Below are 57,433 nucleotides of genomic sequence, written 5' to 3'. Positions count from 1 at the left end.
CTCGCTCCGGCGGCGGCTTGAGAGGCGCCGGAGTCGAAACCAACCGCGTCGGTTCGGGTTCGGGCTCCGGTGCCGGCTTCGCCTCCGGCCCGGATCGGCGTCACGGCGGCGCGGACTGTTGCCGCCGGGGGCGACTCGCGGTGCGTGTGGACCGCGTCGGGTCGGCGGGCCGCCTCGGCGTCGACGTGCGTCGCCTTCGCCGGGCGGGGTTCGCTCGCGGCGCCGCTGCCTGTCCCTGCCAGGGGTGGCCCGTCGTGCGTGCCAGGTGTGCCGACCGCGCCCGGTTGGTCCGCCCAGCCTTTGACGCGGGCCGTGCCCGCAGGGCTGGGTGCGCCTTCGGCGTGTTCCGGCCCCGCTGGTTCGGGTGGGCATGCGGCGTGGCCGTCCGGCCCCGTCGGGGCCGACTCGGCGCCGATCCGCACCCCCTCCGCCCCGCCCGACCGCCCGTCAAGGGCCCCGCACACCGCCTCCGCCCCCGCCAGGTCGAAGCTGCCGGTGAAGACCGACAGGTGGGACCAGGTGAGTTGTTCCTCCGGGGTGCACAGGTCGTGGCTCCAGTCCACCGCCGAGCGGAGGGTCTGGTGGCGGGGTGGGGCCGCCGGGCTGCCGGAGGTGAGGAGGCGGTAGCGGTCGCCCAGGCGTTCGCCGAGGCGTTCGTCCAGTTGCTCCACGCCCAGCGCGTGCATCCGTACGGCCGCCAGTTCGATGGCCAGCGGGAGGCCGTCCAGGCGGTGGCAGAGGCGGGCCACCGCCACCCGGTTGGAGTCGGTGATCTCGAAGCCGGGTGCCACCGCCGCCGCCCGGTCGGCGAACAGGCGCAGCGCGGGGAAGTCCGTCCCGGGGAGGTCGTCCCCGGGGGCCGGGGTGGCCAGCGGGGCCACCGGGAGCAGCCGCTCCTCGGGGAGGCCGAGCCGGTGGCGGCTGGTGGCCAGGACCCTGACCCCCTCCGTCGCCCCGAGCACGGCGGCCACCAGCGAGGCACACGCCCCCGCCACGTGCTCGCAGTTGTCCAGGGCCAGCAGCAGCCGACGGGTACGCAGATGCTCGACGACCGTATCCAGCGGTGCTCTGCCCGCCTCGTCACGGATGCCGAGCGCGTCCGCCACCGCGTGCGGCACCAGCGTGCCGTCCCGTACGGCGGCCAGCGGCACCAGCCACACCCCGTCCGGGAAACCCCGTACGGCACCCTCCGCCACCCGTCCCGCGAGCCGGGTCTTGCCCACCCCGCCAGGACCGGTGAGCGTCAGCAGCCGGGTGGCCGTCAACAGCCGCCTGGCCTGCGTCAGTTCATGGCGCCGGCCCACGAAACTCGTGCCCGTCGCGGGGAATCCGACCGTCCGCCGCGACCCGACTGCCCCCACGATCGGCCACGCCCTCTTCGAGTTCGTCGAGTTGATGGTGCCCTTGCGTCTTCCCCAACGGTGATCATCAGCAATGGGTTACAACAACGGCTCACATCGCGGTGCGCGCCCCCGCAGCGCCCCGCACGCCCTTCTCCCCGCCCCCGCCTCCACCCTCACTGGCCTCACTCCCGCTGCCGCCGCCGTCCTCGATCTCCAGGCGCCCCGCCGTCCGCTCGGCCGTCCGCCGGGCCCAGCCGCCGGTCGTGACAGCGCCCAGGACCAGTACGGCCAGACCGCAGCCCGCGATGATCCACCAGCCGGGCCGTGCCGCAGCGGCGAACACCTCCTTGTACGGGCCCGATCCGAGGCCCGACGCCAGCGCCGCGCCGATCACCGCCACCCCGAGCGTGCCGCCGGTCTGACGGCTGGTCGAGGCGACCGCGGCGGCCACCCCGGCCTGGGCGCGGGGCATGCCCGAGACGGCCGTGTTGGTGATGGGCGCGTTGACGAAGCCGAAGCCGAGGCCGAACAGGAAGTACCCGATCACCAGCGTCACGTTCGACGTCTCCCCGTCGAACCCCGCGAACAGGACCCCGCTCGCCGTCATCGCGACCCCCGCCGTCAGCAGCGAGAACCGTGGACCCCGGCTGCCGACGAGCCGCCCCGAGATCGGCGCGCACACGAAGCACATCACCGCCATCGGCAGCATCCACAGACCGGCGTGCAGCGCGGACAGCCCCCGCACGTTCTGCAGGTACAGCGTCGACAGGAACAGGAACCCGCTCAGCGCGGCGAACGCGCTCACCGCCACCACGGTCGCCCCACTGAACGGCACCGACCGGAAGAACCGCAGGTCGATGAGGGGTTCGCTGCGCCGGGGCTCGTAGTACAGCAGCCCGAGCAGCGCGGCCAGGGCGACCGCCCCGAAGGCGAGCGTGTGCGTGACGGGCGAGCTGGGCGCCTCGATGATCGCGTACGTCAGTGAGCCGAGCAGCGCGATGACCAGGACTTGGCCGACCGGGTCCGGGCGGCGGGCCTTCGGCGCCCGGGACTCGGGGACGTACCGCCAGGTCAGCAGGAGCGCGGCGAGGCCCACCGGCAGGTTGAGCCAGAAGATCGAGCGCCAGCCGACGGAGTCCACGAGCAGGCCGCCGACGATCGGGCCGGCGGCCATGGATATGCCGACGACCCCGCCCCACACCCCGATCGCCCGGGCCCGCTCGCGCGGTTCGGTGAAGGTGTTGGTGATGATCGACATGGCGACCGGGTTGAGCATCGAGCCGCCGACCGCCTGGATCATGCGGAACACGATGAGCGAGTCGAGGGTCGGGGCGAGCGAGCAGAGCACCGAGCCGAGGGTGAACAGCACAAGCCCGGTCTTGAAGACCCGGCGGCGGCCGATGCGGTCGGCGGTCGAGCCCGCGAGCATCAGCAGGGAGGCCAGGACAAGCGTGTACGCGTCGAGCGCCCACTGCATACCGGCCACGCTCGCGTCCAGGTCCTTCTCCATGGCGGGCAGCGCGACATTGAGCACGGTGACGTCGAGGCTCACGATCAGCAGGCTCATGCAGCAGATCGCGAGCACCAGCATGCGGCGGCGGGGACTCAGCTCGGACATGCGAACATAGTACGCCTAACTAACGACTTTGGCTGTACTCCATTCGGTGCGAGAGAATGGCGCAATGTCCACGCCCGTGACCTCGCCCGCGAACCCTCTCCTGATCGGCCCGCACACCGTGCAGCCGCCCGTCGTCCTCGCCCCCATGGCGGGGATCACGAACGCGCCCTTCCGCACCCTGTGCAGGGAGTTCAGCGGCGGCAAGGGGCTGTTCGTCAGCGAGATGATCACGACGCGGGCGCTGGTCGAGCGCAACGAGAAGACCATGCAGCTGGTCCACTTCGACGCGTCCGAGAAGCCGCGCTCGATCCAGCTGTACGGCGTCGATCCGGCGACCGTCGGCAAGGCCGTCCGCATGATCGCGGAGGAGGATCTGGCCGACCACATCGACCTGAACTTCGGCTGCCCGGTCCCGAAGGTGACGAGGAAGGGCGGCGGGTCCGCCCTCCCCTACAAGCGGAACCTGCTGCGCGCGATCCTGCGCGAGGCGGTGTCCGGCGCAGGCGACATCCCGGTCACGATGAAGATGCGCAAGGGCATCGACGACGACCACATCACCTACCTCGACGCCGGCCGGATCGCGGTCGAGGAGGGCGTGACGGCCATCGCCCTGCACGGCCGCACCGCCGCCCAGCACTACGGCGGCACGGCGGACTGGGACGCGATCGCCCGCCTCAAGGAGCACGTGCCGGAGATCCCCGTACTGGGCAACGGCGACATCTGGTCGGCGGAGGACGCACTGCGGATGGTCCGGGAGACGGGCTGTGACGGGGTCGTGGTCGGACGCGGCTGCCTCGGCCGTCCATGGCTGTTCGCGGACCTGGTGGCGGCTTTCGAGGGCCGTACGGAGGCCATCGCCCGCCCGACGCTCCGCGAGGTCGCCGACATCATGGTCCGGCACGCCACGCTGCTCGGTGAGTGGATCGGGGACGAGGCGCGCGGGGTCATCGACTTCCGCAAGCACGTCGCCTGGTACCTGAAGGGGTTCGCGGTCGGCAGCGAGATGCGGAAGCGCCTTGCGATCACTTCGTCTTTGGAGGAACTCCGGGTTGGGCTGGACGAGTTGGACCTCGACCAGGCCTGGCCGCTCGGCGCCGATGGGCCTCGGGGGCGTACGTCCGGCAACAACCGGGTGGTGTTGCCGGACGGGTGGTTGAAGGATCCGTATGACTGTGCGGGTGTTGGTGAGGACGCGGAGTTGGATACGTCTGGGGGGTGAGTTCTTTGTCTGCGGGTGCGTTGTGGCTGGTCGCGCAGTTCCCCGCGCCCCTGTGTGTGGGGGCGTTGCCCCCTACACACAAGGAATTTACGGGTGAGGCGTAGAACCGTACGCCGTGAGGAACTTGTCGCGGAACGCGCTCATCTTCCAGACCGGGGCATCGTCGGCGGGGCGGATACCGTCCGTCCAGTTCCAGTCGGCGATCTTGTCGAGGATCTTCGGGTCCTTGGCCACGACCGACACCGGGACGTCGCGGCTGGCGTTGCTGCCGCTGACGCGGGACATGGGCTGGTGGTCGCCGAGGAAGACGAGGACGGTGTCGTCGGTGCCGTACCGGGTGAGCCAGTCGATGAGGCTGGTGATCGAGTACTGGATCGACTTGCCGTACTCCTCCTTGGCCGCGGTGCCGTCGTACAGGACGTCCTTCGGGTCCTTGCCCGCCTTCTGGATCGAGTCGAACACCGAGCCGTCGCCGAGCTGGTCCTGCGGGACCGTCGTCGGAAGAGGCGCCCAGGGCTGGTGACTTGACGTCAGGATGATCTCGGACATCAGCGGCTTGTCGCTCTTCTTGCCGTGCTCCAGACGCTGGTAGGCCTCCAGCGTGTACTGGTCCGGCATGGTCGACCAGCTGAACTTCGGTCCCTGGTAGCCGAGATCCTTCGACGAGTAGTTCTTCTCCAGGCCGTAGAACTTCGACTCCGGCCAGCCCTTCTGCACGCCCGGCATCACGCCGACCGTCCGCCAGTCGCCGGTGCGCCGGAAGACCTCGGGGAGGGTGAGACGGTCGCTGTTGACGAGGGTGTTGTAGCGCTGCTGGTTGTTGATCCACAGGCCCGACAGGAACGTGGAGTGGCCGAGCCAGCTGTTGCCGCCGAACGTGGCCGACGTCAGCCAGCCGCTCTTCGCGGCGAAACCGGCGTCCGTCAGGGCCTGCTGGCTGTCCGCGAGCGTCTTGTCGACGCCGGGCGACATGATCGGATCCTCGATCGCGCTGCGGCCGTAGCTCTCGATGAACGTGAAGATGACGTCCTTGCCGCGCAGGTCCGGCACCAGCTGGTCACCGGGCGTCTTGGCGAAGGGGTCGTTCTTGGCGAACTTCGCGAACGCCGCCTCGTCGCGGAACGTGTCGCTGGCCCGGCGTACGTGCACCTTCACGACCCCGGCGGTGTGGTCCGAGGCGATCGGCACCCCGCCGATGGTGAGGCCGAGGGACATACAGGTGATCCAGACGGTGCCGGCGATGAGCGTGGCCTTGGTGGCGACGGTGTTGTTGCGGACGAGCAGGTTGCTGAGCCGCACGCACGCGAGGGCCGTACCGATGGGCAGGAGCAGCGTGAGCAGGATCACCGCGAGGGTGACGGCGATCGACCCCGTCGTGCCGATGGCGTCGGAGATGTACGACTGGGCGTCGTCCAGCAGCACCCAGTCCAGCACGATGTTGAAGTGCCGGCCCAGGAACTCGACGAACCCCATGTCCAGCAGGTTCAGCACGGTCAGCGCACCGAGGAACGCGCCGATGCATGCCGCCGTGATCACCCGAGGCCGACGCGGCATCGCGAGCAGCACGACGGCCGCGACGATCGCCTCCGCCGGAAGCCGCAGAAACTCCGAGAACCGGAAGTTGCCGACGGTGTTCGGCATCTGAAGGGAGACGAGCACGAGGAACACGGAGAGGGCGGTGACCGCCCAACGGAGATTACGGGCGGCGATGGGACGCCGGGTACGCCAGTTGGGCTTGGGGGATTGGGCAGGCTTGTCGGCTGAGTCTGAGTCGGCTGGGTCGGTCGGGAGTGGTTGGCTGTCGGCCGTGGGGGCTTCTCGCGCAGTTCCCCGCGCCCCTTTGGGGCGCGTCTCCGTCACCGGCGTTTTTTCCGCCTCGGCCGATGGTTCCTCGGAAGGTGCCTCGGTGGTGGCGTCCGGTGATGGGTTGATGCGTGTGAACAGAGGCACCCCGAAGGTCCTTCCGTGTGAAGCCCGTGCAGGAGTGGCGGACCCGGGCGCGGGAGCCTGGGTCCGCCACCATCCCGTACGGCGGGCCATCGGCCTCCGTTCAGCCTCCGCGCCCAAGCACCCGGCAAACACCGGGCAAACGCCTCACCAAGCGACCGGGCTCACATCCCCTCAGGCGCCCCCGACCGCCGTGAGCAGCGCCAACGGGGCCGCCGCCGAGCGGGATTCGCGTACGCACGCGTGCGGGTACGGCACCGGTTCGCCGTGGGTGTCGCGGCCGTAACCGGCGAGGACCTCGGGGAGACGGTGACCCGTGGCGGTCGCCGCGTCGACGAGGGCGTGGGCGACCGAACGGGCCTCGTCGTGCAGGCCGTACCGCGAAAGGCCCAGCGTGATCAGGGCGTTGTCGTGCGGCCAGACCGAACCCCGGTGGTAGGAGAGGGGGTGGTAGGCCGACTGGCCCGCCGCCAGCGTCCGTACGCCCCAGCCCGAGAAGAAGTCCGGTTCCAGCAGGCGCCGGCCGACCTTCTCTCCGTACTCCTTGTCCAGCAGGCCCGACCAGAGCAAATGGCCTGCGTCTGAGGCCAGCGCGTCCACCTGGTTGCCCTCGCCGTCGAGCGCCAGCGCCGGGAAGGAGTGCTCCGGCATCCAGAAGTCCCGCTGGAAACGGTCCCGGAGGTCGCCCGCCGCCTGTTCGAGGAGGGCGGCGTACGTCTCGTCCTGCCACACCGTGCGCGCGAGCCATGCCGTACGGCGCAGCGCGTCGTACGCGTACCCCTGGGCCCCCGCCGCCATCACCGGGCCGCTTGCGCGGGTGCCGTCGGCCGAGCAGATGGCGCCGGGGGAGTCCTTCCAGTTCTGGTTGGCGAGGCCGCCCTGGTCGGCCCGGTAGACCAGATAGCCACGGGACGTCAGGCCTCCGTGGTCCAGCATCCAGCCGATCGCCGCGCGGGCGTTCGCCTCCAGGCGGCGGGCCAGTGCCGTGTCGCCGGTCTGTTCGACGTACGCCCCGAGGAGGACGAGGAACAGCGGGGTCGCGTCGACCGAGCCGTAGTAACGCCCGTACGGCACCTGCCCGAAGTGCGCCAGCTCGCCGTGCCGTACCTCGTGCACGATCTTGCCCGGCTGGGCCACCGAGTCCGGGCCGATCTCGGTCGCCTGGGTCGCGGCGAGCGCGGGCAGTGTGGCGGCGGCGAGTTGGGGGCGGTAGGGGAGTGCGAAGAGGGAGGTGAGGAGCGCGTCGCGGCCGAGGAGGGTGAGGAACCAGGGGGCTCCTGCCGCCGGTACCCGCAACTCCTCGCCGTCCGGGCCCCTTGCGGGGACCTGGAGTGCCGCCAGGTCCGCCAGGCCGCGTGCGCAGGCCGCCGCCAACTCCGGCCAGCCGGTGGGGAAGGCGACGCCCTCGACGAACTCCCCTTCCAGCGCCAGGAGTTGGTCGTTCGCGGCGGCGGGGGAGGCGGGGACCTGCGGTTCCTGGGTCGCGCCGTGCGGGCGGGCCGCCACGCGCAGCGCCAGCTCCGCCGAGCCGTGCGGCTCCAACTCCAGTGTCCAGACGAGGCGTCGGGCACCTGTGCCGGTCTCCTCGACGCCGTCGGGGGCGGGCTCCGCCGTGACCGTCGTACAGGAGCGCCACTCGCCGCGCCGGTAGCTGAACTCGACGCCGTCGTCCAGGACTTCACGTTTGCGGACGGCGCCGGACTTGACGTACGTACGGTGGTCGGAGCGCAGCTCGAACTGGTCCGTGAAGTCGGCGTCCGCCGTCACGGCGATCCGGACCGTCGTCGGCGTCGGACGGTTGCTGGTCACGCGCAGCGCCTCGACGAACCCGCCGTCCCCGACGGCCTGTTCACGGAAGAGCGTGTACGCGGGCGGCTCCTGCCGGCCCCCGCGCGGTACGAGGACACAGCGCGCGGTGTCCCCGTCGGCGACCGGGCTGAGCGTCTCGGGGACGGCACCGTCGACGGTGAGCTGCCACCGGCTCAAGTGCCGTGCGTCGCGTACGAATAACCCGTCGGGGTGGCTGCCGCCGCGTACACCGCTGATGTCCCCGCCGTCGCCGACGGCCGCGAACGTCCCGCCGTGCACGAGCAGATGATGCCGGTCCGTCATCGCCGTTCCCCTCCTTGGTCGCTCATGCCGAACGCGTTGGTGAAGTCGCTGTCGTCGAAGGGCTGTTGGTGCAGCAGATCGAGGGTGAGCGCGGCGGTCCAGCCGAAGCCGAGCGCCCCGCAGGCCGCACCGGTGTACGGATCGACGTACTCCGCGAAGTCGGTGGCGTCGGCGGTCTCCAGCAGCGCCGTGCGCAGCGCGTCGGCGTGCGTCCGCTCGCCGTGCTGCCGCAGCCCGCGCTCCACCAGCCACCCGGTGTTGAACCAGGCAGGCCCGCGCCAGTAGCGGTGCGGGTCGAAGGCCTCGCCGAGCAGGTCGTAGGACGGTACGAGGCGGGCGGCGCCGCCGAGTTCGAAGTGCGGGCCGCGCGCCGTACGGACGAGGGTGTCGGCGATGTCCCGGGGGAGGGTGGGGAGGAGGAGCGGGATCAGGCCGGAGACGCTGCGCTCGGGGATCAGTGCCCCGTCCCGTACGTCGCGGCAGAAGAACATGCCCTCCGCCGGGTCCCACAGCCGCTCCACCAGCGCCGCCGTCAGCCGTTCCGCGCGCGCGTGCCGGGCGGTACCCGTCGCGCCCAGCTCACGGGCGATGTGCGCCAGCGCGTGCTCGGAGGCGATCAGCAGCGCGTTGAAGGAGGGGTCCTCGACGGCGAACTCGCTCGCCCCGTCCTCATATCCGCCGTCCCTGTAGTCCGTCGCCAGCCGCACGTACCGCCCGTAGTCCAGGTCCGTCGGACGGTCCTCGGCGGCGCCGTGGTCGAGGTCGGCGCGGCGGAAGGAGCGGGCCGGGGCCGGCGTGACGCGGCTCAGCGGGGCGTCCCAGCAGGGGCTGTTGTCCATACCCTGTTCCCAGGGGTGCACGACCGACGCCAGGCCGCCCCCGCCCAGGTCGCGGCGGTGCAGCAGATAGCGGTGCCAGGCGGCGAGGCGCGGGTAGGCGCGGGCGAGGAAGCCGCGCGAGCGGGACAGCCCGGGGTCGGCCTGGTGCACCAGCCAGACGGCCAGCGCGTGCACCGGTGGCTGCACGATGCCGGACGTCTGTACGGTGCGCGGGGCGCCCGCAGCGCGCCCCGCGGTCGAGGAGCGCCAGAAGTCGGGGCTCGGGAAGTACGCGTCGAGCGGGACGGAGGGGTTGAAGACGATGTGCGGGATCCGCCCGTCGTCCCACTGGGCCGACAGCAGCGTCTCCAGCTCCGTCTGCGCGCGCAGGGGTGAGAGATGGCGCAGGCCGATCGCGATGAACGCGGAGTCCCAGGACCACTGGTGCGGGTACAGGCCGCGCGAGGGCACCGTGGAGGTGCCGGTCCAGTTGGCCCCCAGCACCTCGGCCGCTCTGACGTGCAGAGAGTGCGCGGTGTGCGGGGTCTGCACGGCGTGCGAGGCGTGCAGGGAATGTGTCGTAACGTCCTGTTCGTATACGACGGAGTGCGTCGCGGCGCGGGCGGTCAACTGGGCAGTGCGATCCACTCGGGGCTCCCCGAAGACGTTCGGCCTGACCAGTTCGGTCGAGGCCACCTTAGAGTTACGTCTATTTAACACGCAGAACTCAATATGTAATGCAAGCTTGAGAAACACAAGGGGGTGCGCATGAGTGGTCGTGCTCAGGCGAGCGCGGGCGATCTGCTCGAACTGGTACGCACCGGGCGCGCCACGACTCGCGGTGCCCTGCAACAAGTGACGGGTCTCTCACGCGCGACCGTCGGCCACCGTCTGGACCGGCTGTTCCGCGCGGGCTGGCTGCGCGAGGGAGCCTCGGGCCCGGTCGACTCGCCGCTCGGCGGACGCCCCTCGATCACTCTGGAGTTCGACGACGCCCACGCCGTCGTCCTCACCGCCGACCTCGACACCCGTCACGCCCGCGCCGCCGTGCTCACCCTCACGGGTGAACTCCTCGCGGAGCACTCGGGTGTGCTGGCCGTCGACGACGGCCCCGACGCCGTACTCGGCGAGATCGGCCGCTGGTTCGCGGAACTCCTCACGAAGGCCGGCCACGGCCCGTCCGAGGTCTGCGGCATCGGCCTCGCGGTACCGGGCCCGGTCGACATGGACACCGGCCGCGTCGTCCAGCCGCCGATCATGCCCGGCTGGGACGGCTACGACATACGCACCCGCCTCGCCCGCGCCCTCGCGGAACAGACGGGGGAACCGGCCGCGGCGAACGTCCCGGTGCTGGTGGACAACGACGCCAACCTCATGGCGTACGGCGAACAGCGCACCGCCTACCCCGACTGCTCGGCCTTCGTCCTCGTCAAGGTCTCGACGGGCATCGGCGCGGGTGTCGTGGTGGGCGGTTCGGTCTTCCGGGGCATCGACGGCGGCGCCGGGGACATCGGGCACATCCGCGTCCCGCAGGGCGCCGAGGCGCTGTGCCGGTGCGGGTCGTACGGCTGTCTGGCCGCCGTCGCGAGCGGTGGCGCCGTGGCGCGGCGGCTCGCCGAGACCGGGGTCCCGGCGGCGTCGGGCTCGGACGTACGGGACCTGCTCGCGGCCGGGCACCCGGAGGCGGTCGCGCTCGCCCGGGAGGCGGGCCGGAGCGTGGGGGACGTACTGGCGACGGTGGTGACGCTGCTCAACCCCGGCGTGCTGATGATCGCCGGGGACCTGGCGGGCACGCCGTTCCTGACCGGCGTACGGGAACTGCTGTACCAGCGGGCGCTGCCGCGCTCGACCGCTCATCTGGACGTGGTGACGTCGAGGCTGGGGGAGCGGGCGGGGCTGGTGGGGGCCGGGGCGATGGTCGTCGAGCATCTGTACGCGCCGGAGCGGGTGGAGGAGCGGCTGACGGCGCTCGGCGTGTGAACCGCGTCAACGGCTGAAGGTGCCTGTGACAGGGGTGTTTCCCCTTCGGGTCGGCGTCCGCATGGTGAAATCCGGGCGGTCGATATCGCGTGATTCTCGCCACCCCTGATAGGGGTTGCGCTCAGATGAGCGGATCGCGAGCGGCTGCACTTCTCAAAGGGTGGCACTGAGTGCCACCCTTTGATCGTTCATCGATAAAACTCAGACGTGTTGCGTTCTGCTCATGTGAGCGACAAAATGGGCATGTGCCTGCCACTGCGTTCAAGAAGTGAAAACATGGCGCCTCCGCTGCTTGCCGAGCCTTGACTTTGGATCTGCTGGCGGACGGCTGGTTACAGGCGCATGACACGCAAGTGGACGTACCCAGACGCCTTCGATCTGGGTATGTTCCTCGCCGTCAGGGCAGCCACCGCGTCCCGAGGGAGTCGAGACCCGTGTCGGAAAACAAAGAACCCCACGTAGTCAAGTTCGTTTACGACTTCACCGAGGGAAACAAGGACCTCAAGGAACTCCTTGGTGGCAAGGGTGCGAACCTCGCCGAGATGACCAACCTGGGACTCCCCGTTCCCCCCGGCTTCACCATCACGACCGAAGCCTGCAAGGTCTACCTCGGCAGCGGCGAGGAGCCCTTGGCACTGCGTGACGAGGTGAGCGAGCATCTCACGGCCCTCGAAGAGGCCATGGGCAAGAAGCTCGGCCAGGCCGACAACCCCCTTCTTGTGTCCGTCCGTTCCGGGGCGAAGTTCTCGATGCCGGGGATGATGGACACGGTGCTGAACATCGGGCTCTCCGACAAGTCGGTGCAGGGCCTGGCCAAGCAGGCCGGTGACGAGCGCTTCGCGTGGGACTCGTACCGCCGGCTCATCCAGATGTTCGGCAAGACGGTGCTCGGCGTCGAGGGCGAGCTGTTCGAGGACGCGCTGGACGCGGCGAAGACGGCGAAGAAGGTCACGGTCGACACGGAGCTGGAGGCCGCGGACCTCAAGAAGCTGGTCACCAAGTTCAAGAAGATCGTCAAGACCGAGGCGGGCCGCGACTTCCCGCAGGACCCGCGCGAGCAGATGGACCTTGCGATCCACGCGGTCTTCGACTCCTGGAACACCGACCGCGCGAAGCTCTACCGTCGCCAAGAGCGCATCCCGGGCGACCTCGGCACGGCGGTCAACGTCTGTTCGATGGTCTTCGGCAACCTGGGCCCCGACTCGGGCACCGGAGTCGCCTTCACCCGCGACCCGGCCAGCGGCCATCAGGGCGTGTACGGCGACTACCTGCAGAACGCGCAGGGCGAGGACGTGGTGGCGGGCATCCGCAACACGGTCCCGCTGGCCGAGCTGGAGCAGATCGACAAGAAGTCGTACGACCAGCTGATGAAGATCATGGACACGCTGGAGAACCACTACAAGGATCTCTGCGACATCGAGTTCACCATCGAGCGCGGCCAGTTGTGGATGCTCCAGACCCGCGTCGGCAAGCGCACGGCGGGCGCGGCCTTCCGTATCGCGACGCAGCTGGTGGACCAGGGCCTGATCGACGAGGCGGAGGCGCTCCAGCGCGTGACGGGCGCCCAGTTGGCCCAGCTGATGTTCCCGCGCTTCGACGAGGAGGCGAAGGTCGCGCAGGTCGGCCGTGGCATCGCCGCCTCCCCGGGTGCGGCGGTCGGCAAGGCGGTCTTCGACTCGTACACCGCGGTGAAGTGGTCGCGTTCGGGGGAGAAGGTCATCCTGGTCCGCCGGGAGACCAACCCCGACGACCTCGACGGCATGATCGCGGCGGAGGGCATCCTGACGTCGCGGGGCGGCAAGACGTCCCACGCGGCCGTGGTGGCCCGGGGCATGGGCAAGACGTGTGTGTGCGGCGCGGAGGAGCTGGAGGTCGACACCAAGCGGCGCCGGATGACGGTGCCGGGCGGTCACGTCGTCGAGGAGGGCGACCTGATCTCGATCGACGGCTCGTCCGGCAAGGTCTACCTGGGCGAGGTCCCGGTGGTCCCCTCCCCCGTGGTGGAGTACTTCGAGGGCCGGATGCACGCGGGCGCCAACGACGCCGACGAACTGGTCGAGGCGGTCCACCGGATCATGGCCTTCGCGGACCGGAAGCGTCGCCTGAGGGTCCGGGCCAACGCGGACAACGCCGAGGACGCGATGCGGGCGCGGCGGTTCGGCGCGCAGGGCATCGGCCTCTGCCGTACGGAGCACATGTTCCTCGGCGACCGGCGCGAGCTGGTGGAACGCCTGATCCTGGCGGACTCGGACGAAGAGCGCGAGGAGTCCCTGAAAGCGCTTCTCCCGCTCCAGAAGCAGGACTTCGTAGAACTGTTCTCGGCGATGGACGGCCTACCGGTGACGGTCCGGCTGTTGGACCCCCCGCTGCACGAATTCCTGCCGGACATCACGGAGTTGTCGGTACGAGTGGCCCTGGCGGAGTCCCGCAAGGACCCGCACGAGAACGACCTGCGCCTGCTCCAGGCGGTGCACCGCCTGCACGAGCAGAACCCGATGCTGGGCCTGCGGGGCGTACGTCTGGGCCTGGTCATCCCCGGCCTGTTCACCATGCAGGTACGGGCGATCGCGGAGGCGGTGGCCGAGCGCAAGAACGCCAAGGGCGACCCACGCGCGGAGATCATGATCCCGCTGGTGGGCACCGTCCAGGAGCTGGAGATCGTCCGCGACGAGGCCGAGCAGGTCATCGCCGAGGTCATCGAACAGACCGGCGTGGAGCTGAAGTTGGCGCTCGGCACGATGATCGAGCTGCCGCGTGCGGCTCTGACGGCGGGTCAGATCGCGGAGGCGGCCGAGTTCTTCTCGTTCGGCACGAACGACCTGACGCAGACGGTATGGGGCTTCAGCAGGGATGACGTGGAAGCGTCCTTCTTCACGGCGTACTTGGAGAAGGGCATCTTCGGCGTCTCCCCGTTCGAGACGATCGACCGCGACGGCGTAGGCGCGTTGGTCAAGTCCGCGGTGGAGGCGGGCCGCGCGACCCGCCCCGACCTGAAACTGGGCGTGTGCGGCGAACACGGCGGCGACCCGGAGTCGGTCCACTTCTTCCACGAGGTCGGGCTGGACTACGTCAGCTGCTCACCGTTCCGGATTCCGGTGGCGCGGCTGGAGGCGGGGCGGGCGGCTTCGTCCTCGGCGGGGAGTGATCACCGCTAGGCCACTCGTAGTGGGCGCGGGCATCGGCCGTAGGCCGTGGGCCCGTTGATCTCCGGGGCTGTCGTCGGTCAACCCGACCCTCAGCGACCTGACGGTGGCTCCGGTGTACAGAGAGGGCGGCACCCCTGTGCGGGGGGTGCCGCCCTCTACCGTGGAGTGCATGAAGATCTCCCCGCTCGTCGCCCGGGAACGCTTTGTCGGCTCACCTGTCGCACGGCTGGCGACGGCCGATGCCAACGGGGTGCCCCACGCCGTGCCGGTGACCTTCGCCGTCCTGGGCGACGTCGTGTACTTCGCGGTGGACCACAAGCCCAAGAGCACGTGGCAGCTGCGGAGGCTCAGCAACATTCGGGAGAATCCCTCGGTCACGGTCCTGGTCGACCACTACGCCGAGGACTGGTCGACCCTGTGGTGGGCTCGTGCCGATGGCCGAGGGGAAGTACTGGAGGACGGCCAGGAGCGGCACCGTGCGGTGGAGTTGCTGCGTGACAAGTACGACCAGTACCGGGACTCTCCTCCTCAGGGTCCCGTGGTTGCCATTCGGGTCGAGCGGTGGAGCGGGTGGGCGTTCGCATAGCCGTGCCCGGTGCAGCAGGGATCGTCCGTCGGCGAGACCCCGCAGCCCGGCCATGTCCCACCTGATCCCGCTGTACGAGGCCTCCCGCGAGCGCGCCCTGGAGGACGCGGCGAAGAGGGTCAAGGCGGTCGCGGAGCGCCTCGCCGCCTAGGCCTGGCCGTCCGAGGGGTGGCCGTCCGAAGGGTGGGCGAACCGGGTCAGGAGGTCCGCCAACTGCGCGGCCTCCCCGGCGCCCAGCCCCGCCACCAACCGCTCGGCCAGCGGCTCCGCCGCCACATGGGCCGCGTCGAACAGCTCGACGCCCTGGGGCGTGATCTCCACCGCCCGTACCCGCCGGTCGCCCGGGACGGACTTCCGTACGGCCAGCCCCTTGCGCTCCAGGTCGTCCACGACCCGCATGATCCCCGCCTTGTCCGACCCCGTCGCCGCCACCAGGTCCCGCTGCACCGTGGGTCCGTGGTCGGCCAGCACGATCAGTACGGCGAAGTGCCGCAGCTCGATGCCGAGCGGCCGGAGTGCCTCCTCCATCACCGAGGCCGCGCGCCAGTGCGCCCGGCGCAGCAGCAGGCCGAGCGCGAAGGGCGAGGTGTCCCCGGGGCGGTCGGTCACCCGTGAGGGGGAGGAGGTGGTTCGGTGGGGAGTTGCGGCGGTCATGCGGTCACATTACTGCCATTGGCTCATTCGATACGGTCTCGTTTGAAATGAAATGACTGGCGGGAAGGATGGGGTCGGCGGGGGATCGGCGGGGTGGACAGGACACCGGTCGCGTCCCCCCGACAGCAGTCCAGCAGCGCACCTCCGCTCGTGCCGCAATGAGGCGGCCACGTTCAAGGAGCATTGACGTGAGACAACAGCACTCCGCAGCCCTGCTGCTGGCCGCCGCCATGGTCGTCACGGCGATCCCGGCCTCGTCCGCCGTCGCCGAACCCGGCGCCTCGGCCAGTGCCTCTACCACCGTCCTCAGCGGGACGCGGACCTATCTCGACCCCGGGCTGCCGGTGAAGCAGCGGGTCGCCGATCTGCTGGGGCGGATGACCCTCGCGGAGAAGGTCGGCCAGATGACCCAGGCCGAGCGGGGGGCGGTCGACAGCGACCAGGCCCAGATCGCCAGTCTCGCCCTGGGCTCGCTGCTGTCCGGCGGCGGCTCGGTGCCCTCCCCCAACACCCCTGAGGCGTGGGCGGACATGGTCGACGGCTACCAGTTGCACGCGCTCGAGAGCCGGCTGGGCATCCCGATCCTGTACGGCGTCGACTCCGTGCACGGTCACAACAACCTGGTCGGCGCCACGATCTTCCCGCACAACATCGGCATGGGCGCCACCCGCGACCCGGCGCTGGTCCGCGAGGCGGCGCACATCACCGCCACCGAGACCCGGGCCACCGGCCCGCAGTGGGTGTTCGCGCCCTGTGTCTGTGTCACCCGCGACGAACGCTGGGGCCGCTCCTACGAGAGCTTCGGCGAGGACCCGCGCCTCGTCACCCGGATGACGACCGCCGTCGAAGGTCTCCAGGGCGGCAGCACCAAGGACCTCGCCCGGAACGACCACGTCCTGGCCACCGTCAAGCACTACGCCGGTGACGGCGACACCACCTACGGCACGTCGACCACCGGCGACTACATCATCGACCGCGGCATCACGAGGACCAGCCACAAGCGCTTCGCCGAGATCGACCTGGCCCCCTACGTGACCGCCGTCCAGGTGCACGACGTCGGCAGCATCATGCCCTCGTACTCCTCGGTCCAGTGGACCGACGTACCCGGCAGCGAGCCGATCAGGATGAGCGCGCACAAGGAGCTGCTCACCGACGTCCTGAAGAAGAAGATCGGCTTCGACGGCTTCCTCATCAGCGACTGGGACGCCATCGGCGAGATCCCGGGCGACTTCGCCACCCAGGTCCGCACCTCCGTCAACGCGGGCATGGACATGTTCATGCAGCCGTACAACGCTCCCCAGTTCATCCAGACCCTGACCGCCGAGGTGCAGGCCGGGCGCGTCAGGATGTCCCGGATCGACGACGCGGTCTCCCGCATCCTGAAGGCCAAGTTCGAACTCGGCCTGTTCGAGCACCCGTACACCGACCGCTCGAACATCGACACCATCGGCTCGGCCGCCCACCGTGCTGTGGCCCGCCGTGCGGTCGCCGAGTCCCAGGTGCTGTTGAAGAACGACAACAAGGCGCTGCCGCTCAAGCCCTCCCAGCGGCTCTACGTCGCCGGCGTCAACGCCGACGACCTCGGCAACCAGGCCGGCGGCTGGACCGTCACCTGGCAGGGACAGTCCGGCAACACCGCCTTCCCCGGCACCACCATCCTCCAGGGCATCCGGAAGACCGCGAAGAACGTCACGTACAGCGCGGACGCCAGTGCCTCCACCGCCGGGTACGACGTCGGCGTCGTCGTCATCGGCGAGACTCCCTACGCCGAGGGCGTCGGCGACGTGGGCGTCGGCGGCCACACGCTGAACCTCTCCGCCGCCGACAGGGCGAACATCGACCGCGTCTGCTCCGCCATCCGGACCTGCGTCGTCCTCGACGTGGCCGGCCGCACCCAGATCATCACCGACCAACTGCCGAAGACCGACGCCTTCGTGATGTCCTGGCTCCCCGGCAGCGAGGGCGACGGAGTCGCCGACGTCCTCTTCGGCAAGCGCCCCTTCACCGGAGAACTCCCCGTCACCTGGCCCCGCAGCGAGGCCCAGGAACCGATCAACCTCGGCGACAGGAACTACGCCCCCCTCTTCCCCTATGGATACGGCCTGACGACGACCCGGCACTGAGCCCGCGCCTGACCTGATGAGCCCTCAGGAGTAGACCATCGGACACCCGCGTCTGAGTGAGTGCTGTGCCGCGCGCAGGTACAGCGCCACATAGAAGGAGACGTCCGGATACTCGCTCCACGGGCCCGGCGCGGTGGCGGACAGTTCCTCCGCCGCGCCGTCCAGGAACCAGTTGGTCAGGTCCAGGTTGTCGCACATCTCCGGGACCTCGGGCGGCAGCGCGATCTCCGCCGCCAGCTTCTCGGCGATCGCCAGGACCTGTGGAGCGCCCGCTATCACCGTCGTGTCGGAGTACGACGACTCGACCGGCAGCTCGATCTTCTCGTCCAGGGACACCGGCACCAGTACCTGCCAGCCGCAGAGCGTCTCCGTGTCCTCGTCCAGGAGGTGCGCCTCGCACAGCTCTATGAACCTGTCCATGGACGGGACCAGTTTCTCCTCGAAGGACCCGCCCGAGCCGCGCACGAACTCCGCCGCCACCGGCACGGACTCGTACGGGGACAGCCCGCGCCGCACCAACTCCGCGTTCAGCCCCGCGGCGATCTCCGCCCGCCCCTCCTCACCCTCACCGAACCACTCCTCCGCACCGACGTCGACCAGGTAAATGCCCATGACCGCAACGTACTGCGCACCACTGACAACGCCGGTGCGCAGTACGAAGCGTATGAACGTATGACCGGCTGCTACGCGCGGAACGGGCCTGTCACCTCGTACGTGATCCCGCCCGAGGAACTGCCGCTCGTGCCCCGCTGGCTGGAGAAGTACAGGCGGCTGCCGTTCGGGGAGAAGGCCGGGCCCGTGATCTCCGAGCCCGACTGGCCGTCGACGCGCAGGAACGGGGCGATCACGTCGTCCGGTGTGATCACGCAGATGTCCATGGTGCCGCCGTCCTCCGCCACGAACAGGTCGCCGGAGGCGGTCCCGGTGATGTTGTCGACGCCGGTCAGCGGGGCCGTGCCCGAGGTGACGAGGGAGTCGTCGTACGCCAACTCGTAGGTGTCGGCGAGCAGGTTGAGCTGCCAGACCCTGTTGTCGCCCTTCGTGGTGAACCAGACCTTGTCGTCGGCGTAGTAACAACCCTCGCCGCCGTTGAAGGACTTGGAGCCGGAGACCTGGGTGCGGGTGGTCGTCGGGGAGCCGTCCGGGTCGGGGATCGTCGTCCAGGTGTACGAGCCCGAGGTCGCCGTACCGGCCACCAGGACCTGGAGGGTGCCGGCCGACAGATCGCCCCAAGTCGTGGGTACGAAGCGGTAGAAGCGGCCGTTCGTCTCGTCCTCCGTGAGGTAGACGACCTTGCGCACCGGGTCCGCTGCCGCCGCCTCGTGCTTGAAACGGCCCATCGCCGCGCGCTGCGTCGCCGCGTTCGTGCCCCACGGGTCGGTCTCGTAGACGTACCCCAGCGACACCTCCTCGCAGGACAGCCAGGTGTTCCAAGGGGTGCGCCCGCCCGCGCAGTTCTGGCGTGTGCCGGAGAGGACGCGGTACGCGGAGGTGACGGCGCCCGTCGACGAGAACCTGACCGCGCTCGCGCCGCCCGACGGGTTGATCTCCGAGTTGGAGACGTAGATCCAGCCGGTCCCGTCGGCGTAACAGGCCCCGCCGTCAGGGGCGTTGTGCCAGGTGTACGACGTTCCGCTGACCGTCTGGCCCGAGCGGGCGATCACCCGGCTGGTGAACCCTGCGGGGAGTCTGATGCCGTTGGCGTCGGGCGCGGCGAGGGCTCCGTACGGGCCCGTGCCCGGCTGGGCGGGGGCCGCGTGGGCGGCGCCGCGCCACAGCGTGCCGCCGAAGACGGCCGCCGAACCGCCGACGACGGCGGCGCGCAGAAGGGTACGGCGTTCCACGTGTGCGTTGACTCGTGCGTCCACTCTCGCTCCAAGGGGGGTGGCGTGACGTGCCATGACGTCAGGGACCCTAGGGCGACGGGGTGGAATTGTCATGTACGCGCGGTGTCGCGTTGGCGGTCGTACGGGAGGCTCCGGCCGCCGGGAGTTCGCCTCAAGGGGTGCACAAGGGATGCTCAAGGGATCTGTCCGGCGGGGTTCGTCCTACGCCCGCAGCGCCGGCGTCTCCCGTCGCCGTACCCCCGCCCCCGAATCCCTGCCGCCGAACGCCTGCCCCTGCACGGCGTGTTGGGCCGACGGCAGCCGAACCACCGCGTCCAGGCCGCCCGTTGCCGCCGCCCGCAGAGTCGCCTCCCCGCCACTCGCCAGCGCGAGCCGCTGTACGAGGGCCAGGCCCAGGCCCGTACCGCCCTTGGGGGCGCCGGGCGCACGCCAGAAGCGGTCGAAGGCGCGCCCGCGTTGCTCCGCCGTCATCCCGGGGCCCTCGTCGGTGATGTGCAGGTCGATCCAAGTGGCCCGGGTTTCGCGGTGGTTGAGATGGTTGAGGTGGGGCCGGCGAAGGTGCGGCGGAGCGACGGAACGCAGTTCCATGGCCACCGTGCTGTTCGCGGGCGAGACCCGCAGGGCGTTCGACAGGAGGTTGTCGATGATCTGCTCGACCGCCCCCGGCAGTGCCAGCGCCGGACCCACCGGTCCCGATCCGCCGGTGAACAGGACCAGTGACACGCCCTGTTGCTCGAACAGCGGGGCCCAGGTGCCATGCCGTTCCGCGCAGATGCCGGCCAGGTCGACCGGGCCGGGCGGTGCCGCGTCCTCCTCCAGGCGGGCCATCGCGAGCAGCCCCTCGACCATCCGGGCCAGCCGGTCCGTCTCCGTCATCGCGGCGGTGAGACTGCCCCGGGCATGCTGGGCGATGTCGGGCTCCAGGTTCTCCAGGCGCAGCCGCAGCGCCGCCAGCGGAGTCTTCAGCTGGTGCGAGGCCTCGCCCGCGAACGCCCGCTGCGAGGCGAGGAGATGGGCGAGCCGGGCGGCCGTGCGGTTGAACGCGGCTGCCAGACTGCGGACTTCGGGCGGACCCGACGTCACCGCGACCGGCGTCGCCGCGCCACCGTCCGCCAACTCGTGCGTGGCCCGCTCCAGTTCACGGATCGGACGCCCCGCCCAGCGCGCGCACGCGAACGCCACGACGGCCACGGCCGCCAGCACCGCGAGCCCGACGGCGGCCAGCAGCAGCCACACCTGGTGGACCCGGTACTGCACCATCTGCGTGGGAAGCGTGATCCGTACCGCCCCCTTCACCTGGCCGGTCCCGTGCCCGACCGGAGACGCCACGGACAGATACCGCACCCCGCCGATCGTGGACGTACGGACATGGGTCGTCGCCGTGCCGTCGAGCGCGGCCGTCACCTCCGGGCGGGTGGTCAGCTCCTGCTGCTCCGGGCCCGTCAACTGATGAGACGCCGCGATGAGTTGACCGCTCGCGTCGACGATGAACACCTGACCGCCGATCCGCCGGGCGCAGTGCGCGGCACGGGCCGCCAGCTCATCCGGACGCCCCGACGCCAGGGACAGCGCGGCGTACGCCGCCACCGACTCGGCCTCCTCGTTGGCGGAGTTGACGATCCGCTCCCGCTCGGCCCGTGAGTAGACGATGCCCAGCGGGATCTCCAGGCCGAGCAGGACGAGGGCGGCCAGACTGAGGTAACTCAGCAACAGACGCCGGGTCATGAGGCCGCGGCCCTGGGTGCGCCAGGGGTGCGTACGGCGAGCCGGAACCCGACCCCGCGCAACGTCTGGATCCACGCCGGGTCGCCCAACTTCCGCCGCAGCGTGGCGACATGGACGTCCAGGGTCTTGGTCGGCCCCTGGTAGTGGGTGTCCCAGACCCGGGTGAGGATCTGCCGCCGCGAGTACACGGCACCCGGGTCCTCGGAGAGCAGCGCCAGCAGCTCGAACTCCTTGGGCGTGAGCGCGACGGGCGTCTCGCCGACCCACACCTGACGGGTACGGCGGTCGACCACGAGGGGGCCGGGGGCGGGAGTGGAGGCGGCCGGGGCCGGCTCGGGTGTGGGAGGCGCGTCCTGTGAGACGTACGAGGCGTGCGAGGCCTGTGAGGCATGCGCGGCGTACGAGTCGAACGATTCATAGGCCTCGTAGGAGGTGGTCGGCGGGGGAGTGGAAGGCACATGCATGGGGGCCTCGTAGGTGACGGCCGGTTCCTGGGCCGTGGCGTACGACTCGTAGGCCTGCGCGGGATCCGGACGTCGTACGCGCCGGGTCACCGCCCGTACCCGGGCCACCAGTTCCCGCAGGCTGAAAGGTTTCGCCAGGTAGTCGTCGGCGCCCAGTTCCAGGCCCAGGACGCGGTCGGCCTCCTCGCCGCGGGCGCTGAGGATGATGATCGGGACCTCGGAGGTCTGACGGATGCCTCGGCACACGTCGATGCCGTCCATGTCCGGCAGGCCCAGGTCCAGCAGGACGACGTCGCCGTGCGGTCCTCTCAGGCCCTCGGCACCGGTGGCGACGTGCACGACCGTCAGCCCGAAGTTCCGCAGGCCCTCGGCCAGCGGTTCGGCGATCGTCTCGTCGTCCTCGATGAGCAGCACCCGTACGCCCATACGTCCTGTCTCCCACTCCCACGGCGTCCATGAATTCCTGAAGTAGACGCGCTGTGATGACACGTTACAAGACGTTCGAATGCCTTGCCGAGCGAATCCAGGACAATGTGAAAAGCCCCTCAGCCGCCGCACAGGGTGACTCGGTCCCGAAACCTGGCCTCGATTTAGTGTTCCTCTAACCTTCCGCTGGCCGTCCTCTGGGCAGCGCTCCTCTAGCGTTGCGCCAAGCGATACATAGCTGCACGTGGAGGGGTCATGAAGGCATTGCTGGACCGCGCCCGGTCGTTCAAGCGGCACGTGGATTTCGAGAGCGGCGAATACCGGAAACTGGCCGAAGGGCAATGTCCGGAGGCATTGTTCATTACCTGCTCGGACTCGCGGGTGATACCCGCCCTGATCACCGGAGCACGGCCCGGCGAGATATTCGAGCTGCGGAATGCGGGCAATATCGTCCCGCCGCACAGCGCGTACGGGGCCGCCTCCGGTGAGGCCGCCACCATCGAGTACGCACTGGAGGTGCTCGGCGTTCAGCACCTCGTCGTCTGTGGCCACTCCCACTGCGGGGCGATGGGCGCCCTGAAGTCCGGCGACGATCTGTCCGCGCTGCCCGGCGTCGACGCCTGGCTGGAGCTGGCCCGCCCGGAACTGGCCCCCGTGCTCACCAAGTCCTCCGACGACCCGGCGACCCTGCCCGAGGTGGCACAGCGCAACGTCGTCAACCAGCTCGCCGTACTGGGCAGTTACCCGGTGGTGCGGCAGCGGCTCGACTCGGGCCGGCTGCGGCTGCACGGCTGGTACTACGAGGTCGACACCGGCCGGGTGTACGAGCTGGACGAGGACGACCGCTTCCGGGTGCACGCGGCATGAGCGGCCAGCACGCGCGCCACGCACAGGGCACCCGTACGCGCCCGAAGGCCCCGGTCCCAACCACTCCGTTGCGCAAGCCCACTTCGGGCCCCGGACGCACCAAGAACGGCACGGGACGCGTCGACCTCGCCACGGAGATCACCGCCTCCCTTGTCGTCTTCCTCGTGGCGCTGCCGCTCTGTATCGGTGTCGCCGTCGCGTCCGGGGTGCCCGCCGAACTCGGCATCATCTCCGGGGTCATCGGCGGGCTGGTCGTCGGGGCGGCCCGGGGCAGCACCCTCCAGGTCAGCGGCCCCGCCGCCGGACTCGCCGCGCTGGTCGCGGAGACCGTCCTGGAGTACGGCGTCGCCTCGCTCGGCGTGATCGTGCTCGGCTCCGGGATCCTGCAGATCATCCTCGGCCTGGTACGGCTCGGCCGGATGTTCCAGGCCATCTCGCTCGCCGTCGTCCAGGGCATGCTGGCCGGCATCGGACTCCCGCTGATCTTCAGCCAGTTGTACCCGATGTCCGACTCCAGGGCCCCCGGTACCCCGCTGGAGAACATCGCCGGCGTACCCGGACTGCTCGCCGACACCCTGGCCGACCGGCAGGCGATGACCGCCGCGCTGCTCGGCGTCGTCACCATCGTGCTCAGCTTCCTGTGGAAGAAGATGCCGGGTCCGGTGAAGAAGGTCCCGGCCGCGCTGGTGGCCGTAGGGATCGGGATCGGTGTCGCGGCGCTGCCGGGCGTGGACGTGAAGACGCTCCAGGTGGGCAACCTGCTGGCCTCCGTGGACGTGCCGGGGCCCGGGCAGCTGGCGGGACTGGCCGACGTGGGGATCCTCACCGCGATCCTCACCTTCACCGTCATCGCCTCGGCGGAGAGCCTGTTCACGGCGGCGGCCGTCGACCGGATGCACAGCGGCCCGCGCACCCGCTACAACGCCGAACTCGTCGCCCAGGGCGCGGGAAACACGGTCGCCGGACTCCTCGGCGCGCTGCCCATCACGGCGGTGGTGGCGCGCAGTTCGGCCAACGTGCAGGCGGGTGCGAAGACCCGTATCTCCCGTACGCTGCACGGACTTTGGCTGCTCGCGTTCGCGCTGCTGCTGCCGCAGGTCCTCGCGCTGATCCCGATCTCGGTGCTCGCGGGAGTCCTCGTACACAGCGGCTGGAAGCTGTTCGCGCCCGAGGAGTTCCCGAAGATGTGGCGCCAGGACCGGGGCGAGTTCGCGGTCATGACGGTCACCACGCTGGTCATCGTGGCGACCGCGCTGCTCGAAGGAGTCCTCATCGGACTGGCCGCCGGGGTCGTCCTGGCCGCCCTGCGCATGTCCCGGACGGTCATCCGCCAGGACGTCGACGGCGGCGACGACGTCGCCCGGGTCGTCATGGCGGGCAACGCCACCTTCCTGCGGCTGCCGCAGGTCATCGAGGCTCTGGAGGCGTCCGCCGCGTCGGGCAAACCGCGCATCCGCCTGGACCTGACCGGCGTGACCCACCTGGACCACGCCTGCCGCAGCCAGGTCGAGGAGTTCACCGCGCAGCAGCGGGGCCTGGGGACAGAGGTGGAACTGCTGATGCCGGGCGCGCAGCCGCCGACCACGGAGACGGCCTCCCCCGACCCCGTCGAGAAAGCTCTCGAGGGGAAGCTGATGCCGCCGGTCCCGGGCCCCGACGCCGAGTGGTTCTACCTGGACACGGGACCGGTCCCGGACAGGTACGCACCGCTCGTGCACTGAGAACCGTATGGCCAGAACCTTACGGTGCGTGCGCGTGGATCTTCGCAACTCCGGTGTGGAAAAGGCGAGTTGACCTAGGTTGGTGCCTGATCATCAGCACCGAGACAACCGAGACATCGGAACACCGGAGGCCCCGCAGTGTTAGACGACGACCCCACCCCCTCGACCGAAACCGGAACAAGTACCGGCGCTCGCCCCCGAACCCATATCGACACCTCCAAGCCGCACTCGGCCCGCTTCTGGAACTACTTCGTCGGCGGCAAGGACAACTACGAGGTCGACCGGGAGATCGGGGACCACATCAAGGAGATCTTCCCGGGTCTCGTCGATGTGGCCGTCACCAGCCGGCACTTCCTGGGCCGCGCGGTCCGTTACCTGGCGGACGAGCAGGGCGTACGTCAGTTCCTGGACGTCGGCACGGGCCTGCCGACCGCCGACAACACCCACGAGGTCGCGCAGCGCGCCGCCCCGGACGCCAGGATCGTGTACGTCGACAACGACCCCATCGTGCTGGCCCACGCGGACGCCCTGCTCAGCAGCACCCCCGAGGGCCGTACGGTCTATCTGAACGCCGACCTCTACGCCCCCGAGACCATCCTGGAGGCGGCGGCCGACACCCTCGACCTCTCCCAGCCGGTCGCCCTGATGATCCTCAACACGCTGGGCCATGTCGCCGACCACGACCAGGCGCGCGACCTGGTGGGCCGCCTGATGGCGGGCCTGCCGTCGGGCAGCCACCTGGTGATCAGCGACAGCACCGCCACCAGCGAGGGCATGATCGCCGCGTCGGAGGCGTACAACGCGAGCGGCGCCGTGCCGTACTACGTCCGGAGCATCGGGGAGATCGCCGGCTTCTTCGACGGCCTCGACCTGGCGGACCCGGGCGTCGTCCAGGTCCCCGAGTGGCGCCCCGACCTCCGGGACCCGGCCGCCCCCGCCTCGGCTGTCGACGCCTACTGCGGGGTGGGGCGCAAGCCCTGACGTACCGGGCGTGGAACTGGCCATCGGGGCACTTCCGGCGCACTCTGGGACTGGACCTGGATCTGCCAGGCCTCCCGGATTCACCAATGGAGGGACCCCTGACATGTCGGGCTGGAACACGCAGGACATCCCCGATCAGAGCGGTCGTACGGCCGTCGTCACCGGTGCCAACAGCGGGCTCGGGTACGTCACCGCGCGGGAGCTGGCGCGGAAGGGGGCCCGGGTGGTGCTCGCCTGCCGGAGCGAGGTGCGCGGGAACGAGGCGGTCGGGCGGCTGCTGGGCGAAGTGCCGGACGCCATCGCCGAGTTCTGGCGGCTGGACCTCGGAGACCTGGGCTCCGTACGGGAGTTCGCGGCCGGGCTGCCGTACGAGCGGATCGATCTCCTCGTCAACAACGCGGGCGTGATGGCGTTGCCGTACGGGACGACGGCCGACGGGTTCGAGACGCAGTTCGGGGTCAACCACCTCGGGCACTTCGCGCTCACCGGGCTGCTGTTCCCGGCGCTGCTCGGTACGCCCGGCGCTCGGATCGTGAACCTCTCCAGCGGCACCCACGCGTTCGCCAACATCGACATCGACGACCTCAACAGCGAGCGGAACTACCGGCGTTGGATCGCGTACGGGCGTTCCAAGACGGCCAACCTGCTCTTCACGCACGAACTGGCGCGCAGGCTGGCCGCGATCGGCTCCGATGTCGTCACCGCCGCCGCGCATCCCGGGTACGCCGCCACCAACCTCCAGACCACCGCGCCGAAGATGCAGGGCCGCAAGGGCGCCGAGCGGTTCATGCAGATCGGCAACCGGGTCTTCGCCCAGTCCGCCGAGGCGGGCGCCCTGCCCACGCTGTACGCGGCCACCGCGCCCGACGTACGGCCCGACGCGTTCATCGGCCCCAGGTTCCTGGGCTGGCGCGGCGCGCCCGCGAAGTCCTCGCGGGCGTCCTGGACGCTCAACGACCTTGCCGGGGAACGGCTTTGGGCCGCCTCCGAGCAGCTCACCGGGGTGACGTACGAGGGCTTGAAGGCGTAAGCCCCCTACGCGCATCAGTCGGGTGTGTCAGGAGGCGGCCGTACGCACCTCGTACACCGTCACGGCCACCGTCTCGTCGTCCAGGCACCGGCCCGACTCCAGGTCGAAGCGCTGCTTCAGGAGCGGGGAGGCGACGAACGGGCGGCCCTGGTGGGTGCCGGTGAGGCCGCGGGAGAGGACCGCGGCGCCGCCGAACGGGTCGCGGTTGTCGATGGCGTACAGGGTGCCCGCGCGGTCGCGGAAGATTGCCGCCTGCCGGCCGTCCGGCAGCAGGGCCGCCACACCGCGGCCCGGGAGCAGGACGCTCAGGTCGCAGACCGTGAACCAGCCGTCGTTCAGGCGGAGTTGGATCTTCAGGTCGGTCGTCTCGGGTGCCAGGGTCATCGCTGGGCGGATCCTTCCAGGACGTCGTCGGCGGGGCGCAGGCCGATGGACAGCAGCGGCAGGTCGGGCTTGATCTGGTCGCGCTCGGGGACGAAGCCGACGACCGGGTCGGGGGTGTCCGGCGCGTTCACGAAGGACACGAACCGGGCGAGCTTCTCGGGGTCGTTGATGGTGTCGGACCACTCGTCGCGGTAGTGGGCGACATGCGCGGTCATCAGCGACTCCAGCTCCTCGCAGATGCCGAGGGAGTCGTCCACGACGACGTCGCGCACGTGGTCCAGGCCGCCGGGGATGCGCTCCAGCCAGGTCGACGTGCGCTCCAGCCGGTCCGCCGTACGGATGTAGAACATCAGGAACCGGTCGATGAGCTTGATGAGTTCGGCGTCGTTCAGGTCCTGGGCCAGCAGGTCCGCGTGGCGCGGGGTGGCGCCGCCGTTGCCGCCGACGTACAGGTTCCAGCCGCCCGAGGTGGCGATGATGCCGAAGTCCTTGGACTGGGCCTCGGCGCACTCGCGCGCGCAGCCCGACACCGCCGACTTGAGCTTGTGGGGCGACCGGAGCCCCCGGTAGCGCAGCTCCAGGTCGATCGCCATCCGGACGGAGTCCTGGACGCCGTAGCGGCACCAGGTCTGGCCGACACAGGACTTCACCGTACGCAGGGACTTGCCGTAGGCGTGCCCTGACTCGAAGCCGGCGTCCACCAACCGGGTCCAGATCAGCGGGAGTTGTTCGACGCGCGCGCCGAACATGTCGATCCGCTGACCGCCGGTGATCTTCGTGTAGAGGCCGAAGTCGCGGGCGATCTCGCCGATGACGATCAGGCCCTCGGGGGTGATCTCACCGCCGGGGATGCGGGGGACGACCGAGTACGAGCCGTTCTTCTGGAGGTTGGCGAGGAAGTGGTCGTTGGTGTCCTGGAGGGTGGCCTGCTCGCCGTCCAGGACGTAGACGTCGGCGCCGATCGTCGGGGCGAGGGAGGCGATGATCGAGGCCACGGCCGGCTTGCAGATCTCGCAGCCGTCGCCGCCCCGGGCGTCCTCGCGGCCGTAACGGTCCAGCAGATCCTGGTACTTGTTGACGCGCAGGGCGAGGACGATCTCGTACAGCTCCTCGCGGGTCTGCGAGAAGCAGCCGCACAGGCCCTTGTCGACGACGACACCGCTCGCCTCCAGCTCGGCGGTGACCAGCTGGCCGAGGACCTTGACGCAACTCCCGCACGTCGTACCGGCCTTGGTGCACTTCTTCACCTCGGGCACGGTGGTGCAGTTGTGCTCGGTGACCGCGCCCCGGATCGTGCCCTTGCGGACGTTGTTGCAGGAGCAGATGATCGCGTCGTCCGGCAGCGCGGACGGGCCGAGCTGGACCGACTCCCCGGCACCGGCGGGGAGTACGAGGGACTCGGGCGAGACGGGCGGGACAGAGCCCGTGAACGCCTTCAGCGTGCCGTAGGCATCCGCGTCGCCGACGAGGATGCCGCCGAGCAGTGTGCCGTCGCGGCCGATGACGAGCTTCTTGTACAGGCCCGAGCGGGAGTCGGAGTAGACGACGTCCAGGCAGTCGGCGGTGGCGCCGTGCGCGTCGCCGAAGGACGCCACGTCGACGCCGAGCAGCTTCAGCTTGGTGGAGAGGTCGGCACCCGTGAACGTCAACTGCTCGGCCTCGTCGGCGGCGATGGTCGCGGCGGCCGTCTCGGCCTGCTCGTAACCGGGGGCGACCAGGCCGTACACCCGGCCGTCGGAGGCCAGCGCGCACTCGCCGATCGCGAAGACGTGCGGGTCGTTGACCGTACGGCACTGCTCGTCGACCGCGATGCCGCCGCGCTCACCGACGGACAGGCCGCAGTCCCGGGCGAGTTGGTCCCTCGGCCGGACACCGGCGCTGAACACCACCAGATCGGCGGCGAGTTCGGAACCGTCGGACAGCTTCATCCCGGTGACCGCGCCGTCCTCGTCGACGACGATCTCCTGCGTGCCCACACCGGTGTGGACGGAGAGACCCATGTCCTGGATGGTCCGCAGCAGCGCCGCACCGCCCCCGTCGTCGACCTGCACCGGCATCAGCCGCGGCGCGAACTCGACGATGTGGGAGGTGAGTCCGAGCCCCTTCAGTGCACCGGCCGCCTCCAGCCCGAGCAGCCCGCCGCCGACCACGGCACCCGTCGCACGGGTACTGGCGTACTCCTCGATCGCGAGGAGATCCTCGATCGTGCGGTAGACGAAGCAGCCCTTGGCGTCCTTGTTGGGGACCGGCGGCACGAACGGGTAGGAGCCGGTGGCGAGGACGAGGATGTCGTAGTCGACGACCATGCCCGAGCGGGCGGTGACTCGCTTCGCCTCGCGGTCGATGGTCTCCGCCGGGTCTCCGACGTACAGCTCGATGCCCTCCTTCTCGATGAACGCCATGTCGGTCATCGAGAGATCCTCGGGCGTCTTCCCCGAGAAGTACGAGGTCAGCGCCACGCGGTCGTACGCCGGACGCGGCTCCTCGCACAGCACGACCACGCGGTGCGCGGCGGTCAGACCACGGTCCGCGAGGGCTTCGAGGAAGCGCTGGCCGACCATGCCGTGGCCGACGAGGACGATCGTGGGCGTGGCGGGCGTGGTCGGGGTGGCGGGGGTGGCCCCATCAGCGGCGGTCATTAGGAGCCTCCATCGTTGGTGAGCAGGTGGAGCAGCGGGCCGCCGTCAGTGGGGAGCGGCTCTGCTCCCTCCCAGGCGCGCGCGAGGGCGCCGACGGTTCCGAGTTCGCCGACGAGCACCCCGCCGACCAGCCGGTCGTCACGGACGACGACCTTGCGGTAGGTGCCCCGGGTGGCGTCGGCGAGCTGGATGACGTCGTCGCCGGGGCGGGGGGTCGGCTCGCCGAAGGCGGCGAGGTCGAAGGGGTTGCCCGCGTCGCCGGTGGCGCCGCTGTCGGCGTTCTCGGCGTTGAAGTCGGTGAGGGTGAGCCGGGTGAGGGCACGGGTGCCGGTGTAACGGGCCTGCGAATCCCCGCCCTTGTCGGCGTCGGCGATCAACTCGGCCAGGACTTCGGCCTGTTCTAGGGCGGGGGTGGCCAGACCGTAGACCGTCCCCTGGTGCTGGGCGCAGTCCCCGAGCGCCCGGATGTACGGATCGGAGGTGCGCAGTTCGTCGTCGACGATGATGCCCTTGTGCACGGCGAGCCCGGCGTCGCGCGCGAGCCCGACCCGGGGATGAACTCCGCAGGCCAGTACGACGAGGTCGGCGTCGAGGGCGTAGTGGTCGGCCAGCTTGACCGACCGCACCTTGCCGCCCACACAGCGCACATCCCGTACCCGGCACTCGGTGTGCACCTCGACGCCCAGCTCCTTGAGGTGCCGCAGCACCAACTCCGAGGCGCCCGGGTCCAGCTGACGTTCCATCAGCCGCTCGGCCTGCTGCGCGAGCACGACCTGCGCACCGCGTACGGCGAGTGCGCGCGCGGCGGAGACACCGAGCAGCCCGCCGCCGATGACGACGGCCCGCGCCCCCGGACGCAAGTCCTTGGACAGCCCCAGACAGTCGTCCATGGTCCGGAACGCGTGGACGCCCGACGGGAGTTCGCGATCGGGGGTGAACAGCCCACGCAGGGGCGGGAGTACGGGGTTCGACCCGGTGGCGAGGACCAGCGTGTCGTATGCGATCGACGACCCGTCGGAGCAGTGCACGACGCGTGCGGCACGGTCGATGTACTCGGCCCGGGCCCGGACCAGCCGGTCCGGCGACGGCAGGGCGATCACCTCGGGGGCGTACCGCCCGGCGAGGACCTCGGCGAGCAGCACCCTGTTGTAGGGGCGGTGCGCCTCCTCGCCGACGAGCACGACGTCCGAGGGGGACATGCCGAGCTCGCCGAGCCGCCGGGCGAGCCGGACGCCCGCGAGCCCGGCGCCGATCACCACCACACGCGTATTCGAGGTCATGTACGGCAGCGTGCGTTGCCGGTGTTACCCGGCCGCATCACGTCTGTTTCCCGGGGGGCACGCTTCCCTCAGCGGGGGCGGGGGGTGGGTGTGAGGGTTCGGTGGGCGTGCGGGGGGTGCCTGTGAGGTGCGTGAACGATACGCCGGTGAGGTGCGTGAACGATACGGCTGAGCCCCCCTCGGCCGCTAGAGCCGGTGTCGGTGCGGGATGCGCGGGGCGCGCGGGATGGGCAACCTCTGAAGATCCTCAAGCTTCCGGAAATCCATGGTGCCCGCACCTATCACTTCCATAGGCTCGCGATCATGCCCGACATATCGCTGGCCATGGTCGTAGCCCTCTGTGTCGCCGCCCTCGCGGCCGGCTGGATCGACGCGGTCGTGGGCGGCGGCGGCCTGCTCATGATGCCCGTACTGCTGCTGGGGCTGCCGGACACGTCGTCGGCGGCGCAGTACGCGCTCGGCACCAACAAGGCCATGGCGATCGTCGGCACCACGGGCGCGGCCGTGACGTACACGCGCAAGACGCGGGTCGACGTACGGCTGGCGGTACGCGTCGGGCTTGCGGCGGTCGCCGGGTCGACGGCCGGGGCGTTCGTGGCCGCCGGTATGAGCACGGACACCCTGAAGCCGGTCATCATGGTCGTCCTGCTCGGCGTCGGCGCCTTCGTGATCTTCCGGCCCGCCTTCGGCACGGCCCCGTCGGCCACCCCGGTCTCCGCGCGCCGCGTCCTCGCCGCGATCGGCCTCGCGGGCCTGGGCATCGGCTTCTACGACGGCCTCATCGGCCCCGGCACGGGCACGTTCCTCGTCCTCGCGCTCACCGCGCTGCTCCACCTCGACCTGGTGACCGCCTCCGCCACCGCCAAGATCGTCAACTGCTGCACCAACGCGGGCGCCCTCGCGATCTTCGCCTGGCAGGGCACGGTGTACTGGCAGCTGGGCGCGCTGCTGGCCGGGTTCAACCTGGTCGGCGGGACGGTCGGGGCGCACACCGCGCTGAAGAAGGGGAGCGGGTTCGTACGGGTGGTGCTGCTGGTGGTGGTGTTCACGCTGGTGGCGAATCTGGCGTACCAGCAGTGGGTGGCGTAGCGACTGGTCTGCCGGTCTGCCGGTCTGCCCGGCTGGTCCGGGCCTGCCCGACTGCTCCGGCCGAGGGGTTCTCAGGAGAGCGGCCAGTTGCGCAGGGCGGCGTCGGCCAGCTCCTGGAGGTCGTCGCGGCAGACACCGCTCGCGGCCTGCACGGCGATGCCGAAGGCCAAGGTGGTGACGTAGCGGGCCAGTAGCCCGGGGTCGGCCTCCGGAGGCAGGTCGCCCTCGTCGACGGCTCGCTGGAACCGCTCTCGGATGCAGGCGCAGCCGTTGTTGCGCCAGGCGACGAGGAGGTCGCGGACTGCCTGCCCGGCGTCGCTGGTGGTCAGGGCGCCCTGGACGCCCAGGCAGCCGTGGGGGTGGGCCGGGCGGGTGGTGGTCCGGACGGTGCCGGTCAGGATCGCGGTGGCGACGCCGAGGGCGGTCGGCTCCTCCAGGGCCCGGTTCAGGTAGGCGCTCGGGCCTTCGGTGTAGCGCTCCAGGGCCTTGCGGAACAGTTCCTCCTTGTTGCCGAAGGCCGCGTACATGCTGGTGGTGGAGATGCCCATCGCGCCGGTCAGGCTCGCCAGGCTGGCGCCTTCGTAGCCGTGCTCCCAGAAGAGCAGCATGGCGCGTTCGAGAGCCTCGTCGGCGTCGAAGCCTCGTGGTCGGCCGATCGGACCGCTCTGCCTGGACTGTCTGGTCTGCCTGCTCTGGCTGGTTCCCACTCCCACAGCCTACCGCTTCCGCATCGATCGATACGGAAGTGCTACGGTCGCCTTCCGTCCAACTTCCGCATCGATCGATGCGGAAATAGAAGGAGGCTGTTCACGTGGCACTGGGACTGCTTGAGGGGAAGACCGCTCTCGTCACCGGGGGCAGCACCGGAATCGGCCTGGCCAGTGCCGTACGGCTGGTGGCAGAGGGCGCGCATGTGTTCATCACCGGCCGGCGCAAGGCCGAACTCGACGCGGCCGTCGAAGAGATCGGTGCTTCAGCGGCCACCGCGGTGACCGGCGACATCGCGAACCTGGCCGACCTTGACCGGCTCTACGAGACGATCCGCGGCCGGGGGCAGGGCCTGGACGTCCTGTTCGCGAACGCCTCCACCGCCGAGTTCGTGACACTCGACCAGATCACCGAGGAGCACTTCGACACCCTCTTCGGTGTCAACGTCCGGGGCACGCTGTTCACCGTCAAGAAGGCGCTGCCGCTGCTCAACGACGGTGCCTCGGTCATCCTGAACGGCTCCACCAACGTGGACGTCGGCATGGAGGCGTTCGGCGTGTACGCGGCGACCAAGGCCGCCACCCGGTCGTTCGCCCGGACCTGGGCCAACGAACTCAAGGGACGCGGTATCCGGGTCAACACCGTCACGCCCGGCCCGATCGACACGCCTGGTCTGTCGGGGCTCGCCTCCGACCCGGAGCAGGCCGCGGGCTTCAGGCGGCAGTTGGCCGCGCAGGTGCCCCTGGGCCGGCTCGGGCGCCCGGAGGAGGTCGCCGCCGCCGTGGCCTTCCTCGCCTCCGGGCAGAGCAGTTTCATCACCGGTTCGAGTCTGTACGTCGACGGCGGCCTGAACCAGATCTGAGGTCAGCGACCTTGATTCTGATCGGCGGCAGCGCTCAGTGGCTGAGGCTGCGGCTGTTGCCGCTGAGGCTGTGGCTGCTGCCGGTCAGGTGGGCGAAGACGACGACATTCCCCTCGTAGCCCGTCCGGGGTGAGTAGCCGCCGCCGCAGGTGATGACGCGCAGTTCGGGCCGGGACGCGGCGCCGTACACCTTCTCGTCCGGGAAGCGGTCCGCGTCGTACACCTCGACGGCGTCGACGGTGAAGCGGGCGGTGGTCCCGTCTCGCCGCTCGACCTCGATCGCGCCGCCCTTCCGCAGGGCGCCGAGGCGGTAGAAGACGGAGGGGCCGTCGGCGTTGTCGACATGCCCGGCGACGATCGCGGTGCCCGTCTCACCGGGGGCCGTGCCGGCCTCGTACCACCCGGCGAGGTTCTCGCGCTCGGCGGGCGGTACGTCCAGGCTGCCGGTGGGGGTGAGACCGAGGCCCATCAGTGGGGCGTTCACGCGGATGGCGGGGATGCGGATGCGGAGGGGCGGGGAGGGCGGCAGCGCGGGGGCCGACTCGGGACGGGCCGACTGCGCAGGCGTACGGGCCTGGGCGGGGGAGGGCTGCGGCGGGGCGTGTGTCTCGCCGCCGCTGCGCACCAGCCAGACGCCGGAGAGGAGGGCGGCGAGGGTGAGGGCGGCTATGACGAGGTTGCTGAATCTGCGCACGTGGGCCTCCTGGATGCCCCTGATCCACCCCGGTGTTTCACCCGGTGTCTCACCCTGGTTTCACCCTGATGTTTCACCCCGGCCCCCTCCGGGCCGCGAGGGGCGTCGGGCCCGGAGGGGAGGGGGACATGCGGTACCGGCGGACGGACGGCGGAGGGTGTCCGTCAGATCCCGTCGCCTCTCGCCCGGCGATGCAGGAGCCAGGTACCGCCCGCGGCGGCGACGGCGAGAGCCGCCACGCCGGCCGCGGTCTGCACGGGGTCGGGACCGAGCGCGCCGCCGACCCCCGTCTTCACACTCCCCCTGGGACGCTCGGCGGGTGGCCGGGTCGAGGTGAGGGTGACGACAAGATCCCCACTCACCCGCAGCCCGTCTCCCTTGCCGTCACACCGGGCGACGATCTCGTACGTCCCCGGCTGCGCGCCCGGCGGTACCCGGAACTGCCCGACGGCGACCTCCTTGTGCGTGGTGGGCGCGAGCACGAAGGCCCCGGCGCCCACCGCACTGGCGTCACCGGCGGCGGTACCGCCCGCACCGCAGGCCGTCGTGTTGACGGTGACCCGGGTGCCGGGGGTGACGGTCCCGGGGTACACCTCAAGGGAACCGCCGGTGCCTGCGTGAGCGGGCCCGGCGAGGGCGACGGCGAGCGCGGTACCGGTCAGCAGACGGGCGGCGGTACGTCGCATCGGGCTTGCTCCTCCGAGAGCTTGCGAACGGGGTGGTCTGCTTCCGAGGTAAGTGGCAGGGAGCGGGGAGCGCTTCCTGAGAGCCCGTCAGAAATACGGTGAACGGGTGGCGGAAGGCTGCGGGGAGGCGAGGGGCGCGTCGGCATTCCGGCAGGTCATGGCCGTACGACGGGTGTGTCGCGGAAGAGAACCCGATGGGCGGGGGGCCGGGGGTGTGAACGGGTGACCGGGCGGGAGGCGGACCGGTGGCTTGACCTCAAGGAAGCTTGAGGTAAGAGGCTGAGTCGCATGCAGACACCCACTGAACGAACCGACCCCATTGAGCCCGTACGCGTGACAGTGGTCGTCGGCAGCAACCGCGAGGGCCGCTTCGGCCCGGTGGTGGCCGACTGGCTCCTGAACCGGATGGGGAAACGCGACGACCTGGTGACGGAGGTCGTGGACGTGGCGGACACGGCCCTCCCGACGACCTTCGCGACCGACGCGGAGGCGAAGGCCCAGCTGGCGGGGATCACCCCGAAGCTGGCGTCGGCGGACGCGTTCGTCGTCCTGACCCCCGAGTACAACCACTCCTTCCCGGCCGGCCTCAAGAACCTCATCGACTGGCACTACTCGGAATGGCAGGCCAAGCCGGTCGCCTTCGTCTCGTACGGCGGCGTCTCCGGAGGCCTCCGCGCGGTCGAACACCTCCGCCAGGTCTTCGCGGAACTCCACGCGACGACGGTCCGCGACACGGTGTCGTTCCACAACGCGGGCGCGTCGTTCGACGACGGGGGACGACTGAGGGACCCGTCGGGACCGGACGCGGCGGCGAAGACGATGCTGGACCAAGTGGTGTGGTGGGGAAGGGTGTTGAGGGAGGGGCGGGCGGTACGGGCGTACGGGGGGTAGCGCGGGGTGGGAGCCCACGCGGGGCTTGCGGAGTTCATGGGGCCCCTGGGACTGGGAGGTCCGTCAGGCGGAGCATGAGGCGGGGATCAAGGCGTTCTGGTACTAGCCTCGCGCTTTCGCCACAGCCCACAGCCGCCGGTCGTCGACCTGAACCTCCAGATGAGGCCAGGCCGTTGCCAGGCGCGCAAGGCAGCCGCCCTTCGGCAGGGTTACCGGACCGAGTGATTCGTCCGGTTTGAAATGGACCAGTGTCCCGGTCGTCCCGTCGACCTCGACAGGCTCAAGGTCACTCACGGGGACGCCGTGTTCGTAGCGTTGGGTCCAGGCTCCGTTGAGGCGGCGGTTGGTGTGGATGAGCCACTCGCTGAGTGCCGCGACCACGGACATGCCGCGCCGGGGACGGCTGTCGGGCAGTACCTCGGCCTGCGGGAAGTCGAAGAAGCGGAGATCCTTCGTAGCCATGACCGGCTTCTTCACGCTCCGGCTGTGCTCGTCCACCCGGGTGTCGGTGCCACGTCCGTCATCCCGTGCGGACACGGAACCATCGGCATGGAGAACGACAACACAACGTCCCCCAGCACTGCTTGACGCTTCGTCAGCGGAGTAGGCAAGCACCTCAAGGAGGAGATGCCACGGCCCGTCCGGAGCGAACTCGCCGGGATTCCGCCGGATGTGCGACAGGTGATCCGCATCGACGGAGCCGGACCAATCGTGCGTCGTGTTGACCCAGGATTCCCTCGTTGCGTTCACCCGGCAAGTGTCCCATCCGGCTACGAGGCCACAACGAGGGTGCAACGGGTGGGCGGCGGCTCTGTGGCTCGACGCGGGCCGCGCCTACCATCCGTTGCACGGGGGGTACGAGTAGCGATCCTCCGAGTCAGGGGGCGCTGTGCAGTCGACGACAGTTTCGTGGCCGGTGCTCCAGCGCTTGGTCGGTGCGCTCGCGGCCTGTGCGGCGCTGGCCGCAACTTCAGGGTGCACGGTTCCCGTCGATGCCGTCGCCGGGATCTCGGTGACCGACGACGGCCAGCTGCTCGGCGTCATGATGGTCTGCGGGCATCAGATCGACGGGGCGACTCTGTACGTGGCCGGCGCTGACGCCGACAAGGACGTGACGGTCGGCTCATGGTCCGCCGCCCGCCCCCTCAGGGCCGGTCTCGCCACCTGGCCCCTCGATGCGCCTGCCTCCGGCTGGACCGCGACGACATCCCTCAAACCGCTCACCGACAAGACGACTTACACCCTGTACGGCTGGACCGAGGACAACTCCGGGTCGTCGAGCAGCGTCTCCTTCACCCTGACCGACCGGGCCCGGCTAGCCCCGGGAACGGTTCGCTACGGTCACGAACCCGCGAGCACGGTTGCGCTGGCGGAGTTCAAGGCCAGGGCGTGCGAGGACGGTTAGGAACGCGTCCCAGGTGGCGGGGCGGAGGTGGAGGGGCGGGCGAGTCGGGGCCTTAGAGTCCCGTATCGCGATGGTGGTGGGGATGTTCGTGGCTATCTCGACGCACTCCTCCTTGTCGTCGCTGTAGCTGGACTTGCGGTACTGGAAGTCGGTCACGGCTCAGAATTCCTTGCGGAGGTCGTGGAGGAACGACAGGGATTCTCCCGCGTCAAGCGCGCGGGTGGCGATCAGTTCGAACAGGTTGTCATAGCCGGCTGCCCCCTCCCCTCCTTCGACCCAGGTGTGCCTGAACGCGGCCTCGGAGTAGGCCACATCCATGGCCCCGGGCTCGGCGAAGGAGATGATGTTGAACGAGCCGTTCAGCCCTTGGTGGGTGCCGTTGCGGAAAGGGAAGACCTGGATGGTGACGTTCGGCCGGTCGGCGATCCGTGCCAGGTGGTCGAGTTGCCCGCGAGCCGTCTCGGCGCCACCGGGAAAGTTCCTCAGCACTGCCTCGTAGAGCACGGCGTGCAGGGCCAGCGGCGCATCATCGGTGAGCCGCCGCTGTCGCGCGAGTCGCGAGGCGATGAACTCCTCGTCGGGGTCATTGCGACGCGCCACTGAAGCGGCGTTGGCGGGGGTGGCCCTCAAGGCCCGTACGTAGGCAGGGGTTTGCAGCAGGCCGGGGACGAAAGCGGGCTGCCACGCCTTGATGGACGTGGCCGCGTTCTCCAGAGTGACGTACTCCTGCATGGTGCCGAGCATCGCGTAGTCGTCCCACCAGCCCTTGGCCTTGCGACGCTCGCGGTCGAGCCTGGCCAACTCCAGGAGCCTGCCGACGGTCCCCGGGTCGTGGACCCCGTACAACTCGCACAACGCCCGGATGTCCGGGTCCCGCATGGGAACCCAGCCGCCCTCCATCTTCGCGACCTTGGTCGTGGATGCCGTGAGTGCCTTGCCCGCCTGGGTCTGGTTGAGGCCGGCGGCCGTGCGCAGCTTGGTGAGTTCGCCGCCGAGTCGGCGTCCCAGAACGGTGGATGTGCTGTAGCCCTGCGTCGACTGGCGTGCGGTCACGGCGGTGCTCCTCCTGGCGTTGGCGCGGTCAGTCTGGCCTGGTGTCACCAGGCACCGCAAACCAGATCGGAGTAATTACTCCGAGAGTTACTTGCGAATCAGGGTAGGCCACCTCTACCGTCGGTGACGAACTGCTCGCAGAGTGGCGCCAGTTACCCCACGGCGCAGCTCCCCCTGCCCGAAAGTGAGCGTCATGACCGAGGACCCCCTCCGGTACGACCGCCTCGACTACACGCCCTTCCCCAAGAGCGTCACCCTCGCCCGCCGCCGAGCGCAGCGTCTCCTCACCGAGTGGGGGCAGCCCGAACTCGCCCCCGACACCGCCCTGTTGGTCTCCGAACTTGGCGGCAACGCCGTACTCCACGGATGTCTCCGTGACCGCCTCTTTCGAGTCGAACTCGCCCTCACCGAGCACGCTGTGCGCGTGAGCGTCTCCGATCCGCGAGGCGAATTACTGCCGAGCCCCCGCAAAGCCGCTCCCGACGAGATGTTCGGCCGGGGACTTCTCATCGTCGGTGCCCTCTCCGACCGCTGGGGCGTGACCGAGCTGACCGTCGGCAAGCTGGTCTGGTGCGAGCTGGACGTCGTACGAGAACGAGTGCCCGTGCGAAACGCGGAGCGCCCTGCGGCAAGATGGGCGTCATGAGCATCGTAAAGATCAACGTACTCACGGTTCCCGAAGAGCAGCGCGAGACGCTGGAGAAGCGGTTCGCGTCGCGGGCCGGTGCCGTCGAGGGGTCGGACGGGTTCGAGTGGTTCGAGCTGCTTCGGCCTGTCGAGGGCACCGACAGCTACCTGGTGTACACGCGCTGGCGCAGCGAGGAGGACTTCCAGGCCTGGATGGCGGGCCCGATGCAGTCGGCGCACCGCCCTGCCGCCCCCGGCGGGGAGCAGCCCAAGCCCGCCGCCTCCGCCTCGACCCTCTGGTCGTTCGACGTCGTCCAGCAGGCCGCCCCCAAGCAGGGCTGAGCCCGCCGTCGCGGCGCGCCGAGCCGCAGGCGGTAGTCGTACTCGGCGCGCCCCGACAACGGCGGTCAGGGCTTGCGTCCCACTCCGCCGTGCTGGCCGATCGCCGGCGCCGCCACCCCGGACGCGCTCGGCTCCGGCCGCCACAGCGGCACCGAGACCACCCCGGGCTCCACCAGATCGAGGCCCTCGAAGTACGCCTCGATCTGCTCCACCGGCCGCAGGAAGTACGGCACCGCGCCCGTCTCGTTGTACGCGTCCTGCGCGCGCTCGTAGTCGGGGTCCGTGCCGCGTGAGCCCTCGTTCAGGGACAGGTAACTGCCCGACGGGAGGCCCGACATCAGGTCGCGGACGATTCCGCGGGCCGCCTCGTAGTCCGCCACATGACCCAGGATGCCGCTCAGGATCAGCGCTGTCGGGCGGGTGAAGTCGAGGGTCTTCGCCGCCGACGCCAGGATGCGCTCCGTGTCGTACAGGTCTGCTTCCACGTAGTCCGTCGCGCCCTCGGGGGTCGACGTCAACAGGGCGCGGGCGTGGGTCAGGACCAGGGGGTCGTGGTCCACGTACACGATGCGCGCGTCGGGGGCGACGCTCTGCGCGACCTCGTGCGTGTTGTCCACCGTCGGCAGGCCCGTGCCGACGTCCAGGAACTGGCGGATGCCCGCCTCCCCGGCCAGGTGGCGGATCGTACGGCCCAGGAACGCGCGGCTGCTGCGCGCGATCGTGACGATGCCGGGGAACACGGCCGTGTACGCGTCACCGGCCGCCTCGTCCACAGGGTAGTTGTCCTTGCCGCCGAGCCAGTAGTTCCAGATGCGGGCGGAATGCGGAACCGAGGTGTCGATCTTCTGTTCGGATCTCTGTTCGGATTCGGACATGACGGCATCGTCTCCTCGGTCGCGGCGGACGCGTTCGTGCAGGGTTCAACTTAAGTCCGAAGGTCAACGATACGTATCCCCATCCCTCTTCACCCAGTCAGCTTGGTCAACCCACCCCTTGGTCAGCCCACCCCGACCGCCGCCGACTCGTAGCCGGTGATGTCGTCGGGCTTCACCAAGCCGTCCTCGATCGCCCGGGCCAGCATGTCCGCCTTCGTCGGTGCGGTCCTGCCGACCTGCGTGTACTTGACTCTCGCCCGACGGATGTACACGTCCACCGTGTGGACCGACACACCCATGCGCCGGGCGACCGAAGCCTTCGACATGGACTGGAACCACCACAGCAGCGCGGTACGTTCCTGCGAGGACAGCCTGGGCCTGCTCGCGCCGCGGTCACCGGCGAGGACCCCCGCGGCCGTCGGCGTGACGTACGGCCTGTCGCCCGCCGCCGCCAGCACCGCGTTCACCAGGTGCGCCCTTCCCTCGTTCTTCGCGACGAACTCGCATGCGCCGGCCTCCAGCGCTTCGAGCACCACCCGCTGCTCGGTGAACTGCGAGAAGGCGATGACCCGTTGGCCCGCCGCGGCCAGTGTGGCGATGTCGCCGATGACGAGGCTGCCGTGCAGATTCAGGTCGAGGATCAGGACATCCGCGATGCCGGCCTCCACGTCCGCGGTTTCGCCGGTGTGCCCCACCGAGATCCGCGGCTCCTCGGACAGCCAGGTCTGGATGCCTTCGATGACGACAGGGTGGTCGTCGACGATGGCAACGGTCAGGGGGCCGGTCGTACGGGCCATCGGGTTTCCCACCACAGCTGATCCTCCTCCTGGTCGTAGACAGCGGATACGGTGATCGGGCCTGGCGATTCCACGAGCGTCTCCGGCGGGGCGTCGGCCACCACGCTCACCACCACGTCCTCGGGCGTCGTCACCACGGTCACCCGCGCTTGGGTGGCGGCGGTGGCCAGGACCAGCAGGGCGCCTTCCGCCAGTTCTCGGCGGGCGGAGGTCGGCAGGTCGGGCAGATCGCCGTAGCTCAGCAGGGTCACGCGTACGCCACGCCGCTCGGCGACATCGGCACAGGCCCGCAGTTCGTGCAGGAGCGGGTGCGGGGTGTCGTCCGTCTCCACGAACAGCCTCCGCAGGCGTGCCGCCTCCACGGCGGCGCGCCGGCGTACGACGCTGTCCCCCGGGTCCAGTTGACGTTCCGCCAGACCACGCAGCAGCGGTTCCACTCTGCTGCGCAGGTACTCGTAACGGCGTCGGCGCTCGGCGTGCACGGTCTCGTCGGCGGTCGTACGGGCGAGGCGCTCCGCCTGGCCCGCAGCGATCTCGGTGGCTTCCCTCGCGCCGTCGTTGAGCTGCCGTGCCAGGTACGCGAAGGTCAACTGGACACCGGCGGTGGTGTAGATCACGGCGAGCAGGCGGGCGACCATGACCTGGTCGAGCGCGCCGTCGCCGACCAGGAAGCACACCGTGACTGCCGTGTTGGCGCCGAGCACGGCGACCAGTTCCCACAGCGGACGCTGTATCAGAAGCAGTACGCCGAACCAGCCCACGGTGTTCCACGCCCAGCTCACGTCGCTGATCATCCCGCCCGCCGGGTACGTGGCGGTGGCGACGACGCCGGTGATCAGCGCCGCACCCGCAAGCAACCGTGCGGTGTGTCCGCTGAGCGCGGAACGCAGCAGCAGGATCGACCCGACCGTCTGGATGAGCGCGAGGGCAAGCCAGGAGCCCGCGGCCGCGGCCTGCGGCTCGTACGTCTGCCAGCCCCTGAACATCAGCAGGGTGTCCAGGCCCAGGTGCCAGACGCCGACGATCACCACCAGCCCGATATTGACGGCCTTGGCGAAACGGGTGGCGACCATCCCCTTGGCGACGCCGGCGGTCAGGGTTCCCACCTCAGTACGATCCGGGTGCCGGCGCCGGGGGATGAGGCTGCCAGGACGCTGCCACTCACGGCACGCATTCGGCCGTAGACCGATTCCCGCAGGCCGCGCCGGTGGGAGGCAACGGTCATGGGGTCGAACCCGCTTCCGCTGTCATGGACTTCGACGGTGACGCCCTCCCCGACACGTCGGGCCGTGACCCGGGCAGCGCGGGTGTTCGCGTGCTGGGCCACGTTGGCCAGGGCCTCGGCGACCCCTTGGGAGAGGGCCACCACGACCTCGTGGGGCAGGTCCAGCGGCGGCACGTCGAACTCGACGTCCAGGGGCGGGAGTCCGACGCGTCCCGTCAGTACGACGGTGCGCAGCGCGACATCCAGTGGTGCCGGGTCGTGCGCCACAACGCGTGCCACGCCGGGATGCGCCCGTAGGTCTTCGATGACGGCCAGGTCGGCCGCGGCCCGTTCCGGCAGCGCGGCGGAGTCACGGGTGATGCTGCCGGTACCCACCATGGTGAGCGTGGCGAGCACGGTGTCGTGCAGCAGCCGTTGCTGGGCCAGTTCGTCGGAGCGGGCGGCGGACCGGGCCCGCGCCGACGCGCGGGCCGCCGCTTCCTCGGACAGCGCGAGGTCCGCCCTGCGCGCTCCGTGTCGCAGCAGGACCACGACAGAGGCGGCGAGCAGTCCCTGGAGCACCATGACCAGGGGGGCATCCCGGATGCCGGGGGCGCCCGCCGCATAAGCCACCGTGATGGCGATCGCCGCCGCCATCGCCAGGGGCTGCCGTAGACCGAACTGTGCGATGAAGATGCCGCTGCCGGCGACCATGTCGATCCATCCGCTGCCCGCGCTCGCTCCCAGGACCTCGGCCGGGACGAGGTTGCCGTGCGCCAGACAGAGCACCACAACGACGGCGGTGTCACCGGCGCAGAGCCAGGAGTGAGGGTCCGGCCTGAACGTCAGAACGATGAACAGGCCGCTCCACAGAAGCAGTCCGACGACCGCGACGGCCACCCACACGGAGCGGGCGGGCGGTGCGAAACCGACCACGGCGACCAGGCTCGCTCCGACGGCACTGGCTGCTCTCAGGACAGCGGACAGGCGTGCGGACTTGCGCCGAAGTTGGAGTTGGGCGGGCCCTTGCGCCGGCACGCCGCCTCCACTTTCTCCACTAAAGGAATTCCCGCCTCCGTCAAGAGAAGTGAGGAAATCGACCCCATCCCTCACCATGTTCTTCCCCCGCACATCGATGAGATTCGCTTCCCAGCTTAGATCATCGCGAGCGGGACCGACAGGAGTATGTGCGACATTTCGCCGTTGTCGTCACACGGCCACGGAGCCTGCCTGCGGGCAAACACGCACATGAGCACAGGGGTGGCGGCGCTGTCACGTGTTCGCGTGACATGTCATTCTCCGGTCCGTCACGTAATTTTTGGACGAGGCCGCCCGCAAGCGAATAAAGCGAATCAAGAGAAAAGGCGACGCCTGATTACCCCGAAGAATTCGCAACCTGTCGGCAGACGAGGACGGCCGCCCTTTCCCGGGCCAGGAAATTCGAAAGCCGGTAGGTTCCGCCCACCCAACAGATGATCGAGGAGTTACACCCGTGAGGAAACTGCCCGGCGCCCTGACGTCGACCCTGCTCACCGTCGGACTGGCCGCGACCTTGACCCCGCTGACGGCCTCGCCCGCCGCCGCCGTCAGCATGCACGGCTGCTCGTACCCGCGTGTGTGTCTGTACGACGGCTCCTACCAGAACGGCACCATCTTCAGCTGGTACCAGGACACCTCCTACCAGGCCATCATCGGCGGCGGGAACCGGGTGGACGCGGTCGTCAACACCCGTAACGACGACTCCGTCTGGCTGATCGACCAGGGCCCCTCCCCGGACGCGTACATCTGCATCCCGGCGAACACCGCCGTCAATCTCGGCAGCTACGACCACCCCGTCAGCGCCCGCGGCACCTGGGCGAACGACGCCGACGCCATCAAGATCTGGGGCGACCCCGACAACGGGCTGTGCAGCGGCACCAACCGTGTGCAGCAGGGCCGCATCGCCGACGGCTGGCGCCCCTGACACACGCGAAGCCGGCCCCGGGCGTTTCGCCCGGGGCCGGCTTCGCGCTGCAGAGGGTTCCACTAGCCCACCGACACCGCACTCCAGGCCGCGCCCACCGCCGCGTACTCCGTGCTGCTCGCCCCGTACAGATCCCGTGCCGCGTTCAGCGTGGCCGTGCGGGCACCCGCGTAGTTCGTCGAGGACGTCATGTACGTCGTCAGCGCCCGGTACCAGATCGCGCCCAGCTTGGCCCGGCCGATGCCCGTGACCGAACTGCTGTTGCACGTGGGGGAGTTGTAGCTGACGCCGTTCAGTGTCTTCGCGCCGCTGCCCTCCGCCAGCAGGTACGCGAAGTGGTTCGCGACGCCCGAGGAGTAGTGGACGTCCAGGTTCCCCACGCTCGAACTCCAGCAGTTGGCCGAGTTCCCGTCCTTCGACGGCTCGTCCATGTAGCGAAGGGCCGTCCGGCCGAAGCCCGACTTGACGATCTTCTCGCCGATCAAGTAGTCCCCGAGGTCAGTGGAGTTGGCCGCGTTGAACTCCACCAACGTGCCGAAGATGTCCGACGTCGCCTCGTTCAGGCCGCCCGGCTCGCCCGAGTACGTCAGGTCCGCCGTCGCCGAGGTCACACCGTGCGTCATCTCATGCCCGGCCACGTCCAGCGAGACCAGCGGACCGAACGTCGTCCCGTCACCGTCGCCGTACGTCATGCAGAAGCAAGTGTCGTCCCAGAACGCGTTGTTGTAGCTGTTGCCGTAGTGCACGCGGTTGAACGAGCCGACCCCGTCGCCCCTGATGCCGCTGCGTCCGAACGTGTCCTTGTAGTAGTCCCATGTCTCGTCGGTGCCGTACTGTGCGTCCACCGCAGCCGAGGCCCGGGCCGCCGTCGTGCCCGTGCCCCAGTGGTTGTCCGTGTCCGTGAAGAGCGTCGCGGGCGCGCGGATGATGCAGATCCCGAGAATGCACAGGTCGGTGCCGTTCTCGGCGTCGCCCGTGTACGTGTTGCCGCGCGTCGGGTCCTTCAGCTGGTACGTCGATCCGGAGAGCGTCGTCTCCAACGGGACCGTGCCGCCGTACAGGGACTGGCCGTCGCCCGTCGCCGTCTCGATGCTGTCCCAGGCGTCGATCTGGGCGCCGGTCGTCGCGTCGGTCACCACGGTCCGGGCGACCGGGTTGCCGGCCGAGTCCTGCGCCACCGCGTTCGTCCGCCAGGCGAGCTTCGGGGCGCCGTGCAGGGCGTCAACCACCAGCTCCTGCTTGGTGGTTATCTTCTTGAGCAGCTCGCCCACGTTCACCGCGCGCAGCGCCGCCGTCGCCAGGTCCGCCGCCCTCGGGGCCGACACCGCCGGGCTGATCGTGGACAGGGATATCGGACGGGTCGTGGCCCGACTCGCGCCGCGGTAGGTGCCCTCGGGAGTCAGGTGGACCACGAAGTCGCCGCCCAGGACGGGAAGTTGACGATACGTCCGGTCGTAACGGACGTGCTGGCTGCCGTCCTCGTCGACGATGACGTCCCGAACTGTGGTGCCCTGTACGGAAGTCAGGCCCAGGTGGGCGGCCTGGTCCACGAGTGCGGTGACCGCGTTCCTGATCGCGGCGTCCCGGGTCGGTCTGTCGGCCGCACCGGCGGTGGGGGTGAGCGCGGCGGCCAGGAGAGTGGCGGTGGCGGTGGCGGCTACGCCGGCCGCGGCGAGACGGGAGGTCATCGGTCTCCTTGGGTGGGGGGACGGAGGCGGCGGTAATCGCTCAGGTTTAAGGGTTCATGACATGACGTGTCCAGAGCGCATACGCCGTCACCTCGACTTATGGCGAGAATCGTTTCCTGATCCACACGAACCCTGCCCTCACGAATGAGAGACCGACCGGTGAGACTCCCCTTCTTCGTCTACGGCACCCTCCGCCCCGGCGAGCACAACCACGACCACTTCCTGCGCGGCCGTACGCAGTTGGAGCGACCGGGGCGGCTCGCGGACGCGGTGCTGTACGACGGGCCCGGTTACCCGTACGCCGTGCCGGAACCCGGCGGGGTCGTGCACGGTGAACTGGTCACCGCGCTGCCGGAGGCGTACGACGAACTGCTCGCCGTACTCGACGAGTTGGAGGAGTGCGTGCCGGGCGACCCGCGCAGCCTGTACGAGCGGGTGACCCGCCCGGTGACCCTCGACGCCGACGGGACCGCCGTGGACGCCTGGGTGTACGTGGCCGGTCCGATCGTCGCCGCGCGGTTGCGGGCACACGGCAGGCTCATCGAGGGCGGGGACTGGCACGCGCGCCGCTGAAGGCAACGGTGCTGGTCCGTGTGGGCGACCGCCCTGTGCGGCACCCCGCCCCGCGCACCGGCCCGCACCTACCCTCCGCCCATGAACGACAGCGACATCACCGGCAAGGCCGACATCAGCAGGCGCCGCGCCCTCGCGCTCACCGGCGTGACCGCCGGGGCGGGACTGGGTCTTGGGCTCACCTCGTGCTCCTCGGACTCGGACTCCGACTCGGAGACCGCCGCGGCCGACGACTCCCCGACGCCCTCCGCGTCCACGTCCGCGGCCGTCGCCCAGGACGACGTCTGCGTGCTCAACTCCAGTGTCACGGAAGGGCCTTACTACCTTGAGGACCAGCTCTTCCGGAAGGACATCACGGAGGGCAAGAAGGGCGTACCGCTCACGGTGAAGCTGACCGTGCGGGACCAGACCGAGGACTGCGGCCCGGTGGTGGGCGCGGCCGTCGAGATCTGGCACTGCGACGCCTGGGGCTACTACTCCGGGTACACCACCACCAGCCCGGGCGGCACCTCCGTGCCCGCCGAGAGCGAGGACACCAGCGGCGCGGACGACAAGACCTTCCTGCGCGGCTTCCAGACCACGAACGCCGACGGGATCGTCGAGTTCACGACGATCTACCCCGGCTGGTACACCCCGCGCACCACGCACATCCACGTCAAGGTGCACACCGGCGGCGCGCAGGCCGACAACACCTACGAGGGCGGCAAGGTCAACTGGACCGGCCAGCTCTTCTTCGACGACAAGTACGGCGACGAGGTCTACAAGGTCACGCCGTACAGCCAACACGTCGGTACCTTCACCAAGTTGGACGACGACATGGTCTACGGCGGAGGCGGCGCCAAGGACGGTCTGATGACCCTCACCGGCGACATCTCCAAGGGCTTCACCGGCACCCTCACCGTCGGCATCGACCCGGACAAGGAGAACACCGGCGCGGGCGCGGGCGGTGGAGGCAGCCAGCCGCCGAGCGGTATGCCGCCCAGCGGGCCCCCGCCGAGCGGCATGCCCAGTGGTTCCCCCAACTGACAACCCGTGTCAACAAGATTCAGTTGTCGCGTTCCTCACAGGGAACATCATCGGATCGCAGTATTAGCTTTCAAGTAATTTCGGTAATGATTGGGCCATGAGTGACCGGAAAGCAATTCCCCACGCCGGTTCCAGACAACCCCTACAAAGTGCCAAGTTCCCACTGCCCCCACTTTCCGACCTGGTAAGTCTCGTCCGAGCCCCGGCCGCGCTCAGTGTCCCCGGTGACATCCTGGCGGGCGCGACCGCGGCGGGCCGTCCCCTCGGCCCTCGCACGGCCGGCGCGATGGCCTCCTCCGTCTGTCTCTACTGGGCCGGCATGGCCCTCAACGACTACGCCGACGCCGCCGTCGACTCGGTCGAGCGGCCCACCCGTCCGGTGCCCTCCGGCCGGGTGCCGCGCCGGACCGCGCTGGCCGTCGCCACCGGTCTGACCGGCGCCGGCCTCGGCCTCGCCGCGGTGTCGGGCGGCCGACGCGGCCTCGCCGTCGCGCTGCCGCTGACGGCGCTGATATGGGCGTACGACCTGAAACTGAAGTCAACTCCGGCCGGCCCGGCGGCGATGGCGGGCGCCCGCGCGCTCGACGTGCTCGTGGGCGCGGTGGCGGGCGGCGGCAGCCCCAGGGCGTACGGGGACGGGTCCCGTGGGGGTGGCACGGGCGGTGCGCTCGCTCGCGGCGCCCTCCCCGCCCTTCTCACCGGGGTCCACACGTACACGATCACCGCCCTCAGCCGTCATGAGATCTCCGGTGCGCCGGCGCGGCTGCCCGCCGCGACCCTGGCCGTGTCGTCGGCCACGGCGCTGTCGACGGTGCTGCCCTCCGTACTCCCGGCGGTGCTGCCGCCCCGGCGCGCGCTGCCCCGCGAGACGGTCGTCCGAACAGCCGTCGCCTCCGCGGGAGTTCTCGCCTACCTGGGGACGTACGGCAGGGCCCAGGCGCAGGCCGTACGCGATCCACGCGCGAGTTCTGTACGGCGTGCGGTGGGGGCGGGCATCCTCGCCATGGTCCCCCTTCAGGCGGCGCTCACGGCGCGCGCCGGAGCGCCCGTCGCCGCCGCACTCCTTGGTGCCGTGCACCCCGTGGCGCAGCGCCTGGCGAGACGGGTGTCCCCGACATGAGACCCGACATGAGCCCCGATTTTAGACTCGACACGAGACCTGGCATGAGACCCGGCGTGAGACCCCGCATGAGACCCGACGTGAGTCCCGGCGCGAGAAATGTGATGAAGGGCGGGTCATGGGCCTGAGATTCGGCTACGGCACCAACGGTTTCACCCACCACCGTCTCTCCGATGTCCTCGGCATCCTCGCCGACCTGGGCTACGACGGCGTCGCCCTCACCCTCGACCACAACCACCTCGACCCGTACGCCGACGACCTGGACCGCCAAGTCGCCCGCGTACGAGGACAGTTGGCGCGGCTCGGGCTGACGGTCACCGTCGAGACCGGGGCGCCCTACTTCCTCGACCCCTGGGGCAAGCACCAGCCGACCCTGATGTCCGGCGCACCGGACCGCCGCGTCGACCTGCTGCGGCGCGCCGTCCGCATCGCCGCCGAACTCGGCTCGCCCACCGTCCAGTTGTGCAGCGGACCGGCCCCGGACGGCATTCCGGAGACCGAGGCCTGGCGGCGGCTGGCCGCGGGCGTCGGGGCGGCGCTGGAGACGGCGGAGGCGTACGGGGTCGCGCTGGCCTTCGAACCCGAACCCCACATGTTCGTCGACACGGTCGCGAAGTGTCTCAGGCTGCGTGAACTGGCCGGCGGACACGAGCTGTTGGGCGTGACGCTGGACATCGGACACGCGCACTGCGTGGAGGAGCCGGCGCTGCTCGACTGTGTCGACCTGGCCGCGCCGCACCTGCTGAACGTCCAGATCGAGGACATGGTCCGCGGTGTCCACCGGCATCTGGAGTTCGGCGCGGGCGAGATCGACTTTCCGTCGGTACTGGCGGCGCTGACCGACCTCGGACACCGCGGCCTGGTGTCCGTCGAGATCCAGGGCGGCGCGCTGGACGCCCCCGACATCGCCCGCAGCTCCCTGGAGTTCCTGCGCCGGGCCGAATCCCGGAGCCTGCTCGCCTCCTGAGTGTCCGACCTTTCGCAATTCATTCACGAGTATTTTGCGATCTCTTTTGTTCTGACATTCTCCTGACCCCCCTTTCTTTCTCCTCTCCCCCTCCCATTCTGGAACTCCGTCATGCCTCCTTCCGGCCCAGCCCCCCATTCCTCCCTGCCCCTCACTCCCGAAGCCCGCGCCTGGGTCGACGGCGCCCTGGCGGAAATCGCCGCCGCCCCCACCACCGTCCGCACCCTCTTCCCCGCCGTCCGCCGCCACTGCGGACGTGCTCCGCTGCCCGACGGCCGGACCGTCGACGAAGCCGTCCGCGCCCTCCTCCTGACCGCGCTGCCCCTGCGCGACCAGGCCCTCACCGACGAGGTGGGAGCGCTCCACCGCTACGGCGACCCCGCCGAACAACGCGCCGTCCTACGGGCGTTGCCCCAGCTCGACCGCGAGGGGAGCGGCCGGTTCCTGGACCTCGTAAGGCAGACCCTGCGCGGCAACGACAACACGCTGATCGAGGCCGCCCTCGGCCCCTACGCGGCAGCCCACCTCCCGGCGGACGAATACCGCCAGGCCGTCCTGAAGTGCGTCTTCTACGAGATCCCGCTCGCCCGAGTGGCCGGCCTCGACGAGCGCGCCGACGCCGAACTCGCCCGCATGCTCGGCGACTTCGCCCGCGAAAGGACGGCGGCCGGACGCCCCGTACCCGAGGACATCACCCCCTTCGTGCGCCCCTTCACCACCCCCAGCGGAACCACCATCCACGGAACCGAGTGACCATGCGCATCTTCGACCCTCACATCCACATGACCTCCCGCACCACCGACGACTACGAGGCCATGCACGCGGCCGGCGTCCGGGCCGTCGTCGAGCCCGCCTTCTGGCTCGGCCAGCCCCGCACCTCGCCCGACACCTTCTACGACTACTTCGACTCGCTGCTCGGCTGGGAGCCGTACCGGGCAGCGCAGTTCGGCATCCAGCACTTCTGCACGATCGCCCTCAACCCGAAGGAGGCGAACGACCCGCGCTGCCTGCCCGTCCTCGACGAGCTGCCCCGCTACCTCGCCAAGGACCGGGTCGTCGCCGTCGGCGAGATCGGCTACGACTCGATGACCAAGAAGGAGGACGAGGTCCTCGCCCGACAGCTCCAACTCGCCGTCGAACACGGCCTGCCCGCCCTCGTCCACACCCCGCACCGCGACAAGGCGGCCGGGACGCGCCGGACCCTGGACGTCGTACGGGAGTCGGGCATCGCCCCCGAACTCGTCGTCCTGGACCACCTGAACGAGCTGACGGTCGGCATGGTCCTCGACAGCGGCTGCTGGGCCGGCTTCTCCGTCTACCCGAAGACGAAGATGAGCGAGGACCGCATGGTCCGCATCCTCCGGGAGCACGGCCTCGACCGCGTCCTCGTCAACTCGGCGGCGGACTGGGGTAGTTCGGACCCCCTGAAGACACGCAAGACCGGTATAGCGATGCTCGCCGACGGCTTCACGGCCGATGACGTCGACCGTGTCCTGTGGCGCAACCCCGTCGCCTTCTACGACCAGAGCGGACGTCTCGACCTGGACGACACGGACGGCGAGCCGAAGCCCGACGACACCTCGTCGTTCGAGGGCAACTCCATCCGGCGCGGGGGAGAGTGAACCGCCCGTGCGCTTCCTCCATCCCGACGGCACGCCCGTCCACCTCGCGTACTGCAGCAACGTCCACCAGGCCGAGGACCTCGCCGGGATCATCGCCCAACTCGGCGCCCACGCCGAACCCGTACGACAACGGCTCGGCGTCGGCCGACTCGGCATCGGCCTCTGGCTGGCCCGCACCGCAGTCACCGAACTGGCAGCGGACGAGCGGGCGTTGAGGACTCTCCGAGCCGAACTGGCCGCGCGCGGCCTGGAGACGGTGACCCTCAACGCCTTCCCGTACCAGGGGTTCCACCGCGAGGTCGTCAAGAAGGACGTCTACCTCCCCGACTGGGCCGACCCGGCCCGCCTCGCCTACACCCTCGACTGTGCCCGCGTCCTCGCCGCCCTCCTCCCCGACGACGCCCGACGCGGCAGCGTCTCCACGCTCCCGCTCGCCTGGCGCACCCCGTGGCCGGACGAATGCGCGGACGCGGCTCGCCGAGCACTGGACCAACTTGCCTCCGGTCTCGCGGAGTTGGAGTCGGGCACCGGCCGTCGTATCCGCGTCGGCTTCGAACCGGAGCCGGGGTGCGTGGTGGAGACCACCACCCAGGCGGTACGGGAGTTCGCCGACGTCGACCGCGACTATGTCGGCGTCTGCCTCGACGCCTGCCATCTCGCCGTCCAGTTCGAGGAACCCGGGGAAGCCCTCGGGCGGCTTGCCGACGCCGGACTGCCGGTCGTCAAACTCCAGGCGTCCTGCGCGGTCGAGGCCCCCGACCCGACCGACCCGCGCGCCATCGCCGCCCTGCGCGAACTGGCCGAACGACGGTTTCTGCACCAGACCCGAACGGTCGCCGGGGGAGCGGTGGTCGGTGTCGACGACCTGCCGGACGCCCTGGACAGCGACGGCCTTCCGGCGACCGGCTCCTCCACCCCCTGGCGCACCCACTTCCACGCCCCGCTGCACGCCGAGCCCGCCCCGCCTCTCCGGACAACCACCGGCGCGCTCACGGGCACCCTCGCCGGACTCCTCGGCGGCCCGACGGCGATCTGCGACCACATCGAGGTCGAGACCTACACCTGGACCGTCCTGCCCGACCCGCCCACCGACCTCGCGGCCGGCATCGCCGCCGAACTCGCCTGGGCCCGCGACCGGTTGACCGGCCTGGGCCTCAAAGAGGACCACTCATGACCGAAACCCCGAACACGAACCGACTCGTCGTCCTCGACATCGTCGGTCTCACGCCCGCCCTCCTCCGTCACATGCCAGCCGTAGCCGCCCTCGGCGAACGCGGCTTCAAGGCCCCCCTCGGCACCACACTCCCCGCCGTCACCTGCACCGCCCAGTCCACCTTCCTCACCGGTGAACTCCCCTCCACCCACGGCGCGGTGGCCAACGGCTGGTACTTCCGCGACCTCGGTGACGTCCTGCTCTGGCGGCAGCACAACGCCCTCGTCGGCGGCGAGAAGATCTGGGACGCGGCCCGAAAGCAGGTGCCCGGCTACAAGGTCGCCAACATCTGCTGGTGGTACGCCATGGGCGCCGACGTCGACTGGACGGTGACCCCGCGCCCCATCTACTACTCCGACGGCCGCAAGGAACCCGACTGCTACACCTGGCCGCCCACCCTGCACGACGAACTCACCGAACGCCTGGGCCCGTTCCCCCTGTTCACCTACTGGGGCCCGAACGCCGGCATGCCCTCCACCCAGTGGATCCTGGGCGCCGCCCGCCAGGTCTTCGACGAGCACGACCCCGACCTGACCCTGGTCTACATCCCGCAGATGGACTACGAACCCCAGCGCTCCGGTCCCCAGTCCGACGCGTCCATCCGCGCCGCCCGCCAACTCGACGACGCCCTGGGCCCGTTGATCGACCACTTCCTCGCCGCCGGCGCCACGGTGGTCGCGCTCAGCGAGTACGGCATCACCCCGGTCTCCCGTCCCGTGGACATCAACAGGGCCCTGCGCAGCGCCGGGTTGCTGGAGGTGCACACCCAGGACGGCATGGAGTACCTCGACCCCTGGACCTCCCGAGCCTTCGCCGTCGCCGACCACCAGGTGGCGCACGTGTACGTACGGAACCCGGACGACGTACGCGAAGTCGCAAAACTCCTGGGTGAACTCGACGGCGTGGACCAGGTGTTGGGCCCGATGGGCAAGGCGGCCCACGGCCTGGACCACGAGCGCTCCGGAGAGCTGGTCGCGGTGGCGGACGCCGACGCCTGGTTCACGTACTACTACTGGCTCGACGACGACCGTGCCCCCGACTTCGCCCGCCAGGTCGAGATCCACCGCAAGCCCGGCTACGACCCCGCCGAACTCCTGTGGGACAACACGGTCCCCAACGTGAAACTGCGCGCGGCAGGCCAACTCGCCCGCAAGAAACTGGGCTTCCGCTACCGCCTCCAAACGGTCCCCCTGGACCCCTCAGCCATCCGAGGCAGCCACGGCCGAGTCCCGACCGACCCCGACCACGGCCCCGTACTGCTGTGCTCGGCACCGGAACACAGCACGGAGACCATCGCCGCGACCGACGTCAAGGCCCTGCTCCTGAAACTGGCGGGCCTGCCACCGACGGCGACCACTGCCACCCATGCCACGGCCCCCGAGGCTGCTGCGCATACGGCAGCCCCCGATCCCGCCGGAGACACCGACCCCGCCGCACCCCCCACCCCCGCCGGAGACACCGACCATGTCTGAGACGACGCTTCCCACCCTCCCCATGCGGCGGACCGCCCTGCTCGACCCGCCCGCCGAGTACGCCCTGTTGCGTGAGCAGGGTCAGATCAGTCGTATCGCTCTCTGGGGCGGCAACACGCCCTGGCTGGTCACCCGGCACGAGGACGCTCGTGCCGTTCTGGCCGACGCCCGTTTCAGTTCGTCGAACCGGCGGGAGGGGTTTCCCGGCCTTCAGCCGACCCCGCCGCCCCCCACCCCCGGCCAGCTCTTCGCCATGGACGCGCCCGACCACACCCGGCTGCGCCGGATGCTGATCCCCGACTTCACCTTCCGCCGTGCCGAGGAACTGCGGCCGTCCATCCAGCAGTTGACCGACCGGCTCATCGACGACCTGGTGGCCAAGGGCCCCGACGCCGACCTGGTGGAGCAGTTCACTCTCCCTCTCCCGCTGCTCGTCATCTGCGAACTGCTCGGAGTGCCCTACGCGGACCGGGAGTTCATCCACCGGCACGCCGCCGCGTTCGCCACGGTCACCGACGGACCCGAGGCGATGCGGGCGGGCTGGGGTGCCCTCTTCGGGTACCTGATGGAACTGCTCGCCGCCAAGACCGCCGACCCCGGTGACGACCTGCTGAGCAGGCTCGCGACCGAGCGGGTGGCCACCGGCGAGGCAACTGCCGCCGAGGCGGCCGGACTTGCCGTGATGCTGCTCATCGCGGGCCACGAGACGACGGCGAGCATGCTGTCCCTCGGGGTGGTCACGTTGCTGTCCCACCCTGCCCAACTGGCCGCGCTGCGCGCCGATCCGGAGCTGGTGCCGGGTGCGGTCGAGGAACTCCTGCGCTATCTCACGGTCGTTCACATCGGGATACGCCGCATCGCCACGGAGGACGTGGAGATCGGCGGGGTCACGGTACGGGCCGGGGAGGGCGTCGTCATCGCGCTCCAGGCCGCCAACCGGGACCCCGACGCCTTCGCCGACCCGGACACCTTCGAGATCACCCGGGACACCCAGCACCACCTGACATTCAGCCACGGCCTGCACAACTGCCTCGGCCAGTCCCTCGCCCGCGCCGAACTCCAGATCGCCCTGCCCACCCTCTTCCGCCGCCTGCCGGACCTAAGTCTGACGGCCCCGGCCGAGATGAACGCCCACGAGGGGCGCGCGGTCCACGGCGTACGCACCCTGCCGGTCACCTGGTAGTACCGGTACCCCGGGGCCGCCGTCAGCCCCGTACGGCAACCTCCAGCCGTACCGCGCACGCCTTGAACTCCGGCATTCGGGAGATCGGGTCGAGGGCCGGGTTGGTCAGCGTGTTGGCCCGGCCCTCGCCCGGCCAGTGGAAGGGCATGAAGACGGTGTCGGGGCGGATCGCGGTCGTGATCCGCGCCGGCGCCACGGCCCGCCCGCGCCGCGACACGACGGTGATGGCATCCCCCTCCCCGGCCCCCAGCCGCGCGGCCAGCCGGGGGTGCAGCTCCACGAACGGCCCGGGCGCGGCGGCGTTCAGCTCGTCGACACGCCGAGTCTGGGCCCCGGACTGGTACTGCGCCACGACCCGCCCGGTGGTCAGCAGCACCGGGTACTCGGCGTCCGGCTCCTCGGCGAGCGGCCGGTAGGTGACGGGCACGAACCGGGCCCGCCCGTCCTCGGTCGCGAAACGGTCGAGGAAGAGGCGGGGGGAGCCGGGGTGCGGTGCGGCCGACGGCCGGCCGCCGTGCTCAAGCGGGCGGCGGTCCTGCGGCTGCCGGCCGCCCTGCGACGGCTGGCCGTCCCGCGACGCCTGGCCGCCGTGTTCAAGCGGGTGACCGTCCTGCGACTGCCGGCCGTTCTGCGACTGCTGCTCGCCCTGAGACGGCTGCTTGTCCTGCGACGCCTGGCCGTCCTGCGCAGGGCACGGCCAGAAGACGCCGTTCTCCTCGGCGAGCCGCCGGTAGGTGATCCCCGAGTAGTCCGCGAGCCCGCCCGCGCTGGCCCGGCGCAACTCCTCGAAGACCTCCTCGGGTTCGACCGGGAACCCCTTCTCCACCCCCGCGCGGGCGGCGAGCTGATGCAGGACGTACAGATCGCTCCGCACACCCTCCGGGGGAGTGACGGCCTGTCGGCGCAGCAGCACCCGCCCCTCCAGGTTGGTGGTCGTGCCGGTCTCCTCGGCCCACTGCGTCACCGGCAGGACGACATCGGCGAGCGCGGCCGTCTCGGACAGCACGACATCCGCGACGGCAAGGAAGTCCAGTGATTCCAGGCGCTGTTGGATGTGCGAGGCGTGGGGCGCGGACACCACCGGGTTGGACCCCATCAGCAGCAGGGAACGGATGCCGGTGCCGAGCGAGTCGAGGAGTTCGTACGCGCTCAGCCCGGGCCCCGGCAACGAGTCCGGGTCGACGCCCCACACACCGGCCACATGGCGCCGCGCGTCGGGATCGGTCAGCTTGCGGTAGCCGGGCAACTGGTCGGCCTTCTGCCCGTGTTCACGCCCACCCTGTCCGTTGCCCTGCCCGGTCAGACACCCGTATCCGGAGTACGGCCGCCCCGAACGCCCGGTGGCCAGCCACAGGTTGATCCACGCCCCGACCGTGTCCGTCCCCTTGGACTGCTGCTCGGGTCCGCGCGCCGTGAGCACCATGGCGGCGGACGGCTCGCAGAACATCCGTACGGCGTCCCGGAGTTGGGGCACGGGCACCCCGGTGATCCGCTCCACGTACTCCGGCCAGTGGGCCATGGCCGCCGCCCGGGTCTCCTCCCACCCACTGGTCCGTTCCTCGATGAACGCCTCGTCGGTGCGCCCCTGCGCCACGACCAGGTGCAACAGGCCCAGGGCGAGGGCGAGATCGGTGCCGGGACGCGGCGAGAGATGCAGATCGGCCTGCTCGGCGGTACGGGTCCGACGCGGATCGATGACGATCAACGTCCCCCCGTTCTCCTTGAGTTCGGTGAAGTAGCGGAGGGCGGGAGGCATGGTCTCGGCGAGATTGGATCCGACGAGGATGACGCATCCCGTCCTGGGAATGTCCTCCATCGGGAACGGCAGCCCCCGGTCGAGCCCGAACGCCCTGTTCCCGGCAGCGGCGGCGGACGACATACAGAAACGCCCGTTGTAGTCGATCTGGGAGGTGCCGAGAACGACCCGGGCGAACTTCCCGAGGGCGTAGGCCTTTTCATTTGTCAGCCCGCCCCCGCCGAAGACACCGCACGCGTCCGGGCCATGCTCTGTACGCGTGCGGGTCAGTCCCTCGGCGACGCGGTCCAGCGCCTCCTCCCAGGACGCGGGTACGAGGACGCCGTCCCGCCGGACGAGCGGCTCGGTCAGCCGCAGCGACGGTGAGAGCAGCGCGGGTGCGGTGCGTCCCTTGCCGCACAGGGCGCCACGATTCACGGGGAAATCGACGCGCTCGGAGACCGTGACGCCCCCGCCTGCTGCCGGCGTGAGGTTCATACCGCACTGCAGGGCGCAGTACGGGCAGTGCGTGGGCGTCACGGAGGTCTCCATCCCGCCAGCGTGCGACGCCGGTGTTACACCCCGGAACGCCCCCCGTTACACAGGGGGCACGGGGACCTCCCGGGGGGAGGGGGTGGGCGGTGAGGTTTTTCTCGCCCCCGCCGCCCCTACCCGTCCCATCCCTGGGGGCTGCGCCCCCAGACCCCCGCTACGGCCCTGAACGGGCC

General features: G+C 70.2%; 49 protein-coding genes and 1 pseudogene (1 of these 50 cut by a window edge). 25 read left to right on the top strand and 25 right to left on the bottom strand.

Going from position 1 to position 57,433, the window contains the following annotated elements:
* Both ACWDR4_RS01970 and ACWDR4_RS01965 read right to left on the bottom strand, forming a co-directional pair.
* On the bottom strand, positions 1–1,361 hold the 5' portion of the coding sequence (locus tag ACWDR4_RS01970) for a LuxR C-terminal-related transcriptional regulator (RefSeq protein WP_450402645.1). The gene continues 1,858 nt to the left of window position 1, outside the view; 1,361 of the gene's 3,219 nt are visible here — the first part of the coding sequence; the start codon lies at positions 1,359–1,361; its stop codon lies off the left edge, out of view.
* 91 nt (positions 1,362–1,452) lie between these two features.
* Entirely contained in the window at positions 1,453–2,961 is a 1,509-nt protein-coding gene (locus tag ACWDR4_RS01965) for an MFS transporter (RefSeq protein WP_450402643.1), read from the bottom strand.
* Positions 2,962–3,025: 64 nt separating this feature from the next.
* Here ACWDR4_RS01965 and dusB point away from each other — a divergent pair, with 64 nt between their 5' ends.
* Positions 3,026–4,180 (top strand): tRNA dihydrouridine synthase DusB, encoded by a 1,155-nt coding sequence (gene dusB / locus ACWDR4_RS01960; protein WP_450402639.1) that lies wholly within the window; start codon positions 3,026–3,028, stop codon positions 4,178–4,180.
* Between the two features lie 87 nt (positions 4,181–4,267).
* On the opposite strand, the gene ACWDR4_RS01955 is transcribed toward dusB, so the two are convergent.
* From ACWDR4_RS01955 to ACWDR4_RS01945, 3 genes are all read right to left on the bottom strand, one after another.
* Positions 4,268–6,220, bottom strand: a complete 1,953-nt coding sequence (locus ACWDR4_RS01955; RefSeq protein ID WP_450402636.1) for a CDP-alcohol phosphatidyltransferase — start codon at positions 6,218–6,220, stop codon at positions 4,268–4,270.
* Between the two features lie 81 nt (positions 6,221–6,301).
* Positions 6,302–8,239, bottom strand: a complete 1,938-nt coding sequence (locus ACWDR4_RS01950) for an amylo-alpha-1,6-glucosidase (protein WP_450402634.1) — start codon at positions 8,237–8,239, stop codon at positions 6,302–6,304.
* Entirely contained in the window at positions 8,236–9,705 is a 1,470-nt protein-coding gene (locus ACWDR4_RS01945) for an MGH1-like glycoside hydrolase domain-containing protein (protein ID WP_450402631.1), read from the bottom strand. The genes ACWDR4_RS01950 and ACWDR4_RS01945 overlap by 4 nt, the downstream gene beginning before the upstream one ends.
* A 120-nt stretch (positions 9,706–9,825) precedes the next feature.
* On the opposite strand from ACWDR4_RS01945, the gene ACWDR4_RS01940 reads away from it, so the two are divergent.
* The 3 genes from ACWDR4_RS01940 to ACWDR4_RS01930 all read left to right on the top strand — a co-directional run bounded on the left by ACWDR4_RS01940 (position 9,826) and on the right by ACWDR4_RS01930 (position 14,769).
* Positions 9,826–11,037, top strand: a complete 1,212-nt coding sequence (locus ACWDR4_RS01940; protein ID WP_450402629.1) for an ROK family protein — start codon at positions 9,826–9,828, stop codon at positions 11,035–11,037.
* A 434-nt stretch (positions 11,038–11,471) separates the two neighbouring features.
* The gene (ppdK, locus tag ACWDR4_RS01935) at positions 11,472–14,192 is read left to right on the top strand and encodes a pyruvate, phosphate dikinase (RefSeq protein WP_450402626.1); all 2,721 of its coding nucleotides are present in this window, start codon (positions 11,472–11,474) and stop codon (positions 14,190–14,192) included.
* A gap of 160 nt (positions 14,193–14,352) precedes the next feature.
* Positions 14,353–14,769, top strand: coding sequence for a TIGR03668 family PPOX class F420-dependent oxidoreductase (locus ACWDR4_RS01930; protein ID WP_450402624.1), 417 nt, complete (start codon positions 14,353–14,355; stop codon positions 14,767–14,769).
* 147 nt (positions 14,770–14,916) lie between these two features.
* Here ACWDR4_RS01930 and ACWDR4_RS01925 read toward each other — a convergent pair whose 3' ends face one another.
* Positions 14,917–15,423, bottom strand: coding sequence for a MarR family winged helix-turn-helix transcriptional regulator (locus ACWDR4_RS01925; protein WP_450402621.1), 507 nt, complete (start codon positions 15,421–15,423; stop codon positions 14,917–14,919).
* Positions 15,424–15,746: 323 nt separating this feature from the next.
* Between ACWDR4_RS01925 and ACWDR4_RS01920 the strand changes: the two are divergent.
* Positions 15,747–17,534 (top strand): annotated as a pseudogene (locus tag ACWDR4_RS01920) (glycoside hydrolase family 3 protein); the annotation flags it as partial.
* A 36-nt stretch (positions 17,535–17,570) separates the two neighbouring features.
* Here ACWDR4_RS01920 and ACWDR4_RS01915 read toward each other — a convergent pair.
* The 4 genes from ACWDR4_RS01915 to ACWDR4_RS01900 form a co-directional block, all read right to left on the bottom strand.
* Entirely contained in the window at positions 17,571–18,158 is a 588-nt protein-coding gene (locus ACWDR4_RS01915; protein ID WP_450402619.1) for a hypothetical protein, read from the bottom strand.
* Between the two features lie 71 nt (positions 18,159–18,229).
* On the bottom strand, positions 18,230–19,390 hold the full coding sequence (locus tag ACWDR4_RS01910; RefSeq protein ID WP_450403316.1) for an alkaline phosphatase PhoX: 1,161 nt from the start codon (positions 19,388–19,390) through the stop codon (positions 18,230–18,232).
* A 204-nt stretch (positions 19,391–19,594) separates the two neighbouring features.
* Positions 19,595–21,118, bottom strand: coding sequence for a sensor histidine kinase (locus tag ACWDR4_RS01905; protein WP_450402616.1), 1,524 nt, complete (start codon positions 21,116–21,118; stop codon positions 19,595–19,597).
* Complete coding sequence (locus tag ACWDR4_RS01900) at positions 21,115–22,008, bottom strand: response regulator transcription factor (RefSeq protein ID WP_450403313.1); 894 nt, start codon at positions 22,006–22,008, stop codon at positions 21,115–21,117. Before ACWDR4_RS01900 ends, ACWDR4_RS01905 begins: the two co-directional genes overlap by 4 nt.
* 255 nt (positions 22,009–22,263) lie before the next feature.
* On the opposite strand from ACWDR4_RS01900, the gene ACWDR4_RS01895 reads away from it, so the two are divergent.
* From ACWDR4_RS01895 to ACWDR4_RS01880, 4 genes are all read left to right on the top strand, one after another.
* Positions 22,264–22,875, top strand: coding sequence for a carbonic anhydrase (locus tag ACWDR4_RS01895; RefSeq protein ID WP_450402613.1), 612 nt, complete (start codon positions 22,264–22,266; stop codon positions 22,873–22,875).
* Positions 22,872–24,596 carry a SulP family inorganic anion transporter gene (locus ACWDR4_RS01890; RefSeq protein WP_450402610.1) on the top strand — a complete coding sequence of 575 codons (1,725 nt, stop codon included), beginning with the start codon at positions 22,872–22,874 and terminating at the stop codon, positions 24,594–24,596. Before ACWDR4_RS01895 ends, ACWDR4_RS01890 begins: the two co-directional genes overlap by 4 nt.
* A gap of 138 nt (positions 24,597–24,734) precedes the next feature.
* Entirely contained in the window at positions 24,735–25,577 is an 843-nt protein-coding gene (locus ACWDR4_RS01885; protein WP_450402608.1) for an SAM-dependent methyltransferase, read from the top strand.
* A gap of 103 nt (positions 25,578–25,680) precedes the next feature.
* Positions 25,681–26,607: an oxidoreductase gene (locus ACWDR4_RS01880; RefSeq protein WP_450402605.1), complete on the top strand. Its 927-nt coding sequence runs from the start codon at positions 25,681–25,683 to the stop codon at positions 26,605–26,607.
* A 27-nt stretch (positions 26,608–26,634) separates the two neighbouring features.
* On the opposite strand, the gene nirD is transcribed toward ACWDR4_RS01880, so the two are convergent.
* The 3 genes from nirD to ACWDR4_RS01865 are packed head-to-tail and all read right to left on the bottom strand — an operon-like array spanning position 26,635 to position 30,910.
* Positions 26,635–26,991: a nitrite reductase small subunit NirD gene (gene nirD / locus ACWDR4_RS01875; protein ID WP_450402604.1), complete on the bottom strand. Its 357-nt coding sequence runs from the start codon at positions 26,989–26,991 to the stop codon at positions 26,635–26,637.
* Positions 26,988–29,630 (bottom strand): nitrite reductase large subunit NirB, encoded by a 2,643-nt coding sequence (gene nirB / locus ACWDR4_RS01870; RefSeq protein WP_450402602.1) that lies wholly within the window; start codon positions 29,628–29,630, stop codon positions 26,988–26,990. The genes nirD and nirB overlap by 4 nt, the downstream gene beginning before the upstream one ends.
* Complete coding sequence (locus ACWDR4_RS01865; protein WP_450402600.1) at positions 29,630–30,910, bottom strand: NAD(P)/FAD-dependent oxidoreductase; 1,281 nt, start codon at positions 30,908–30,910, stop codon at positions 29,630–29,632. Before ACWDR4_RS01865 ends, nirB begins: the two co-directional genes overlap by 1 nt.
* A 303-nt stretch (positions 30,911–31,213) precedes the next feature.
* On the opposite strand from ACWDR4_RS01865, the gene ACWDR4_RS01860 reads away from it, so the two are divergent.
* Complete coding sequence (locus ACWDR4_RS01860) at positions 31,214–31,999, top strand: sulfite exporter TauE/SafE family protein (RefSeq protein ID WP_450402598.1); 786 nt, start codon at positions 31,214–31,216, stop codon at positions 31,997–31,999.
* A 71-nt stretch (positions 32,000–32,070) separates the two neighbouring features.
* On the opposite strand, the gene ACWDR4_RS01855 is transcribed toward ACWDR4_RS01860, so the two are convergent.
* Positions 32,071–32,706 (bottom strand): TetR/AcrR family transcriptional regulator, encoded by a 636-nt coding sequence (locus ACWDR4_RS01855; protein ID WP_450402596.1) that lies wholly within the window; start codon positions 32,704–32,706, stop codon positions 32,071–32,073.
* Positions 32,707–32,816: 110 nt separating this feature from the next.
* Between ACWDR4_RS01855 and ACWDR4_RS01850 the strand changes: the two genes are divergently transcribed.
* Positions 32,817–33,569, top strand: coding sequence for an SDR family oxidoreductase (locus ACWDR4_RS01850; protein WP_450403311.1), 753 nt, complete (start codon positions 32,817–32,819; stop codon positions 33,567–33,569).
* A gap of 34 nt (positions 33,570–33,603) precedes the next feature.
* Here ACWDR4_RS01850 and ACWDR4_RS01845 read toward each other — a convergent pair whose 3' ends face one another.
* Positions 33,604–34,263 (bottom strand): class F sortase, encoded by a 660-nt coding sequence (locus tag ACWDR4_RS01845; RefSeq protein WP_450402594.1) that lies wholly within the window; start codon positions 34,261–34,263, stop codon positions 33,604–33,606.
* A gap of 164 nt (positions 34,264–34,427) precedes the next feature.
* Positions 34,428–34,949, bottom strand: a complete 522-nt coding sequence (locus ACWDR4_RS01840; RefSeq protein ID WP_450402591.1) for a hypothetical protein — start codon at positions 34,947–34,949, stop codon at positions 34,428–34,430.
* A 288-nt stretch (positions 34,950–35,237) separates the two neighbouring features.
* Between ACWDR4_RS01840 and ACWDR4_RS01835 the strand changes: the two genes are divergently transcribed.
* A complete protein-coding gene (locus tag ACWDR4_RS01835; protein WP_450402588.1) occupies positions 35,238–35,840 on the top strand; it encodes an NADPH-dependent FMN reductase in 603 nt (200 codons plus the stop codon).
* Between the two features lie 102 nt (positions 35,841–35,942).
* Here the strand turns inward: ACWDR4_RS01835 and ACWDR4_RS01830 are convergent, their stop codons facing one another.
* Positions 35,943–36,590 carry an ATP-binding protein gene (locus ACWDR4_RS01830; protein WP_450402585.1) on the bottom strand — a complete coding sequence of 216 codons (648 nt, stop codon included), beginning with the start codon at positions 36,588–36,590 and terminating at the stop codon, positions 35,943–35,945.
* Positions 36,591–36,756: 166 nt separating this feature from the next.
* On the opposite strand from ACWDR4_RS01830, the gene ACWDR4_RS01825 reads away from it, so the two are divergent.
* On the top strand, positions 36,757–37,245 hold the full coding sequence (locus ACWDR4_RS01825; protein WP_450402582.1) for a hypothetical protein: 489 nt from the start codon (positions 36,757–36,759) through the stop codon (positions 37,243–37,245).
* Here the strand turns inward: ACWDR4_RS01825 and ACWDR4_RS01820 are convergent.
* Both ACWDR4_RS01820 and ACWDR4_RS01815 read right to left on the bottom strand, forming a co-directional pair.
* Positions 37,156–37,401: a DUF397 domain-containing protein gene (locus ACWDR4_RS01820; protein WP_450402580.1), complete on the bottom strand. Its 246-nt coding sequence runs from the start codon at positions 37,399–37,401 to the stop codon at positions 37,156–37,158. The two genes, ACWDR4_RS01825 and ACWDR4_RS01820, sit on opposite strands and share 90 nt — an antisense overlap.
* A gap of 3 nt (positions 37,402–37,404) precedes the next feature.
* Complete coding sequence (locus ACWDR4_RS01815) at positions 37,405–38,298, bottom strand: helix-turn-helix domain-containing protein (RefSeq protein WP_450402577.1); 894 nt, start codon at positions 38,296–38,298, stop codon at positions 37,405–37,407.
* Between the two features lie 193 nt (positions 38,299–38,491).
* On the opposite strand from ACWDR4_RS01815, the gene ACWDR4_RS01810 reads away from it, so the two are divergent.
* Complete coding sequence (locus tag ACWDR4_RS01810) at positions 38,492–38,944, top strand: ATP-binding protein (protein ID WP_450402575.1); 453 nt, start codon at positions 38,492–38,494, stop codon at positions 38,942–38,944.
* Positions 38,941–39,267, top strand: a complete 327-nt coding sequence (locus ACWDR4_RS01805; RefSeq protein WP_235479303.1) for an antibiotic biosynthesis monooxygenase family protein — start codon at positions 38,941–38,943, stop codon at positions 39,265–39,267. The genes ACWDR4_RS01810 and ACWDR4_RS01805 overlap by 4 nt, the downstream gene beginning before the upstream one ends.
* Before the next feature lie 65 nt (positions 39,268–39,332).
* On the opposite strand, the gene ACWDR4_RS01800 is transcribed toward ACWDR4_RS01805, so the two are convergent.
* From ACWDR4_RS01800 to ACWDR4_RS01785, 4 genes are all read right to left on the bottom strand, one after another.
* Complete coding sequence (locus ACWDR4_RS01800; protein WP_450402572.1) at positions 39,333–40,142, bottom strand: SAM-dependent methyltransferase; 810 nt, start codon at positions 40,140–40,142, stop codon at positions 39,333–39,335.
* Positions 40,143–40,264: 122 nt separating this feature from the next.
* A complete protein-coding gene (locus ACWDR4_RS01795) occupies positions 40,265–40,939 on the bottom strand; it encodes a response regulator (RefSeq protein WP_450402569.1) in 675 nt (224 codons plus the stop codon).
* A complete protein-coding gene (locus ACWDR4_RS01790; RefSeq protein WP_450402566.1) occupies positions 40,915–42,045 on the bottom strand; it encodes a hypothetical protein in 1,131 nt (376 codons plus the stop codon). Before ACWDR4_RS01790 ends, ACWDR4_RS01795 begins: the two co-directional genes overlap by 25 nt.
* On the bottom strand, positions 42,033–43,181 hold the full coding sequence (locus ACWDR4_RS01785) for a sensor histidine kinase (protein ID WP_450402564.1): 1,149 nt from the start codon (positions 43,179–43,181) through the stop codon (positions 42,033–42,035). Before ACWDR4_RS01785 ends, ACWDR4_RS01790 begins: the two co-directional genes overlap by 13 nt.
* Positions 43,182–43,635: 454 nt before the next feature.
* Here ACWDR4_RS01785 and ACWDR4_RS01780 point away from each other — a divergent pair, with 454 nt between their 5' ends.
* Positions 43,636–44,106 carry a hypothetical protein gene (locus ACWDR4_RS01780; protein ID WP_450402561.1) on the top strand — a complete coding sequence of 157 codons (471 nt, stop codon included), beginning with the start codon at positions 43,636–43,638 and terminating at the stop codon, positions 44,104–44,106.
* Positions 44,107–44,168: 62 nt separating this feature from the next.
* On the opposite strand, the gene ACWDR4_RS01775 is transcribed toward ACWDR4_RS01780, so the two are convergent.
* The gene (locus ACWDR4_RS01775) at positions 44,169–45,794 is read right to left on the bottom strand and encodes a M4 family metallopeptidase (protein WP_450402558.1); all 1,626 of its coding nucleotides are present in this window, start codon (positions 45,792–45,794) and stop codon (positions 44,169–44,171) included.
* A gap of 159 nt (positions 45,795–45,953) precedes the next feature.
* Between ACWDR4_RS01775 and ACWDR4_RS01770 the strand changes: the two genes are divergently transcribed.
* The 9 genes from ACWDR4_RS01770 to ACWDR4_RS01730 all read left to right on the top strand — a co-directional run bounded on the left by ACWDR4_RS01770 (position 45,954) and on the right by ACWDR4_RS01730 (position 54,970).
* Complete coding sequence (locus ACWDR4_RS01770) at positions 45,954–46,367, top strand: gamma-glutamylcyclotransferase family protein (protein WP_450402557.1); 414 nt, start codon at positions 45,954–45,956, stop codon at positions 46,365–46,367.
* Positions 46,368–46,448: 81 nt separating this feature from the next.
* Positions 46,449–47,393, top strand: a complete 945-nt coding sequence (locus ACWDR4_RS01765) for an intradiol ring-cleavage dioxygenase (protein WP_450402555.1) — start codon at positions 46,449–46,451, stop codon at positions 47,391–47,393.
* Positions 47,394–47,490: 97 nt separating this feature from the next.
* A complete protein-coding gene (locus tag ACWDR4_RS01760; protein WP_450402552.1) occupies positions 47,491–48,513 on the top strand; it encodes an SCO3242 family prenyltransferase in 1,023 nt (340 codons plus the stop codon).
* 118 nt (positions 48,514–48,631) lie between these two features.
* Positions 48,632–49,480 (top strand): sugar phosphate isomerase/epimerase family protein, encoded by an 849-nt coding sequence (locus ACWDR4_RS01755; RefSeq protein WP_450402551.1) that lies wholly within the window; start codon positions 48,632–48,634, stop codon positions 49,478–49,480.
* Positions 49,481–49,591: 111 nt separating this feature from the next.
* Positions 49,592–50,233, top strand: coding sequence for an EboA domain-containing protein (locus ACWDR4_RS01750; RefSeq protein WP_450402548.1), 642 nt, complete (start codon positions 49,592–49,594; stop codon positions 50,231–50,233).
* 2 nt (positions 50,234–50,235) lie between these two features.
* Positions 50,236–51,102 carry a TatD family hydrolase gene (locus tag ACWDR4_RS01745; protein WP_450402546.1) on the top strand — a complete coding sequence of 289 codons (867 nt, stop codon included), beginning with the start codon at positions 50,236–50,238 and terminating at the stop codon, positions 51,100–51,102.
* Positions 51,103–51,109: 7 nt separating this feature from the next.
* Positions 51,110–52,276: a metabolite traffic protein EboE gene (gene eboE / locus ACWDR4_RS01740; RefSeq protein ID WP_450402543.1), complete on the top strand. Its 1,167-nt coding sequence runs from the start codon at positions 51,110–51,112 to the stop codon at positions 52,274–52,276.
* Positions 52,273–53,787: an alkaline phosphatase family protein gene (locus ACWDR4_RS01735; protein ID WP_450402540.1), complete on the top strand. Its 1,515-nt coding sequence runs from the start codon at positions 52,273–52,275 to the stop codon at positions 53,785–53,787. Before eboE ends, ACWDR4_RS01735 begins: the two co-directional genes overlap by 4 nt.
* The gene (locus ACWDR4_RS01730) at positions 53,780–54,970 is read left to right on the top strand and encodes a cytochrome P450 (RefSeq protein WP_450402537.1); all 1,191 of its coding nucleotides are present in this window, start codon (positions 53,780–53,782) and stop codon (positions 54,968–54,970) included. The genes ACWDR4_RS01735 and ACWDR4_RS01730 overlap by 8 nt, the downstream gene beginning before the upstream one ends.
* Positions 54,971–54,992: 22 nt before the next feature.
* Here ACWDR4_RS01730 and ACWDR4_RS01725 read toward each other — a convergent pair whose 3' ends face one another.
* Positions 54,993–57,257, bottom strand: a complete 2,265-nt coding sequence (locus tag ACWDR4_RS01725; RefSeq protein WP_450402534.1) for a molybdopterin oxidoreductase family protein — start codon at positions 57,255–57,257, stop codon at positions 54,993–54,995.
* Positions 57,258–57,433: the final 176 nt, after the last annotated feature.

It is taken from the genome of Streptomyces sp. NPDC000878, from assembly GCF_053599695.1.
Note: the sequence above shows the minus strand (reverse complement) of the source record. Positions and strands in the feature narration are given on the sequence as shown.

Coding starts and splice junctions, on each gene's coding strand:
- ACWDR4_RS01965 (WP_450402643.1), bottom strand. CDS start 2,961: ATGTCCGAGCTGAGTCCCCGCCGCCGCATGCTGGTGCTCGCGATCTGC.
- dusB (WP_450402639.1), top strand. CDS start 3,026: ATGTCCACGCCCGTGACCTCGCCCGCGAACCCTCTCCTGATCGGCCCG.
- ACWDR4_RS01955 (WP_450402636.1), bottom strand. CDS start 6,220: ATGGCCCGCCGTACGGGATGGTGGCGGACCCAGGCTCCCGCGCCCGGG.
- ACWDR4_RS01950 (WP_450402634.1), bottom strand. CDS start 8,239: ATGACGGACCGGCATCATCTGCTCGTGCACGGCGGGACGTTCGCGGCC.
- ACWDR4_RS01940 (WP_450402629.1), top strand. CDS start 9,826: ATGAGTGGTCGTGCTCAGGCGAGCGCGGGCGATCTGCTCGAACTGGTA.
- ACWDR4_RS01930 (WP_450402624.1), top strand. CDS start 14,353: ATGAAGATCTCCCCGCTCGTCGCCCGGGAACGCTTTGTCGGCTCACCT.
- ACWDR4_RS01925 (WP_450402621.1), bottom strand. CDS start 15,423: ATGACCGCCGCAACTCCCCACCGAACCACCTCCTCCCCCTCACGGGTG.
- ACWDR4_RS01915 (WP_450402619.1), bottom strand. CDS start 18,158: ATGGGCATTTACCTGGTCGACGTCGGTGCGGAGGAGTGGTTCGGTGAG.
- ACWDR4_RS01905 (WP_450402616.1), bottom strand. CDS start 21,118: ATGACCCGGCGTCTGTTGCTGAGTTACCTCAGTCTGGCCGCCCTCGTC.
- ACWDR4_RS01900 (WP_450403313.1), bottom strand. CDS start 22,008: ATGGGCGTACGGGTGCTGCTCATCGAGGACGACGAGACGATCGCCGAA.
- ACWDR4_RS01895 (WP_450402613.1), top strand. CDS start 22,264: ATGAAGGCATTGCTGGACCGCGCCCGGTCGTTCAAGCGGCACGTGGAT.
- ACWDR4_RS01890 (WP_450402610.1), top strand. CDS start 22,872: ATGAGCGGCCAGCACGCGCGCCACGCACAGGGCACCCGTACGCGCCCG.
- ACWDR4_RS01880 (WP_450402605.1), top strand. CDS start 25,681: ATGTCGGGCTGGAACACGCAGGACATCCCCGATCAGAGCGGTCGTACG.
- nirD (WP_450402604.1), bottom strand. CDS start 26,991: ATGACCCTGGCACCCGAGACGACCGACCTGAAGATCCAACTCCGCCTG.
- nirB (WP_450402602.1), bottom strand. CDS start 29,630: ATGACCGCCGCTGATGGGGCCACCCCCGCCACCCCGACCACGCCCGCC.
- ACWDR4_RS01865 (WP_450402600.1), bottom strand. CDS start 30,910: ATGACCTCGAATACGCGTGTGGTGGTGATCGGCGCCGGGCTCGCGGGC.
- ACWDR4_RS01860 (WP_450402598.1), top strand. CDS start 31,214: ATGCCCGACATATCGCTGGCCATGGTCGTAGCCCTCTGTGTCGCCGCC.
- ACWDR4_RS01840 (WP_450402591.1), bottom strand. CDS start 34,949: ATGCGACGTACCGCCGCCCGTCTGCTGACCGGTACCGCGCTCGCCGTC.
- ACWDR4_RS01835 (WP_450402588.1), top strand. CDS start 35,238: ATGCAGACACCCACTGAACGAACCGACCCCATTGAGCCCGTACGCGTG.
- ACWDR4_RS01810 (WP_450402575.1), top strand. CDS start 38,492: ATGACCGAGGACCCCCTCCGGTACGACCGCCTCGACTACACGCCCTTC.
- ACWDR4_RS01805 (WP_235479303.1), top strand. CDS start 38,941: ATGAGCATCGTAAAGATCAACGTACTCACGGTTCCCGAAGAGCAGCGC.
- ACWDR4_RS01800 (WP_450402572.1), bottom strand. CDS start 40,142: ATGTCCGAATCCGAACAGAGATCCGAACAGAAGATCGACACCTCGGTT.
- ACWDR4_RS01795 (WP_450402569.1), bottom strand. CDS start 40,939: ATGGCCCGTACGACCGGCCCCCTGACCGTTGCCATCGTCGACGACCAC.
- ACWDR4_RS01775 (WP_450402558.1), bottom strand. CDS start 45,794: ATGACCTCCCGTCTCGCCGCGGCCGGCGTAGCCGCCACCGCCACCGCC.
- ACWDR4_RS01765 (WP_450402555.1), top strand. CDS start 46,449: ATGAACGACAGCGACATCACCGGCAAGGCCGACATCAGCAGGCGCCGC.
- ACWDR4_RS01760 (WP_450402552.1), top strand. CDS start 47,491: ATGAGTGACCGGAAAGCAATTCCCCACGCCGGTTCCAGACAACCCCTA.
- ACWDR4_RS01755 (WP_450402551.1), top strand. CDS start 48,632: ATGGGCCTGAGATTCGGCTACGGCACCAACGGTTTCACCCACCACCGT.
- ACWDR4_RS01750 (WP_450402548.1), top strand. CDS start 49,592: ATGCCTCCTTCCGGCCCAGCCCCCCATTCCTCCCTGCCCCTCACTCCC.
- ACWDR4_RS01745 (WP_450402546.1), top strand. CDS start 50,236: ATGCGCATCTTCGACCCTCACATCCACATGACCTCCCGCACCACCGAC.
- ACWDR4_RS01735 (WP_450402540.1), top strand. CDS start 52,273: ATGACCGAAACCCCGAACACGAACCGACTCGTCGTCCTCGACATCGTC.
- ACWDR4_RS01730 (WP_450402537.1), top strand. CDS start 53,780: ATGTCTGAGACGACGCTTCCCACCCTCCCCATGCGGCGGACCGCCCTG.
- ACWDR4_RS01725 (WP_450402534.1), bottom strand. CDS start 57,257: ATGGAGACCTCCGTGACGCCCACGCACTGCCCGTACTGCGCCCTGCAG.